General features: G+C 33.6%; 60 protein-coding genes, 9 tRNA genes and 2 pseudogenes (2 of these 71 only partly in view). 41 read left to right on the top strand and 30 right to left on the bottom strand.

Annotated features, from left to right (window positions below; genetic code table 11):
• Positions 1-124, top strand: partial view of a hypothetical protein gene (locus CAV_RS05550; RefSeq protein ID WP_094325495.1) — the 3' end only. It extends 191 nt beyond the left edge of the window; 124 of the gene's 315 nt are visible here — the last part of the coding sequence; its start codon lies off the left edge, out of view; the stop codon is at positions 122-124.
• Between the two features lie 17 nt (positions 125-141).
• Positions 142-330 (top strand): hypothetical protein, encoded by a 189-nt coding sequence (locus tag CAV_RS05545; protein ID WP_148131222.1) that lies wholly within the window; start codon positions 142-144, stop codon positions 328-330.
• 297 nt (positions 331-627) lie between these two features.
• Here the strand turns inward: CAV_RS05545 and CAV_RS05540 are convergent, their stop codons facing one another.
• The 4 genes from CAV_RS05540 to CAV_RS08895 form a co-directional block, all read right to left on the bottom strand.
• Positions 628-1,938, bottom strand: a complete 1,311-nt coding sequence (locus CAV_RS05540) for a hypothetical protein (protein WP_094325493.1) — start codon at positions 1,936-1,938, stop codon at positions 628-630.
• On the bottom strand, positions 1,935-2,537 hold the full coding sequence (locus tag CAV_RS05535) for a hypothetical protein (RefSeq protein WP_094325492.1): 603 nt from the start codon (positions 2,535-2,537) through the stop codon (positions 1,935-1,937). The genes CAV_RS05540 and CAV_RS05535 overlap by 4 nt, the downstream gene beginning before the upstream one ends.
• Positions 2,534-2,995 carry a hypothetical protein gene (locus tag CAV_RS05530; RefSeq protein ID WP_094325491.1) on the bottom strand — a complete coding sequence of 154 codons (462 nt, stop codon included), beginning with the start codon at positions 2,993-2,995 and terminating at the stop codon, positions 2,534-2,536. Before CAV_RS05530 ends, CAV_RS05535 begins: the two co-directional genes overlap by 4 nt.
• A 691-nt stretch (positions 2,996-3,686) precedes the next feature.
• A complete protein-coding gene (locus CAV_RS08895) occupies positions 3,687-3,953 on the bottom strand; it encodes a hypothetical protein (protein ID WP_148131221.1) in 267 nt (88 codons plus the stop codon).
• Between the two features lie 89 nt (positions 3,954-4,042).
• Here CAV_RS08895 and CAV_RS05525 point away from each other — a divergent pair, with 89 nt between their 5' ends.
• From CAV_RS05525 to CAV_RS05510, 4 genes are read left to right on the top strand one after another with little or no spacing between them, the layout of a single operon-like run.
• Positions 4,043-4,780: a PBECR2 nuclease fold domain-containing protein gene (locus CAV_RS05525; protein ID WP_094325490.1), complete on the top strand. Its 738-nt coding sequence runs from the start codon at positions 4,043-4,045 to the stop codon at positions 4,778-4,780.
• Positions 4,777-5,046 (top strand): hypothetical protein, encoded by a 270-nt coding sequence (locus CAV_RS05520; RefSeq protein ID WP_094325489.1) that lies wholly within the window; start codon positions 4,777-4,779, stop codon positions 5,044-5,046. The genes CAV_RS05525 and CAV_RS05520 overlap by 4 nt, the downstream gene beginning before the upstream one ends.
• The gene (locus CAV_RS05515; RefSeq protein WP_094325488.1) at positions 5,043-5,228 is read left to right on the top strand and encodes a hypothetical protein; all 186 of its coding nucleotides are present in this window, start codon (positions 5,043-5,045) and stop codon (positions 5,226-5,228) included. The genes CAV_RS05520 and CAV_RS05515 overlap by 4 nt, the downstream gene beginning before the upstream one ends.
• A gap of 3 nt (positions 5,229-5,231) precedes the next feature.
• The gene (locus CAV_RS05510) at positions 5,232-5,942 is read left to right on the top strand and encodes a hypothetical protein (RefSeq protein WP_245807390.1); all 711 of its coding nucleotides are present in this window, start codon (positions 5,232-5,234) and stop codon (positions 5,940-5,942) included.
• A 435-nt stretch (positions 5,943-6,377) separates the two neighbouring features.
• Here the strand turns inward: CAV_RS05510 and CAV_RS05505 are convergent, their stop codons facing one another.
• The 6 genes and pseudogenes from CAV_RS05505 to CAV_RS05495 form a co-directional block, all read right to left on the bottom strand.
• A complete protein-coding gene (locus CAV_RS05505; RefSeq protein WP_245807389.1) occupies positions 6,378-6,746 on the bottom strand; it encodes a hypothetical protein in 369 nt (122 codons plus the stop codon).
• A 142-nt stretch (positions 6,747-6,888) separates the two neighbouring features.
• Positions 6,889-7,023, bottom strand: a complete 135-nt coding sequence (locus tag CAV_RS09200; RefSeq protein ID WP_261787009.1) for a hypothetical protein — start codon at positions 7,021-7,023, stop codon at positions 6,889-6,891.
• Positions 7,016-7,150, bottom strand: a complete 135-nt coding sequence (locus tag CAV_RS09195; RefSeq protein WP_261787008.1) for a hypothetical protein — start codon at positions 7,148-7,150, stop codon at positions 7,016-7,018. Before CAV_RS09195 ends, CAV_RS09200 begins: the two co-directional genes overlap by 8 nt.
• 48 nt (positions 7,151-7,198) lie before the next feature.
• Positions 7,199-7,684 carry a hypothetical protein gene (locus CAV_RS09100; RefSeq protein ID WP_245807388.1) on the bottom strand — a complete coding sequence of 162 codons (486 nt, stop codon included), beginning with the start codon at positions 7,682-7,684 and terminating at the stop codon, positions 7,199-7,201.
• A gap of 33 nt (positions 7,685-7,717) precedes the next feature.
• Positions 7,718-7,846, bottom strand: a pseudogene (locus tag CAV_RS09095) (Arm DNA-binding domain-containing protein); the annotation flags it as partial.
• Positions 7,847-8,141: 295 nt separating this feature from the next.
• Positions 8,142-8,217, bottom strand: a tRNA-Phe gene (locus CAV_RS05495).
• Positions 8,218-8,334: 117 nt separating this feature from the next.
• Here CAV_RS05495 and CAV_RS05490 point away from each other — a divergent pair.
• Together CAV_RS05490 and CAV_RS05485 are read left to right on the top strand one after the other, a co-directional pair.
• Positions 8,335-9,678 (top strand): TrkH family potassium uptake protein, encoded by a 1,344-nt coding sequence (locus CAV_RS05490; protein WP_094325487.1) that lies wholly within the window; start codon positions 8,335-8,337, stop codon positions 9,676-9,678.
• A complete protein-coding gene (locus tag CAV_RS05485) occupies positions 9,675-10,325 on the top strand; it encodes a potassium channel family protein (RefSeq protein WP_094325486.1) in 651 nt (216 codons plus the stop codon). Before CAV_RS05490 ends, CAV_RS05485 begins: the two co-directional genes overlap by 4 nt.
• Before the next feature lie 59 nt (positions 10,326-10,384).
• On the opposite strand, the gene CAV_RS05480 is transcribed toward CAV_RS05485, so the two are convergent.
• From CAV_RS05480 to CAV_RS08890, 6 genes and pseudogenes are all read right to left on the bottom strand, one after another.
• Positions 10,385-11,722, bottom strand: coding sequence for a restriction endonuclease subunit S (locus CAV_RS05480; RefSeq protein WP_157676330.1), 1,338 nt, complete (start codon positions 11,720-11,722; stop codon positions 10,385-10,387).
• Positions 11,723-11,727: 5 nt separating this feature from the next.
• A pseudogene (locus tag CAV_RS05475) lies at positions 11,728-12,036 on the bottom strand (hypothetical protein); the annotation flags it as partial.
• A 1-nt stretch (position 12,037) separates the two neighbouring features.
• Positions 12,038-14,155, bottom strand: coding sequence for an N-6 DNA methylase (locus CAV_RS05470; protein WP_245807387.1), 2,118 nt, complete (start codon positions 14,153-14,155; stop codon positions 12,038-12,040).
• A complete protein-coding gene (locus tag CAV_RS09090; protein ID WP_245807386.1) occupies positions 14,127-14,762 on the bottom strand; it encodes a hypothetical protein in 636 nt (211 codons plus the stop codon). Before CAV_RS09090 ends, CAV_RS05470 begins: the two co-directional genes overlap by 29 nt.
• Positions 14,763-15,202: 440 nt before the next feature.
• Positions 15,203-16,774 (bottom strand): glutamine-hydrolyzing GMP synthase, encoded by a 1,572-nt coding sequence (gene guaA, locus CAV_RS05465; protein ID WP_094325483.1) that lies wholly within the window; start codon positions 16,772-16,774, stop codon positions 15,203-15,205.
• 9 nt (positions 16,775-16,783) lie between these two features.
• Positions 16,784-16,975 carry a hypothetical protein gene (locus CAV_RS08890; protein WP_148131219.1) on the bottom strand — a complete coding sequence of 64 codons (192 nt, stop codon included), beginning with the start codon at positions 16,973-16,975 and terminating at the stop codon, positions 16,784-16,786.
• Between CAV_RS08890 and CAV_RS05460 the strand changes: the two genes are divergently transcribed.
• A complete protein-coding gene (locus tag CAV_RS05460) occupies positions 16,961-17,386 on the top strand; it encodes a hypothetical protein (RefSeq protein WP_148131218.1) in 426 nt (141 codons plus the stop codon). The genes CAV_RS08890 and CAV_RS05460 overlap by 15 nt on opposite strands.
• Entirely contained in the window at positions 17,379-19,175 is a 1,797-nt protein-coding gene (uvrC, locus tag CAV_RS05455) for an excinuclease ABC subunit UvrC (protein WP_094325481.1), read from the top strand. The genes CAV_RS05460 and uvrC overlap by 8 nt, the downstream gene beginning before the upstream one ends.
• Here the strand turns inward: uvrC and metF are convergent.
• Together metF and metE are read right to left on the bottom strand one after the other, a co-directional pair.
• Complete coding sequence (metF, locus tag CAV_RS05450) at positions 19,160-19,996, bottom strand: methylenetetrahydrofolate reductase [NAD(P)H] (protein ID WP_094325480.1); 837 nt, start codon at positions 19,994-19,996, stop codon at positions 19,160-19,162. The two genes, uvrC and metF, sit on opposite strands and share 16 nt — an antisense overlap.
• A 37-nt stretch (positions 19,997-20,033) precedes the next feature.
• Positions 20,034-22,301 (bottom strand): 5-methyltetrahydropteroyltriglutamate--homocysteine S-methyltransferase, encoded by a 2,268-nt coding sequence (gene metE, locus CAV_RS05445; protein ID WP_094325479.1) that lies wholly within the window; start codon positions 22,299-22,301, stop codon positions 20,034-20,036.
• A 334-nt stretch (positions 22,302-22,635) separates the two neighbouring features.
• Between metE and CAV_RS05440 the strand changes: the two genes are divergently transcribed.
• The 22 genes from CAV_RS05440 to aat all read left to right on the top strand — a co-directional run bounded on the left by CAV_RS05440 (position 22,636) and on the right by aat (position 36,020).
• Positions 22,636-22,711, top strand: a tRNA-Lys gene (locus tag CAV_RS05440).
• 7 nt (positions 22,712-22,718) lie between these two features.
• Positions 22,719-22,794: transfer RNA gene (locus CAV_RS05435), tRNA-Val, on the top strand.
• A gap of 10 nt (positions 22,795-22,804) precedes the next feature.
• Positions 22,805-22,881, top strand: a tRNA-Asp gene (locus tag CAV_RS05430).
• A gap of 8 nt (positions 22,882-22,889) precedes the next feature.
• Positions 22,890-22,965 (top strand) — tRNA-Lys (locus CAV_RS05425).
• A 10-nt stretch (positions 22,966-22,975) separates the two neighbouring features.
• Positions 22,976-23,051: transfer RNA gene (locus CAV_RS08885), tRNA-Glu, on the top strand.
• Positions 23,052-23,058: 7 nt separating this feature from the next.
• Positions 23,059-23,134, top strand: a tRNA-Val gene (locus tag CAV_RS05420).
• A 10-nt stretch (positions 23,135-23,144) separates the two neighbouring features.
• Positions 23,145-23,221, top strand: a tRNA-Asp gene (locus tag CAV_RS05415).
• An 8-nt stretch (positions 23,222-23,229) separates the two neighbouring features.
• Positions 23,230-23,305, top strand: a tRNA-Lys gene (locus CAV_RS05410).
• A 17-nt stretch (positions 23,306-23,322) separates the two neighbouring features.
• Positions 23,323-24,591, top strand: a complete 1,269-nt coding sequence (locus tag CAV_RS05405) for an ArsB/NhaD family transporter (RefSeq protein WP_094325478.1) — start codon at positions 23,323-23,325, stop codon at positions 24,589-24,591.
• 136 nt (positions 24,592-24,727) lie between these two features.
• Positions 24,728-24,937 (top strand): 2-hydroxymuconate tautomerase family protein, encoded by a 210-nt coding sequence (locus CAV_RS05400; protein WP_094325477.1) that lies wholly within the window; start codon positions 24,728-24,730, stop codon positions 24,935-24,937.
• A 109-nt stretch (positions 24,938-25,046) separates the two neighbouring features.
• Complete coding sequence (locus CAV_RS05395; RefSeq protein WP_094325476.1) at positions 25,047-25,931, top strand: aspartate carbamoyltransferase catalytic subunit; 885 nt, start codon at positions 25,047-25,049, stop codon at positions 25,929-25,931.
• Positions 25,931-27,649, top strand: a complete 1,719-nt coding sequence (locus tag CAV_RS05390; protein WP_094752831.1) for a M3 family oligoendopeptidase — start codon at positions 25,931-25,933, stop codon at positions 27,647-27,649. Before CAV_RS05395 ends, CAV_RS05390 begins: the two co-directional genes overlap by 1 nt.
• Positions 27,646-28,086, top strand: a complete 441-nt coding sequence (locus CAV_RS05385; protein ID WP_094325475.1) for a hypothetical protein — start codon at positions 27,646-27,648, stop codon at positions 28,084-28,086. The genes CAV_RS05390 and CAV_RS05385 overlap by 4 nt, the downstream gene beginning before the upstream one ends.
• Complete coding sequence (locus CAV_RS05380) at positions 28,083-30,131, top strand: ATP-dependent helicase (protein ID WP_094325474.1); 2,049 nt, start codon at positions 28,083-28,085, stop codon at positions 30,129-30,131. The genes CAV_RS05385 and CAV_RS05380 overlap by 4 nt, the downstream gene beginning before the upstream one ends.
• On the top strand, positions 30,128-30,946 hold the full coding sequence (gene truB, locus CAV_RS05375; protein WP_094325473.1) for a tRNA pseudouridine(55) synthase TruB: 819 nt from the start codon (positions 30,128-30,130) through the stop codon (positions 30,944-30,946). The genes CAV_RS05380 and truB overlap by 4 nt, the downstream gene beginning before the upstream one ends.
• Complete coding sequence (locus CAV_RS05370) at positions 30,940-31,167, top strand: carbon storage regulator (RefSeq protein ID WP_094325472.1); 228 nt, start codon at positions 30,940-30,942, stop codon at positions 31,165-31,167. Before truB ends, CAV_RS05370 begins: the two co-directional genes overlap by 7 nt.
• Positions 31,164-31,925, top strand: a complete 762-nt coding sequence (locus CAV_RS05365; RefSeq protein ID WP_094325471.1) for a 4-(cytidine 5'-diphospho)-2-C-methyl-D-erythritol kinase — start codon at positions 31,164-31,166, stop codon at positions 31,923-31,925. The genes CAV_RS05370 and CAV_RS05365 overlap by 4 nt, the downstream gene beginning before the upstream one ends.
• Positions 31,922-32,374, top strand: coding sequence for an SsrA-binding protein SmpB (gene smpB / locus CAV_RS05360; RefSeq protein WP_094325470.1), 453 nt, complete (start codon positions 31,922-31,924; stop codon positions 32,372-32,374). The genes CAV_RS05365 and smpB overlap by 4 nt, the downstream gene beginning before the upstream one ends.
• 9 nt (positions 32,375-32,383) lie before the next feature.
• On the top strand, positions 32,384-32,983 hold the full coding sequence (locus tag CAV_RS05355) for a TlpA disulfide reductase family protein (protein WP_094325469.1): 600 nt from the start codon (positions 32,384-32,386) through the stop codon (positions 32,981-32,983).
• A complete protein-coding gene (locus CAV_RS05350) occupies positions 32,976-33,266 on the top strand; it encodes an ATP-dependent Clp protease adaptor ClpS (RefSeq protein WP_094325468.1) in 291 nt (96 codons plus the stop codon). Before CAV_RS05355 ends, CAV_RS05350 begins: the two co-directional genes overlap by 8 nt.
• A complete protein-coding gene (locus CAV_RS05345) occupies positions 33,263-35,401 on the top strand; it encodes an AAA family ATPase (RefSeq protein WP_094325467.1) in 2,139 nt (712 codons plus the stop codon). The genes CAV_RS05350 and CAV_RS05345 overlap by 4 nt, the downstream gene beginning before the upstream one ends.
• Complete coding sequence (gene aat / locus CAV_RS05340; RefSeq protein ID WP_094325466.1) at positions 35,376-36,020, top strand: leucyl/phenylalanyl-tRNA--protein transferase; 645 nt, start codon at positions 35,376-35,378, stop codon at positions 36,018-36,020. The genes CAV_RS05345 and aat overlap by 26 nt, the downstream gene beginning before the upstream one ends.
• A gap of 2 nt (positions 36,021-36,022) precedes the next feature.
• On the opposite strand, the gene CAV_RS05335 is transcribed toward aat, so the two are convergent.
• Entirely contained in the window at positions 36,023-36,682 is a 660-nt protein-coding gene (locus tag CAV_RS05335; RefSeq protein ID WP_094752830.1) for a helix-turn-helix transcriptional regulator, read from the bottom strand.
• A 141-nt stretch (positions 36,683-36,823) separates the two neighbouring features.
• Between CAV_RS05335 and CAV_RS05330 the strand changes: the two genes are divergently transcribed.
• From CAV_RS05330 to CAV_RS05310, 5 genes are read left to right on the top strand one after another with little or no spacing between them, the layout of a single operon-like run.
• Positions 36,824-37,186 (top strand): RidA family protein, encoded by a 363-nt coding sequence (locus CAV_RS05330; RefSeq protein WP_094325464.1) that lies wholly within the window; start codon positions 36,824-36,826, stop codon positions 37,184-37,186.
• Positions 37,187-37,206: 20 nt separating this feature from the next.
• Positions 37,207-38,646 (top strand): C4-dicarboxylate transporter DcuC, encoded by a 1,440-nt coding sequence (dcuC, locus tag CAV_RS05325; RefSeq protein WP_094325463.1) that lies wholly within the window; start codon positions 37,207-37,209, stop codon positions 38,644-38,646.
• A 10-nt stretch (positions 38,647-38,656) separates the two neighbouring features.
• A complete protein-coding gene (gene metC, locus CAV_RS05320) occupies positions 38,657-39,817 on the top strand; it encodes a cystathionine beta-lyase (RefSeq protein WP_094325462.1) in 1,161 nt (386 codons plus the stop codon).
• Positions 39,818-39,827: 10 nt separating this feature from the next.
• On the top strand, positions 39,828-41,195 hold the full coding sequence (gene purB / locus CAV_RS05315; protein ID WP_094325461.1) for an adenylosuccinate lyase: 1,368 nt from the start codon (positions 39,828-39,830) through the stop codon (positions 41,193-41,195).
• A gap of 8 nt (positions 41,196-41,203) precedes the next feature.
• The gene (locus CAV_RS05310; RefSeq protein ID WP_094325460.1) at positions 41,204-42,544 is read left to right on the top strand and encodes an MmgE/PrpD family protein; all 1,341 of its coding nucleotides are present in this window, start codon (positions 41,204-41,206) and stop codon (positions 42,542-42,544) included.
• 49 nt (positions 42,545-42,593) lie between these two features.
• Here CAV_RS05310 and CAV_RS05305 read toward each other — a convergent pair whose 3' ends face one another.
• The 11 genes from CAV_RS05305 to CAV_RS05255 are packed head-to-tail and all read right to left on the bottom strand — an operon-like array spanning position 42,594 to position 52,112.
• The gene (locus CAV_RS05305) at positions 42,594-43,772 is read right to left on the bottom strand and encodes a pyridoxal phosphate-dependent aminotransferase (RefSeq protein WP_094325459.1); all 1,179 of its coding nucleotides are present in this window, start codon (positions 43,770-43,772) and stop codon (positions 42,594-42,596) included.
• Between the two features lie 9 nt (positions 43,773-43,781).
• Entirely contained in the window at positions 43,782-44,405 is a 624-nt protein-coding gene (gene cysE / locus CAV_RS05300) for a serine O-acetyltransferase (RefSeq protein WP_094325458.1), read from the bottom strand.
• On the bottom strand, positions 44,402-46,237 hold the full coding sequence (gene speA, locus CAV_RS05295) for a biosynthetic arginine decarboxylase (RefSeq protein ID WP_094325457.1): 1,836 nt from the start codon (positions 46,235-46,237) through the stop codon (positions 44,402-44,404). The genes cysE and speA overlap by 4 nt, the downstream gene beginning before the upstream one ends.
• The gene (gene hisS / locus CAV_RS05290) at positions 46,234-47,463 is read right to left on the bottom strand and encodes a histidine--tRNA ligase (protein WP_094325456.1); all 1,230 of its coding nucleotides are present in this window, start codon (positions 47,461-47,463) and stop codon (positions 46,234-46,236) included. Before hisS ends, speA begins: the two co-directional genes overlap by 4 nt.
• Complete coding sequence (gene tmk, locus CAV_RS05285) at positions 47,456-48,040, bottom strand: dTMP kinase (RefSeq protein WP_094325455.1); 585 nt, start codon at positions 48,038-48,040, stop codon at positions 47,456-47,458. The genes hisS and tmk overlap by 8 nt, the downstream gene beginning before the upstream one ends.
• A complete protein-coding gene (coaD, locus tag CAV_RS05280) occupies positions 48,031-48,513 on the bottom strand; it encodes a pantetheine-phosphate adenylyltransferase (protein WP_094325454.1) in 483 nt (160 codons plus the stop codon). The genes tmk and coaD overlap by 10 nt, the downstream gene beginning before the upstream one ends.
• Positions 48,514-48,547: 34 nt before the next feature.
• Positions 48,548-49,123, bottom strand: coding sequence for a UbiX family flavin prenyltransferase (locus tag CAV_RS05275; protein WP_094325453.1), 576 nt, complete (start codon positions 49,121-49,123; stop codon positions 48,548-48,550).
• Positions 49,120-49,782 (bottom strand): flagellar basal body P-ring formation chaperone FlgA, encoded by a 663-nt coding sequence (gene flgA / locus CAV_RS05270; RefSeq protein ID WP_094325452.1) that lies wholly within the window; start codon positions 49,780-49,782, stop codon positions 49,120-49,122. The genes CAV_RS05275 and flgA overlap by 4 nt, the downstream gene beginning before the upstream one ends.
• Before the next feature lie 3 nt (positions 49,783-49,785).
• Positions 49,786-50,547 (bottom strand): MetQ/NlpA family ABC transporter substrate-binding protein, encoded by a 762-nt coding sequence (locus tag CAV_RS05265; RefSeq protein WP_094325451.1) that lies wholly within the window; start codon positions 50,545-50,547, stop codon positions 49,786-49,788.
• Between the two features lie 9 nt (positions 50,548-50,556).
• On the bottom strand, positions 50,557-51,321 hold the full coding sequence (locus tag CAV_RS05260; protein ID WP_094325450.1) for a MetQ/NlpA family ABC transporter substrate-binding protein: 765 nt from the start codon (positions 51,319-51,321) through the stop codon (positions 50,557-50,559).
• Between the two features lie 11 nt (positions 51,322-51,332).
• Positions 51,333-52,112 carry a MetQ/NlpA family ABC transporter substrate-binding protein gene (locus CAV_RS05255; RefSeq protein ID WP_094325449.1) on the bottom strand — a complete coding sequence of 260 codons (780 nt, stop codon included), beginning with the start codon at positions 52,110-52,112 and terminating at the stop codon, positions 51,333-51,335.
• 242 nt (positions 52,113-52,354) lie between these two features.
• On the opposite strand from CAV_RS05255, the gene hypB reads away from it, so the two are divergent.
• The 4 genes in view from hypB to hypE are tightly spaced (each overlapping or abutting the next) and all read left to right on the top strand, a layout consistent with a single transcriptional unit that may run on beyond the window.
• A complete protein-coding gene (gene hypB / locus CAV_RS05250) occupies positions 52,355-53,062 on the top strand; it encodes a hydrogenase nickel incorporation protein HypB (protein WP_094325448.1) in 708 nt (235 codons plus the stop codon).
• Entirely contained in the window at positions 53,040-53,321 is a 282-nt protein-coding gene (locus CAV_RS05245; RefSeq protein ID WP_094325447.1) for a HypC/HybG/HupF family hydrogenase formation chaperone, read from the top strand. The genes hypB and CAV_RS05245 overlap by 23 nt, the downstream gene beginning before the upstream one ends.
• The gene (gene hypD, locus CAV_RS05240) at positions 53,305-54,393 is read left to right on the top strand and encodes a hydrogenase formation protein HypD (RefSeq protein WP_094325446.1); all 1,089 of its coding nucleotides are present in this window, start codon (positions 53,305-53,307) and stop codon (positions 54,391-54,393) included. The genes CAV_RS05245 and hypD overlap by 17 nt, the downstream gene beginning before the upstream one ends.
• A protein-coding gene (hypE, locus tag CAV_RS05235) for a hydrogenase expression/formation protein HypE (protein ID WP_094325445.1) crosses the window boundary here: on the top strand, positions 54,394-54,940 show its 5' portion. It continues 428 nt past the right edge of the window; the window shows 547 of its 975 coding nt (coding positions 1-547); the start codon lies at positions 54,394-54,396; the stop codon falls past the right edge of the window. It begins immediately after the preceding gene.

Raw genomic sequence — 54,940 nt, 5'->3', positions numbered from 1 at the left:
GATATGGGATAATCTTATGAAAACTAAATGGCTTACTCTTAACGCTAAAGAATGGCTTTGGCTTGATGAGGAAGATGGAAATGAAACTTTAATAGGCGATGAGATGGGTGTTTGGGCTTCATAATGGCAAAAAGAAAGGCTATGAATTTTGATTTATCCACAAAAGAACTTAAAAAATACTTTGATAACACAGCTCAAGCTTATAATCAAATAAAAGAATTTATGTTTGAAAATTCTTTTGAACATAAGCAATATTCTGGATATGTATCCAAAGAAGCATTAAATAAAAAACAGGTATCAAAATTGATAGAAAAATTAAAAATCAGCTAACTTGGCTTCCTTACTGTGTTGTGCATTTTGATATAACGGATATAGCAGAGCAATACGACTTAACAGAACAGATAAAAACACCTACAACAAATCTTAATGAAAAACAAAAAGATATAAGAAAACAGAAAAAATAGACAGAGATTATAATGCTAGTTTAAATATTTTTAGAGTTGGGGCATCAACCCTTAGTGGAGAATTTGTAAGACCTGCAAAAGTAGGCTAGATTTGTTGATACTAGAAACTCCCACATTTATGCGTGGGGAGTATGTCATGAAAATGAAGGAATAAGTGATGAGTTTAATGACAAGATATTTTTTTATTTTTGTTTTTTTGTAAGTTTTGGATACTCCTGCACTGGTTGCATGGATTCTTTTTTATCTGTTCTTCAGTCATATCTGCAAATGGTATTCCAGCTTCAGCCATTTCATTTGTATATCTAACATTACAAGTTCTATTATATACCTCAATAGCCTTTGCTCTTGTAAATTCAGCTTCAGCCTTTTTTTGAACAAACATTATTTTTCCTTTTTCATCTATACCTCCTGTTGAAGCATAAATTTTGTTCAAATAAGTTTCAGCACCTTTTGCACTGGCTATATCTGCTATGGTAGTAGCCTCTGCTGTGAAGTATCTAATAATATTTTGCATGATAGTAGAATTTACACCAGCTGAATCTGGTATGGGAGCAAAGAAAAAAGCCACACCCAAAATAGGTATAAAAAATTTATGTAAATATGGCTGAGATGAACCTTGATACTCTCCTTTATTTTCTAAATATACTTGTATTTTTTGAGAACCTATGGTAAAAATATAAAACGCACCAACAACAGTAAATAATAACATTTGTAAATGGGTATATACATCTTGCATATTTTTAAATAGATTAGAAAAAAATGCCAAATTTGCTTTATTAAATCCATCTGCATGAGAAATATTAACACCTGAAGAGACTGGTTGTGGATTTTTATCCACTCCAAAAAAAGACTTTAAGCTATTTATATAAGAATCTACCCCATCTACAATGTAACCATTTCCAAATAAAGAAGCAAAGGTATCATTATATCCATATAATCCACTAACGCTTGATTTAAGTGTTATGCCATCTTGTATAATCAATTCTCCTGTCGCCTCAGTCTCTTCTCTATTAATAATTTCAGGGTCAAGCGTAACTATTGCTGACATAAATCTTGAAAAAGTTATATCAGTAGAACTTGGACTTTGTTTTATCTGAGATTTTACTTCGATGTCAGATGCTGATTGTGAGCCTTGAGTATTATTTAAAATGGCTTTTTGTATGTAATCATTATATTCCTTTTTACAACCAGTTGCTACATAGTTGGCTGAAAATCTCAAATTTTCTTCTAAATTATTTTCTGTATATACAGCACAGTATGTAGTTCCATTTGTAAAATCAAAACCTGTGATTTGTGTGGCATAGCCTGATGAAACCTCTCTACACCTAAATTCACACCCAGCACCCGAAATGGCACTATTACCAAAAATTTTATTTTCTTGTTCTGTAAAAGAAGCTGGTGTAGATGAAGCTTGTCCTTGATTTGCATACGAAAAAGATATAATAAATATTATAATGTAAAATAAGCTTCTCAAATTTTACCTTTCTTAATTTTATTTTTATCGCAATCTTTCCTCTCAAACTCTTTGTCTATATCTTTTTCCTCATGCTCCTGCCTTAACATATCCATAGCTTTTTCTCCTTGTATAGCTTGACTTTGAAGCTTTGAATTTGTTACAATATTTTCATTAGCAGGTGAAATGTCATTTTTGACCAGTCGCTCGTCAAGACTTTGGGCTTGAGTGTAGGAGTTGGGCGTCCCTACCACCTGCTTTTTATATATTACTTCTTTTTTATCAAGCTGTCTTAGTTTTTTAATGTTTTTTTCGTTTGCATGAAAAATTTTATTTATGTTTTCATCTTTACGAATGCCTACTTCTCCCATTTTCTTATCGTTAAGTTTTTTTCCTACTATATAGTCTTTTTCACTTCTAGGACTTGGGTTATTAATGATTATTTCAGGCTCACTAACAACCTTATCAATAAGTTCTTTAACTTCTTTAATATCCTTAAACATTTCAGGGTGTCTTTTAAATAATAATTCTAAATCAGCAATAGCTTGTTCCTCTCCTAAAAGTTCTACAAGACTTTTACCTAGATTAAAAAGTGCTAACTCTTTTTTATGTCTATTCATATTCTATGTCTTTTTGTATTGATATTTTCTTGGACATCTTGTTCTACTGTAGAATGTCTAATATCCTTATCAATACTATTTTGTAGTTCTATTCTTCGTTCTTCAAATTGTTCCTTAGCCATTTCCCTTACATTGATTAGAAAATCTTCTTTTAAGGAAACTAAATAATCATACACCTTGTCTAAAGAATTGGAAGATTCTTTTATTCTCTCTAGATAAGTGGATTCATAATTTGAGTAGTAAATGACATTTGGATTATGAATTTCTTTATAAGTTTGGACATTAGCATTATCATTAACTTCCAAACAAAATAACTCTTTTTCAGTATTATAAACAATGTTTAGTTTCTCTAAAAAAGAATTTAGCTCTTTATCAACAGACTTAAATGTGTTTTTCAAATCAAATAGCAATGCACTTAATACCCCATATTTTTTTGCTTTTTCTGTAATCTCTAACATACTATTCTCCCATCTTTTTCTAAAAACTCTAACAAAGAAAAAAAGCTTAAAAATAAAACTTTGATTAATATATGACATTTGTCATAGTTTTTATTTAAAAAATGCTTAATATGGCAAAAAGAATTTGTTATAAATTATGTATATATAGGAGATGTAATAAAAATACTTGTGTCAAATTTTTTTAGAATAAAGTTGTATGTAAGTATATACTATATCATACTATATGATAGTATCATATAGTATTAAATAGTATTATATATTTAATGATATTAAATAATAGTATATGATGTTATATAATAATATATACTATTATAGTATTTAATATTATAATATAGTATATGATATGAAATATAATTATATAATTATATACAATATTATTAACTATTATATGGTATGATATAATTAAATTATAGGATAATTGGAGAAAAAAGTTCAAATATCTTAAAATATACAAAGGATAAAAGAGGTATTTTAAATGAGCTTTTAGCTGATGAAGCTTATAAAATAGTTTCAAGTCTTTGTAAAGACTATCCAAGCTTAAGTGAATTTCATAATAAGCTTAAAGCTATAAATGAGCAGTGAGAGATGATGAGTAATAAAGACTTAAGCTTTTTGAGATAATTGAAAAGGCAAAATTCTAAATTTTTTAAGCAAAAATCCTAACTGCTTTAGCGGTTGGGCGATTTACCGATCACCTTTCACTATCAATACCAGCTTGTCTAAGCTCAAGCATAATTTTCTTTATTTTATTTTTATCGCAATTTTTCCTCTCAAACTCTTTGCTTATATCTTTTTCCTTATACTCCTGCCTTAACATATCCATAGCTTTTTCTCCTTGTATGGCTTGACTTTGATAAGTTAAATTTGGTAGAATGTTCTCACTAGCAGATGAAATGTTCTTTTGAACCAGCCCGTCAAGACTTTGGGCTTGAGTGTAGGAAATGGGCGAACCTACCATCTGCTTTTTTATACCAATCTTCCAAGTCTGAAAATCTCCGTTACAACCAAACTTTTACAGATGAACGCTTAATCACCAACAAGATTGATATGCCAGATTATAATGAAAAAAATATGAAAAGTCAAGCCATACAAGGAGAATATGAAAGATATATAGGCTATATAATGTTAAAAGATGAGATTTTTCTGGACCAAAAAAACAAAAAACATATACTTACAAAAGAAACACAAGAACAATGGCTAAAGACATTTGAGCTTGAAAATTTAGAGCAAAGCTATATCCCAAAACATAGCAAGGAAATAAAAGAGGCTTTAGGTGGTAAGGAAATAAGGCTAACAAAAGGAAGCTTATTAAAGATTGTAAGCAAACAAAGAGAACAATACATACCACAGGTAAAAGAGACTTTAGACAATCCTGATTTTATTTTAAAAGATATCGATGATATGGTTATTTTAGCAAAGAAAATCGGTGATAAACAGTATTTCACAAGCATTAATTTAGAAACAGAGGATTTTTTAATCAGTGTTTCAAATGCACCAAAAAAAGAAAATGTGTTAAAAAACAAAGTAGAAAATGAAGCTAAAATAGTGTATCAATCTCCAAACTCCGAGTCAATTTTCTACACGCCAGAGCTTTTACAGACTTCGCAATCTTTAGCCAACAAGATTGATATGCCAGATTATAATGAAAAAAATATGAAAAGTCAAGCCACACAAGGAGAAAAAACTATGGATATGTTAAGGCAGGAGTATAAGGAAAAAGATATAGACAAAGAAAAAGAATTTAATAGGGATAAAATAAACAGATTTGGAGGCAAGAATAAATGATTAAAGCTATTATTTTTATATTATTTACTACTTTGCTTGTATATGCCAATTCTGCTTCAGTTTTAAGTTCTATGTCTAAAACACAAGCACAGCTAGTTCTCACATACGAAGCACAAATAAAAGAATTAAATAAAACTGCACTCATGCAATCACAAAATTTTGTAGAGGAAAAAAATAATATATTTTTAACCTTGCGTAAAAATAAATTATTGCTAAATAATATTTTAATCAAATCTAATGAGAATGATGAGGAGAATATAAAATGAACAATAAGGCACTTGAAATTTTAAAACTTTACGATGAGCTAGGTAAATTACTAAAAGATGATGAGACTATTGCTGAATTGAAGCTACTTTATAAGCATCATCCTGAAATGTTTGAAAATATGAAAAAGATATTAAGGATTATCAAAGAGCTTGAAAATAAAAACATACTTAAAAAAGGTTAAACCATGAGTGAAAAAGAGCAATTAAAAGCAAAAATAACAGAACTTGAAAACTATGTAAAAGAGGCTAAGGAAAACATACAAAAGTGTGAACAAGTTATTGAAGCTTTAAAAGATATAGTTTGGGATAGAAAAAGTAAAAAGGAAAGTTCACAGATGTATAAGGTTTTAAAAGATGATAAGACTTATACTCAAGTAAAAAGCAATGTAGGAGATATAAAGGTAGATAAGGACTTTATGCAAAAAGAGATTAAAAAACATTTGGATAATCCTAAGTTAAGAGGAATGATAAGCACTAAAGAAATGCTTTCTTTTCCAAAAGTGGCTAAGAATGTGAGGGCTGATAAAGAAACAAGAGGTTATACTTGGCAAGTAAGAGCAAATGATGAAAGTATTTTAGTGTATGGAAGTAGAAAATATGTAGTTGATGAGGATAAAATTCACAGATTAACAACAGCTCACAGCAAGACAGAAAGAAATGAAAGAAAGGTGGAAATGGGTGGGCGTAGTCATCCCCACCATCCCATATTTAACGACTTCGATTTTCGCAAATCCACCGATAAGGTGATTCTAACAAATTCAAAGCTTCAAAGTCAAGCCACACAAGGAGAACAGGCTATGGATATGTTAAGACAGGAGTATAAAGAAAATTCTAGTGAAAAAGATAAAATAAACAAAATAGGAAAGGATAAAAGTAACACAAAATCCAAATTATGACAAAATAATTAGCAATTTTTCTTAATTTAATGTGTAAAAGTAAGAAATTTAGAGTAGCCTCTCACAAGAGTACCCCGCAACTCTCCGCAGGTTAGCCCTCTAAATTGTATGTTATTGTAGTATAATTATCGTTAATTAAAAATAAAAAGGGCGAAAAATTATTCATTGCATATTCTCCTTGTTTATGGTAGAATACTTTCTAGTTTTGTGTCAGCGGTAGCAATATATCGATACTGTCTAAGGGTTGTTACAGGCAAATCCTATTTAGCGATAGACAGAATGCGTTAGATAGAGAGACACAAAACTATTCTTTGACATATCTAATTTTTAAATTTTTATCATTTAAAATACTTGACAAACGATTTCCTACTTCATCTAAATAATAAGTTGTAAAATTTAGTTTGCCTTTATTATCAACACTTATTCCAAATAAATTCAAAAGCTTTTTATTTTCATCATAAAAGGGCTTATAAAAATACACGCTAGGCTTGGTGCTACCCTCTCTTTTTTTTGCTCCACTACAAACAAAGGATTTTTAAAAGTTTCAAAAAATCCACCCTTGATATTGTCTCTGTTAGTATTATAGGTATTTTTCTTAAAATGTATAAAGGCATATCTTATATCTACTTCTACATCTTTATAAGGTGTTTGTATCACGCCTTTATTGCCTTTTATCTCATCAAACAATCCTTGAAATTCATCAAAGCTTTTAAACGCACTTTTAGGCATAGGCTTTAGTTCTTGTTTTGCTAAGCTTTGCTCTATCCTTTCTTTTAGCTCTTTGTTAAATACTTCCTCACTCAAATTATTCAATCTTTCCCAGCTTTTAAATTATCTATAAAATCACTCCACCAATTCATTAAATAACTTCTATCCTCTAATCTTAGACTTCTATTATACGCCCCTTTAACCTTATTTCTTTCTCTATGATCTAAACATAGCTCTATTACCTCGCTATCTTGTTTATGAATATTTTATACTCATATAAAAAGGTTGAAGCTGTGCTTCTAAAGCCGTGATAAACCATATCTTCTCCAAAGCCAAGTCTTTTAATGGCAATATTAAGAGTATTTTCACTCATAGACTTTGACTTTGAAAAAATCGCTAGGAAAAACATACTTAGAGTGCATAGAAAAAGGTTTTATAAATTCAAATAGCCTTATTACACTAGGACTTAAAGGCACTATAAAATCTTGTCTGCCTTTCATTTTATTAGCTGGAATAAGCAATCTTTTGTTTTCTAAATCAACTTCTTGTCATTCTAAGTTTCTCATATTGCTTGATCTTAAAAACAAATAAGGACTCATTTGCAAAGCAACCTTTACAAATATACTCCCACTATACTCATCTATAGCTTGTAATAATTCTTTAAATTTTTTCTTATCTGTAATAGCTCTAAAATTTTTAACTTGGACACTGCCGTATAAGGATGGTATATCCATAAACAAAATATTGCTAAATTCTATATATTCTCTATTTATGCAGTAAGTCAATATGCTTTTTAACTTCGCATAAGCTCTTCTTATAGTTTCTCGTTTGTTTTCTAAAAACAGCCTATCAAAAACTACTATAATATCTCTTTTGCTTAAATTTGCAACTTTTTTATCTTTATATCTGCTTAAGATATGAAGCTTAAAGGCACTTGCAAATTTGCTGTCATTTTCACTTTTATTTATCTTATGCCACTCATCAAAAGCTTCTTGCAGGGTAATATGTTGCTTCTCATTATTCTTTGGAGACATTCCATTGCTTATATCATCATTAAATGCTATAGCCTTAGCCCTAGCTTCTGCTAAGCTTGTTTTTGGATATTTTCCTAAATTTATAGAAAGAATTTTACCCTTATCGTTATATCTAAAGTAAAAAGTTCTACCAACTCCATTAGTTTTTGGTCTTACTTCTATATATAAATTCGTAACAAGTATATCTTTATGTATAGCTTTTTTATTCTTGAGGTAAATTTCTTATATCTTTATCATTATTAAACCTCATATTAAGCTCACTTTTATATATATTTATGTAGGATTTTAGTGTAAAAAATTTTATCATATATATTTATTTTTTTCATCCTTGATTAGATATAAAGACAGATGACAAAAAATAATCTCATTTGAAGCTAAAAAAGCAGCTTAAAACAAGCGTTTTGGGAGATTTTTTGAGTAGATTTGATTTAAAAAGCAAAGAAATAAGAAGCTTTAATGGTGGTTAGAGGCAGAATCGAACTGCCGACACGCAGATTTTCAGTCTGCTGCTCTACCGACTGAGCTATCCAACCACAAACTAAAGACAAAATTATACAATACTTTTTTTAAAAAAAGCTAAAAGTTTTTTGCTGTTTTTAAGAAATTTTGTATTAGACTTCATTTTTATTTTTTATAATAGGCTAATTTACTTGAGACAAACACATTTAGATAGAAAAAGCGTAAGATTTTTGTTTATAGGTTATATAAGCATTGCACTTTTTGGAGCTTTTGTCCTGCAAACTGAGCTTATGAGTAAAAAGGATATTAGCTTTTTAGACGCGCTTTTTACCTCAGCTTCAGCTATCAGTATGACGGGCTTAATTGTTAAAAATACGGCCATTGATTTTACCATTTATGGACAAATTTTCATCTTGCTTTTGATACAAATTGGCGGTTTGGGTTATATGGGCCTAGGTATCTTTTTTTATCTTTTAATACGCAAGAAAATAGGCTTTAACGAAAGAAACATCTTAAAAGAATCACTCATTTATCCAAATATGGAAGGGGTGGTTGATTTTTTAAAAAAAATTGTTATCTTTGTTTTTGTGGTTGAAATCATAGGAGCTGTGCTTTTAAGCTTAAAATTTGCCCTTGAAATGCCGCTTAATGAGGCCATTTGGCACGGCTTTTTTCACTCTGTCTCAGCCTTTAATAACGCCGGTTTCACCACCTTTGAAACAGGTTTATTGTCATATAGAAGCGATTTATGGGTGAATTTTGTTATTACAAGCTTGGTTATTATAGGTGGGATTGGTTATTTTGTTTTATTGGAGCTTTATTTGTTTAGGAAAAAACGCATAGGCTCGCTTAGCTTGCATACAAAGATAGTTCTTAGCGCAACCGTTATTTTATTAGTTTTGGCCACTGTTGTTGTGTTTTTATTTGAATACTCTAATAAAAACAGTATAGGAGAATTTTCGCTTTTTGATAAAATTTTAAGCTCTTATTTTATCTCCGTAAATTATAGAACATCAGGGTTTAACACAATAGATCTAAGCACTTTAAAAGACGCTTCCTTGTTTTTTGGCTCTTTGTTTATGGTGATTGGCGGTGGTCCTGGTGGAACTTCCGGTGGTCTTAAGGTAACTACTGTTGCTGTGCTTTTGATTTATACTTATTGGGTGATTAAAAATGGAAGGGTTAGAATTTTTAACTACGAACTTTCAGAAGACACTATTAAAAAAGCATTTGTGATTACTGTTGGGTCTATAGCTTATATGACAATATGCGTTATTATCGTAAGTCTTTTAGAGGAAGAGACGAGGTTTATCAATATATTTTTTGAGATTAGTTCAGCTTTTGCTACTGTTGGAGTTTCGGTAGGAGATGGGGGCTCTTTATCTTTATGTGCTTTATTTGGAGATTATAGTAAAATTATCATCATTATACTTATGATTAGTGGTAGAATAGGAATTTTTGCCTTTTTGATTTCTATTTTTACTCAAGAGAAAGAAAAATATATAAAATACCCACAAGCAAAGGTTTACTTATGAAAAATACTACTTATGGAATTATAGGACTTGGGAAATTTGGCTCTGTTTTAGCCACAGAGTTGATTAATGGCGGTGAGACTGTTGTTATAGCAGATATAGATGAGGAAAATCTTAAAACCCTTCAAGATAAGGCCTCATATAGCTATATACTAGATTCTTCTAACCAAACCGCCTTGAAAGAAGCTGGTTTTCAAAATATAGATGTAGTCATAGTTAGTATAGGCGAGAATATAGAAAAAAGTATATTAACCTTAATGGCCTTAAAGGATATAGGCGTTGAGACTGTTATAACAAAGGCTATATCTCAAGTTCATGGGCAAATTCTCTCAAAGCTTGGCGCATCTAAGGTCATATATCCTGAAAAAGAAAGTGCTGTTCGTCTTGCTAAAGAGTTTTTGTCTCATAGCGAATATGAGGTGATAGACCTTTCAGCAAATACCATAAGAGCTGTTAAAATTCTAGCAAATGATAGCTTGGTAGGGCACAGCTTAAAACAGCTAGCGCAAAATATGCACATTTTAGCTTACAAAAAGGGAAGTAATGATTGGATTTTATTTCCAGAGCTTGAAACCACATTGATAGACGCCGGAGATACTATTATTTTGGTTGGAACAGTAAAAGACTTAGAAGGTTTTTCCTTGCCTTAAGCAAGGAATGGTTTTTGTCTTATAAAAGTAAGAACATAAACATAAATTTATCGCCATATTCATACATCCCTTATTAAATTTAGGGCATTTTGCAAAATCTTGTTTTTGTGTGCTTGTAAGTTTTCTAAGCTGGAATTTAAAATTTGTATTTTTTCCTCTATTTTGCTTATAGCAAAGGTAATTTTTTCTTGCATTTCAAGCGGTGGCAGGGGGATTTGTAAGCCTCTTACTCGCTCTAGCGAAGCCCTATATTCTCGTCTAAAGCCAACTTTTTTGCCCTCATTTTCTAAAGCAAAGCTTAGAATCTTCGGCACTATATCATCGCTTGTAACACGCAAGATTCCGCAATGGTCTGTTGGATAAAATGCTGTTCCTTTTGGCATAAAGCCCACCATAAAGTCCCCATCAATCCCCCACAACACGCTATCACTCTCATAATCTTCTAAAAGTTCTTTATCAATATAACCAAAGGGCTTTTTGACATTTGCGCTATACACAGGGATTGTCCCTTGTGTTTGCAACTCACTATCAAGCACCCTTTTACCGATACTTAGACTAAACTTTTGTGTATTGCTTAGCCTTACTCTCTCCCAGCCCTTTTGTGGTGGGGTTGGGATAGAATCTAAAAGAGTATTTAGGCTAGGCACAATCCCAGCTTTTTCTAAAATTTTTGTGATAAAGCTTTGTAAAAAAGCTTTTTGTAAAAGTAAAAGGGCGGTGAGAGATTCTAGAGCTTTTAAGTTTTCTTTAAGCTCACTCTGTTCTCTCTCTTTGTTGCCCTCTAGTATGTCCTTTAGAATCTTAGCTTTTTGTGCCTCTAGACTTTCTAAGCTAGAATCTATAAGGTTTATTCTCTCTTCTACTTTGCTAATCGCAGATATTATCTTTTCTTGAGCCTCTAGGGGTGGTTTAAAAATAGTAAAGTTTTGGATTTCATCAATCCCGATTCTTGGCATTCTTAAACCTTTGGTATTTATTTCTTGCTTAGTTATAAAATCTGAAAGCAAAATATGTAACATAAGATTAGCATTCATATCATTACTGAATTTCAATCCTACTAACTCCGATGAGGCATACACTTTTTCATCTCTATCAGAATAAAATATTTTCTTTAAATATGGTCGCAATTTTGAATAATATACATAGCCTTTTTTGAGAATCAAAGAATTGCTAATAACCTCTTTTGGTGTGGCTTTTACTATTTCAAATTTTTTTCCGCCCTTTTGTATATTTTCAAGCCCTATATAAAAAAACTCCTTTTCACTCGGAATCTGTGATTGTGTATCTATATCCGCTATAACACTTTTAAGCCTTACTCTCTCCCAGCCCTTTTGTGGCGGGGTTGGGATAGAATCTAAAAGGGCATTTAGATTCAAAGGAGTTTGTAAAGCTTGCAAAAACTCTATTTTGTCATTATATGGCAAAGTTTCAATACTTTGAGGTGGCAAGGCGGCGGGGATTCTAGGCTTTCAAAAAGGATGGTGTAGTCTAGTTCTGTTTCTAAGGATTCTATACTTTTTACAAGGCTGTCAATGCCCCCCCCCGTAGCGAAATTTTCATCTATCACGCCGCTTTTGGCAAGTATAGCCTTTATTAGCTCTTGATACTTTTCTATACTCATTCTTATAGTTTGATACTGCTTTTCTACCTTTTCACACTCACTTACAATTTGCTTTTGAATTGCAAGAGGTGGTAGGGGGATTTGTAGATTTTTATACGCATTCATATCTAAATTTCTTAAACCACTCATACCGCTGCATACTGAAGGTAATACCTAATTTATATATGTAATTTAAGACCAAATGCAAATAAAATGGATTTATGTTTTTATTATTAACTCTTAAGCGATTTGTAAAATTTGAAAAGGAGTAAATCTCATTGCTTTTAAAGGTGAAAATGACGGCTCTACCAACTGCTTGATTATTACTTCCTCCTGATTTTTCTATGATAATATCCCCGTATTCTAATTTTCTTTTTTCTAATTGATTTATTTCGACTTCTAATTCTGGATATTCAGAATCTGCTTTCAAGCCACCTTTTAAATCAAAATTAGTATTTCTAATAATTTTAGCTTTTACATAAGGTGGCTTTTTACCTTTCCACAAACCGCCTATAAATTCACCTAAGTCCCCAAGCCTCACCAACTCATATTTAGAATTTGCAAAGGGATTAATAAGGCTTTGGGCAGAGGAGGTAAAAGGATTTAAGGCTATGCTTTTATCAAACTTTATAGAATCAAAGTTGATTAAATCAATCAATCTTTCCTCTCTAATATAGCCTTGTAAGCTTTCGTGTATGTTTAGATGAGAGAAAATAAAGCCTTTTTCTAAAGAAGCTTTAGAAAGCTTTTGCAAGAAATTTTGCAAGATATAAAAGCTTATTTTACTTTCATCAAATCTATCCCTAGGATTAAAAAGCGGTGTATCTATAAAGTTAATTGATGCATTTTTAGCATCTTCTTTGAGCTTGTAATGTATACCCTCATAGCCCTTTCTCGTACTCCATTCATAGCCTAGAAATTTCTTTTGGGCATCGTTGCTATCTGGTGCTTTTATGATGAGCGGGCTTGAATCTAAACAGTAACAAAAATACAAAAATTTTTCAGCCTCTTTTTCTTTGATAAAGTCTTGCAAACTTATGCTAGGAATAAATGGCTCTTTTCTTATCTTTTTATCATACTCTTGCTTTTCTTTTTTTATCATCACTTCATAAAAGCTTTTATATTCTTTAAAGCTTTGAAGTTCAAAAATCTTAGAATCCTCTCTTATACTAGCACTAAAAATTTGCTTCAACTCCTCAAGGCTTAGTCTTCTAAAATTTGCATAAGATTCTAAAGTAGCGATAAAATTATGATAGTTCTCATCTTGTAATTCTTGCAAAAAGCTATTTTCTTTTATAAGGCCGTGAAAATACTCATAAATATCATTTGCTTTAGTGGTATTTTGCTCTTTATCCTTGCGTATAGCAAAGAGTATAATAGGGCTTGTGTTTGTTTTAAAAAATGTCGCTCCGCCAAGCTTTAGAATAGCTATGATATTAAAATCTCTTAGCAAGATTTCGTTGGTCTGAACCTGTGTGAGTTCGTTATTATTAGTTAGTATTGAGTTAGGAAGCACAAGAGCTAAAAGTCCGTTTGATTCTAGGGCTTTTGAGGCTTTTTCTATAAAAAAGCATTCTATAAGTCCCGTGCTTAGAGAAATATTTTTATTATTTTTAAAAAGTAAAAAATCATTTCTTGAATCTTCATCTAAGGTAAATAAAAAGTCATCGACTGAATAGGGAGGATTAGAGATTATAATATTCACACTAGAATCCTCTATATTTCCTAGACTTAGGGAGTTTTGATAGAGGATTTTTATATTGTTTTGTCTACCATACATAAAAGAGGAAATGGTTGAGATTTTAGCCAGTCTTGAGTCTTTATCTATGCCCAAAAAGCTTGTTTTGTAGTTTTCATTTATCTTAGCGTATTCGCTTAAAAAATGTCCAGCCCCACAAGCAAAGTCAAGCACTTTAGAATCTTTAAACACAGGCAAAGAGTGAATCATAAAGCACACTAAGGGTGTGGGAGTAAAATACTGCCCCTCGTGCTGGGGCATATCGGCTATATAGCTTTCAAAAAAATCGCCTAAAAATTGACTGTGATTTTTATCACTAAATTTGACATTTTCAAGCATTAGCACGACTTGTAATAAAACTTTAAAATTTTCATCAAAAAGATTTTGATTATGCACTTCTATGAAGTTAAAATCACCATTTTGAAAATATTTAAGTTCATTAAAGATATTATGAATCTTTTGCCTACTTGGCGTTTTTTTTGTAATTTTCATTAAAAGCCTTGTTTATGTCCTCTTTTGAATAATAAGTGATGTCTTGATTGAGATACTCTTTCATACCGATTTGATAGAGTTTTTGTAATCTATCCACGAGATTAAAAGGTGTATCAGCACTATAACCAGCCCAAGAAAATTGCAAATCTTTAGGGTTTTCTATCTCATCAGTGATTTTGCAAAGAAAGATATTCATTATTTTATTTAAGGCATTGCCCTTATCGCCTATGGTGTTTGCTCTTAGTATAGTCGCCCATTGATGTCTTTTTTTGTGAATGTCATTAGAATCTATGCTTTTTAAATGCTCTAGCTTTGGTTTTATATTTGTGATTGTGTAACTTTTGATTTCCTCTTCAAAGATTCCATTTGTCTTATACTCTTTTGCGTAAGTATCACTCCAAATCCTAAAAATGCTTTTAACATCAGGTGCATTTTCATAGTCTTGCTTTTTATACTCCTTTAGATACTCCTCATTATCCTGCATAGTGATGATGTAGTTTTCATAGTTAAGAGTAGAATTTATAAAATCACTGGTATAAAGGCAGAGATATTTTACGTTTCTTTCTTGCTGAAAATAGCTAAAGAGTTGTCCGCCATTTTCTTGCATTTTATCCCACTCTTTTGCAAATTCGCTTTTTTCATTTGTTTTACTTGAAGTCTTGCACTCAATGATAAGGTAAGGATTGCCTTTGTGATTGTTTTCATAGCTAAGACTTAAATCCCGAACTAAAATATCCGCCTTGCCGCCTTTTTGTCTCTACCTAGATTCCAACGCGGCTCTAGCTCTAGGCTACTTGGTTTATAGCCCTTTTCTAGCAGTCTGTGCACACATTCAAAAACGACAAAGTTTTCAGGGTGGGAAAAATTACTCGTGGTCTCATCATGCCTTATAATCTCTTTTGGATACATAAGCTTTTTGTTTGTAAAATCTACGCTTAGAGAGGTATTTACATTTTCAAAATGCTTGGTATAAATTAATTTTTTAGAATCCTTTGTAAATCATAGAGATTCTAAAAGTGTTTTTAGATTTTCTTGTGTTATCATCTCCTACTCCCACTCAATGGTGCCGGGAGGCTTACTAGTAATGTCATAGACCACTCTATTTATGCCCTCTACCTCGTTTATTATGCGGTTGCTCACAGCTTCTAAAAATTCGTGCGGCAGGTGTGAAAAGCTAGCTGTCATTCCATCTAGTGCTTCTACAGCTCTTACACACACGGTATTATCATAGGTGCGGTTATCGCCCATTACGCCCACGCTTTTGACATTTAAAAGCACACAAAAGGCTTGCCAAACCTTGTCATACAGCCCCCATTTATGTAGCTCCTCGATGAAAATCGCATCTGCTTCGCGTAACAGGTCTAAATCCTGCTTCGTAACCTCGCCCATTATGCGTATGGCAAGTCCTGGTCCGGGAAATGGATGTCTCATAAGCATAGATTCAGGCATTCCAAGCTCCCTACCTAAATCCCTTACCTCGTCTTTAAAAAGCTCTCTTAAAGGCTCGATTAGCTCAAATTTCATCCATTCAGGCAAACCGCCTACATTATGATGAGACTTTATCGTTTTGCTAGGTCCTTTAACACTTACAGATTCTATCACATCAGGATAGAGCGTGCCCTGGGCTAGGAATTTTATCTCGCCGTTTTTGTTATGTTTTTTTGCCTCCCTTTCAAAAACCTTGATAAAGGTCTCGCCGATGATTTTACGCTTAGTTTCTGGGTCTTTTACACCCTTTAAAAGTCCCAAAAACTCCTCACTTGCATCTATTGTTATCAAAGGCACTTTGAGATTGTCTCTAAACATCTTCTCCACCGCCTCTCTCTCGCCCTTACGCAAAAGCCCGGTATCCACAAAGATAGGGATGAGATTATCCCCAATGGCTCTATATAAAAGCGTAGCCACAACGCTAGAATCCACCCCACCACTTACGGCGCATAAGATTTTGATACCATTTTCACCTTGAGTAAAGCCTGTGATTTTGCGGATTTTTTCTATCTCATAGGCTATGAAATTTTTCATATTCCACTCTGTGCTTGCCTTGCAAATGCCAACTGCGAAATTTTTTAGAATTTGCGCTCCACACTCACTATGCACGACTTCTGGGTGAAATTGCAAGGCATAAATTTGCCTTTTAAAATCTGCTATAACGCAGTAGTGTGTGTTGCCTGACTTTGCTAACTCGCTAAAGCCTTGTGGAATTTCTTCAACCTTGTCAGCATGAGACATCCAGACGATTGAATTATCTTTCACTCCTTCAAACAATGTCCTTGTTTCTTGGGCTAAAATTTCAAGTCTTGCCTTGCCAAATTCTTGCTCTTTTGCTCTTATAACCTTGCCGCCAAAATGATGGGCTATGTATTGCATACCATAACAAATTCCAAGCACAGGCACATCTAACTCAAACACAGCAGAATCAGGCTTATACGCTCCCTCTTCATACACACTTGCAGGACCGCCGCTTAAAATTATGCCCTTAGGATTTTTTGCCTTTATTTTTTCTATCTTTTCAAAATAGGGCACAATCTCGGTATAAACTCCAAATTCTCTTAATCTTCTAGCAATTAACTGTGTATATTGAGAGCCAAAGTCTAGGACTAAAATTTGCACTTCATTCATTATTTTCCTTTACCAGCGATTTAGATGTTTGTAGTGTTTGATTTCTATAACAGTTGAATTTTCGTCTTTAATCTCATAAAATGGGTCATCCTTGTATCCGCAAGATGTTATAAAGATTAATAAAAAAATTGTTATAATCAAGCCATGAAAAAGCTTAAAAATTCTAGTTTTATTATCGGCGAACTCATGAGTTTGACGCATTATAAACCTCTTAGATACATGATATTTTGCAAGGATTTCCTAGCTTCCATGATGAGCAAGCAAGAACAAGAACTTATAGAAAATATTTATATTTATAAGGATGTTTTTTATATTATCGCAAAGCACCCTGCAGCCTATCAGAATTTAAACCACGATAGTAGCAAAAAAAATATTAAATTTCGCATAAACTTATACGCTAAAACTTATCCGGAAAGTAATTTTGCTTTGATTAAAAATATAAAAATATACTCAAAAAATTACAGAGTTGAAAAAAAAATTCCACTCAAAAATGAAATCAAGACAAAAAATAAATACATAGAACTTGCAAAGCCAAATTTTATAAATCATTTTGCAAATCCAAATTTATTTGCTAGTTTTGAAGAGCTTAGAGAGCTTATTAAAAATGCTTAGAAAAGAGCTTGAGAATTTGCCTGAGTTACCGGGCGTGTATCAGTATTTTGATAAAAATTTAAAATTGCTTTATGTTGGCAAGGCTAAAAATTTAAGAAAAAGGGTTAGGAGTTATTTTAGCTTTAAAGATGAGTTGCTGCCAAATCCTAAAAATTCTTTAAGAATTCAAAATATGATATCACAGTGCTTTCATCTAGAATTTATAAGCACGAACTCAGAAGCTGACGCACTCATACTCGAAAATTCTTTTATAAAGCAACTAAGGCCAAAATACAATATCTTGCTAAGAGATGATAAGACTTACCCTTATATATATGTGGATTTAAATGAGGATTTTCCGCGTTTTAACATAACTAGAAAGGTGATTAAGAAAAATAAAATTCGTTACTATGGTCCCTTTTTTAAGGGTGCAAAAGAGCTTTTAAACGCTCTTTATCTTTATCATAAACTAAGGCAGAAAAATTCCTGCACTAAGCCTTGTTTGTTTTATCAAATGAAAAGGTGCTTAGCCCCTTGTGCGAATTTTATAACAAAAAAAGAGTATGAAAAAATTTTAAAAGAGGCTACAAATTCTTTGCTAAATCCAAATTTGTTGATAAAAAATTTAGAAAAGCAGATGTTTGCTTTGGCTAAAAATGAGTATTACGAGGAAGCTGCCAAGGTAAGAGAGCAGATAAAAACCATAAAAGAGCTTGACACAAAGATACAAATAGATATCGCAAAGCTTGAAGATTTTGATGTTTTTGCCTTTGCAAATGATGAGAAAAATATCTGCACCGCAAGGTTTGTCGTGCAAAATGGAAAATTAATAAGCGCTAAAACAAACATCAGCAAAAATGGACTAAAAGACATAGATAAAAACGAAATTTACACGCAGTTAATCTTAGAAAATTTCAACACAAACACACCCATAAATTCTACTAATATATATGTAAGAGATGATTTTGAGGATTTGCAAGTTTTGCAGGATTTGCTTTGCGAAAGATTTTCTAAAAAAATTTCGATTAAGGTTCCAAAACTTGGTGAAAAAAAACAAATTTGTGATTTGGCTTTTAAAAACGCGAGCATTAGCTTAGAAAATTTCAACAAACAATCTTTTTCTATCCTAGATGAGCTTTATACTTACTTTGGGCTTTCAAATTTCCCATCTTGTATAGAAATTTTTGATAATTCTCACCTGCAAGGCAGTGCCACAGTTGGTGCTATGGTGGCTTATAATGTTAATTTTTTTGATAAGAGCAGATACAGGCTTTTTCATCTTGAGGCTAAAAATGAGTACGAACAAATGAAAGAGCTTTTAAGCAGGAGGGTTAAGGCACTTGATAAGCTTAATGCGCCGGATTTATGGCTTATTGATGGTGGCAAGACCTTGCTAAATTTAGCCTATGATATAGCAAGCAGTGCTGGTTTAAATGTCGACATTTTAGCTATCTCAAAAGAAAAAATTTCATACAGAACAAAAAGAAGCAAGGGCGGTGCAAAAGACATTATACACAGCTTAAAGGGTGAATTTTCTTTTGAAGTAAGTGATGAAAAATTGCTATTTTTGCAAAAATTAAGAGACGAGGCGCACAGATTTGCCATTTCTTTTCACAAAAAGACAAAACAAAAGCAGGATTTACAAAGCTCAAAGCTTCAAAATTTAGGAGTAAGTAAAGCTTTCATACAAAGATTGCTTAATTATTTTGGAAGTTTTGAAGCTATATATGAGGCTGATTTTAACAGCATTGCACAAATTAGCAACGAAAATATTGCCAAAAAAATCACAAGCCTTCAAAATAAAGAGTGAGTGGCCTCGTAAATTCTTCTTGCTATGTAAGAATTATTCATAGTATATATGTGAATTCCATCTACTCCGTTTGTAAGCAAATCAACTATTTGCTCTATCGCATAAGCAATGCCAGCATCCACCATAGCCTTGTCGTTGTTTTCATACTTATGCAAAATTTGTTGAAATTTCTTTGGAATTTTAGCCCCGCACATAGAGGTGATTTTTAAAATTTGTCTTTTATTGGCAATTGGCATTATGCCTGCGCAAATTTTAGCCTTTATTCCTATGATATCGCAAGCTTCTTGAAACCTATAAAAATCTGAGTTATCAAAGAAAAGCTGGCTTAAAAGCGTGCTTGCTCCTGCATCAACTTTAATCTTTAAATTTCTTATATCCTGGGCAAAGCTTGAAGCTTCTTTGTGTTTTTCAGGATAACAAGCCGCGTAAATTTCAAAATCTCCATTTTGCTTTATATATTCAATCAAATCACTAGCATATCGAAAGTCTTTGCTAAGCTGATTTCCCTCTATATAATCCCCCTTAAGGGCTAGAATTTTACTTAGTTTCTTTTTCTTGCATTCGTCCAAGATAAGCTTTATGTCGCTTTTATTTAAGTGTATGCAAGGTAAGTGCACTATGCTTTGTGTGTGGTATTTTTCCTGAACTAAGCTTGCTAATTCTAAGGTATTTGAAGAATTCGCAGAGCCACCAGCTCCAAAAGTAACGCTTATGAAGTCTGGATTTAAATCCTTTAATTCCTCTAAAACCTTATAAATTTTATCTATACTATCGCTTTTTCTAGGCGGGAAAATTTCAAAAGAAAAACTTGGCTTATTCATTATCTATCCTTTTAAAAGCCCTATAATAGGGCTTGTTTTAGAGTTCTTTTCTTATCTCAGAGGCTGCTTCGCTCATATTTTTGAGACTTTGTATCACCTCTTTTTCGCCTCTTGTTTTTAGGCCACAATCGGGATTTATCCAAATTTGCTCTTTTGGAAGCTTGCTTAATATCGCTTTGATTGTGTTTTTAAGCTCATCAACGCTAGGAACTCTAGGGCTGTGTATATCATATACTCCAGGGCCTACCTCAGTTTTAAAATTATTTTGCTTTAAGGTGTCAAGCAATTCTAAATTTGACCTTGAAGCCTCAAAAGAAATAACATCAGCGTCCATCGCGTCTATTTCTTTTATAATGTCGCTAAATTCACTATAGCACATATGAGTGTGAATTTGAGTTTCAGGCCTAACCCCGCTATGCACCAAGTTAAAAGCAGGTATAGCCCAGTCTAAATACTCACTGTGCCAATCACTCTTTCTAAGAGGCAATTTTTCACGCAAGGCAGCCTCATCTATTTGTATGATTTTTATACCGGCCTTTTCAAGGTCTAGCACTTCATCTCTAATTGCAAGTGCGATTTGCAAGGTGCTTTCTTTAGTGCTAATATCCTCCCTAGGAAAGGACCAATTAAGTATAGTAACAGGCCCTGTTAGCATACCTTTTAAAGGTTTCTTGCTTTGCTCCTGTGCAAATTTACTCCAAGCAACAGTCATAGGCTTAGACCTAGAAACATCAGACCAAATTATCGGTGGCTTAACACATCTTGTGCCATAGCTTTGCACCCAGCCATTTTGAGTAAATAAAAAGCCATCCAAGCTCTCGCCAAAATACTCAACCATATCATTTCTTTCAAATTCTCCATGTACCAAAACATCAAGCCCGATTTCTTCTTGAAATTTAATACATTCTTTTATCTTTGTTTGATTAAATTCTGTGTACTGTGTGGCTGAAATTTTTTGTTGTTTAAAGGCTAAGCGGTTGGACCTCACATCGCTTGTTTGAGGAAATGAGCCTATGGTAGTAGTTGGTAAAATAGGTAGTTTTAAAGCCTCTTTTTGTATGCTTCTTCTTTGCTCAAATTCAGGCTTTCTTTTATAATCATCAGCCTTTAAGGCATTAACTCTTGCAAAAACAGCTTCGTTTTTTCTGTTATTTTCTTTAGAGAACAGTTCTAAATTTGCCTTAAATAACGCATTTTCTGAAAAATTATCACTAGATAAAATTTCCTTAAGCTCCTTAAGTTCTATCAATTTTTCCTCTGCAAAGGCTAGGTATTCTAGGTATTTTTTATCAAGTTTTGTCTCGTGCTTTATGCTGTATGGACTATGAAGCAAGGAACAAGAGGTGTTAAGCACTAAATTTTTTACATATTTTTTTAGCTCATTTACTGTATCTATAGTTTTTTTATAGTTATTTTTGTAGATGTTTTTTCCATTTACAAGGCCTGCAAATAAAATTTTCTTATCATCAAAGCCCTTTTTGATGAGGTTTAAGCTTTCTTTTCCTTCCAAAAAATCAAGCCCTATGGCGTCAAATTCAAGCTTTAGCAAATCATCATAAATATCTCTTACATCTCCAAAATATGTTTGAAGTAAAATTTTAACATTTGCTTTTTTGCTTAATAAATCAGTGTAAATATCCTTAAACAAAGCAATATCAGCAGAGCTTAAATCATAAACCAAATAAGGCTCATCAAACTGAAGCCATTTCACGCCTTCTTTATTTAACTTGGTCAAAAGCTCTATGTAGCATTGTTTCAACTTTGATAAAGCTTCGTTTTTAAGCCCATCGTTAGCGAAATTTATAAGTTTGTAAAAGGTAAAAAGTCCGCTTATGACAACCTTAGCTTCTATGCCAAGCTCTTTTGCTTCTTTATATTCATTTAGTATCTTGCTGTGATTTAGCTTTATTAAAGATACATCATCGCATTCAGGCACTAGATAGTGGTAGTTGGTGTTAAACCATTTTTTCATAGCTAGGGCTCTAACATCTCCCTTATCTCCTTGATAGCCTCTAGCTTGAGCAAAATACTCATCAAGGCTATCTAAATTTAGTTCCTTATACCTTTTAGCCACTACGCCAAAGATGTTTGCAGTGTCTAAGATATTATCATAAAAAGAAAAATCATTGCAGGAAATAAAGTCTATGCCAGCTTCTTTTTGGCTTTGCCAATGTCTTTTTCTTAAATTTTTAGCAAGCTCAAAAAGCTCTTCTTTTGAACTTGTCTGTTTAAAATACTTTTCAACAGCGAATTTTAGCTCTCTTAAAGCACCTATTCTTGGATACGAAATTACCGAATTTTGCATACTTATCCTTTCTTAAAAAAGTTCAAAAACTGAAAAGCTATTAAGAAAAGTAAGAAAGTGAGAAGTGAGAGTTTAGGCTCTTTTATCCAGTTTCTTACCGCTTAAAGCCTTCAGAAACCTGATGTAAAGCCTCTAAAGACTAAGTCTAACACATATTGCGACGCATTATAAACATAGCAAAAATTTGCATTCGACTAAGTCCTTTCATTTTTGAAAATAAATTGCACAATTCTATCTTTTTAATCTTAAATGTAACTTAATACATTCCTTGACAAAGTGTAATTAAATTTGGCATAATCACGACTTGTTTTTAAAAATTGCACTATTTTTGTAAGTCTCCTTAGCTCAGCCGGTAGAGCATCTCCCTTTTAAGGAGGGGGCCGTTGGTTCGAATCCAACAGGGGACACCATTTTTTCGGTCGCTTAGCTCAGTTGGTAGAGCGCCACCCTTACAAGGTGGATGTCATAAGTTCGAGTCTTATAGCGACCACCATTAAAATGTTGCAGCGGTAGTTCAGCTGGTTAGAATGCCGCCCTGTCACGGCGGAGGTCGCGGGTTCGAGCCCCGTCCGCTGCGCCATTTTTTAAGTCTCCTTAGCTCAGCTGGTAGAGCATCTGACTCTTAATCAGGTGGTCGTTGGTTCGATCCCAACAGGGGACACCATTTGGGATTAGACCCTTTCGTCTAGTGGCCCAGGACACCATTCTCTCTGTTTGGTAACAGAGGTTCAAATCCTCTAGGGGTCGCCATTTTCTTGGTCGCTTAGCTCAGTTGGTAGAGCGCCACCCTTACAAGGTGGATGTCATAAGTTCGAGTCTTATAGCGACCACCATTAAAATGTTGCAGCGGTAGTTCAGCTGGTTAGAATGCCGCCCTGTCACGGCGGAGGTCGCGGGTTCGAGCCCCGTCCGCTGCGCCATTTTGTAAGTCTCCTTAGCTCAGCCGGTAGAGCATCTCCCTTTTAAGGAGGGGGCCGTTGGTTCGAATCCAACAGGGGACACCACTTTAGAAAAGTTTTTAATGGCTTATTTACTCTTTATAGCTTGTATGCTTTTTATATACATCCGTCCTTTTTCTTTGCCTATCTGGTTTAGCTCCGTGCTTTTTGCCTTTTTGGCATATATTTTATCCTTGCTTAGTTTTGACGATATTATCTTTGTTTTTAGCATAGTTACTGATAGCACAGTGGCTTTACTAGCGCTCATACTTTTAAGCATGAGTTTTGATAAACTTGGCTTTTTTGCGCATTTAGCCTCTTTTATAGCCTTTAAAAAAATCTCATCTTTTTCATTTTTTTTGCTTTTAAGTATTTTAACTTCCTTTGTTAGCTTTGTATTTGCAAATGACGGAGCTATCTTGGTTTTAACGCCTATCATTTATATACTTTTTTCAAATTCTAAATTCTTTAAAAAGGACAAGGCCTCTTTGATATTTTTTCTACTTTGCCTTAGCTTTTTAAGCGATTTTGCCTCGAATTTATTTATCTTTTCAAATTTAACAAACATCATAACAGCAAAGATTTTTGACATAGCCTTGTTAGAATTTACGTTTTTTATGCTTGCGCCACAGCTTTTTGCCATACTAGCTTTTTTGCTTTTAGCCTATTTGCCCTTTAGAAAAAAGCTGCCTAGGTATTTGTATTTTAATGCAAAATTAGCAGGAGTAAAGAAAAAAGATATAGTTTTTTGTTACGCTTTGCTAGTATTTTTACTAATATTTTTATTTTTATCCTTGCTAAAGCTTTATATTAGCTTGCTTATCGCCTCTTTTATAGCCTTTGTTTATGCTTTTTTATCAAAGAAATTTAGCCTTGTTTCCTTTGTAAAGCAAGCTCCTTTTTCGGTGCTAGCATTTTCTTTGGGCTTGTTTGTGGTGGTTTTTACTCTTAAAAATGCCGGACTTTTAGAGCTTTTATCAGGCATTTTTGCACCTTTAAAAGATAGTTCTTTATTTTTGCAAATCTTTTCTGTGGGCTTTTTTTCAGCCTTTGCTTCTAGTTTTGCAAATAATTTACCCGCAGTTTTCTTAGGCGATCTTGCCTTAAGCTCTTTTAACTTGGATGAAGCTCGGACAAAAATACTAGCCTATGCTAATCTTTTAGCCTGCAATATAGGCTCAAAATTCACGCCCATAGGATCACTAGCAACCTTGCTTTGGCTTCATTCCCTTGCTAGATATGGCATAAAAATTTCTTTTTTAAAATACATAGCATTTTCATTTTTTATCACCTTTTTTGTTTTGTGTGCTTCTTTGCTAGGACTAAGCCTTAGCGTATTTTTACTGGCTTAAATTTTAAGGTAAATTTTAAGGATGATGTGAATTTGAACGAAAGTTACGCTGATTTTTACTTAGTAAAGAGCTTTAGTTTATAGCATTTTTAAGAATTTATCTTTTAGAATTTATTAAACACTTGATAGGAGAATTTATGCCTTTTGTTAATATTCGTATCACAAAGGAAAACGGCGAGCCCACAACAAAGCAAAAAGAGGAGTTGATAGCAGGAGTTACAGAGCTTCTTGCTAGAGTTTTAAATAAAAACAAGGCTTCAACAGTTGTAATCATAGATGAAATAGACACTGATAACTACGGCTTAGGTGGCAAAAGCATAACAAAGGTAAGAAAAGAAAACTCTTGAAATTAGCTGTGAAATTTCATCTTAGGTTTAATCGCAAGGGATTTGATTTTCTAGTATTTTATATTTTTATAACCTTTACTTTGCTAGAATTCAGGCTTTAGGAGTTATCATGAGACACCTTATAAGCACTAAGGATTTAAGCAAGGATGAAATTTTAGAAGTTTTTTCTAAGGCTAGAGAATTTTTGGACGAAAAGCCTAGAACTCTACTTAAGGGCAAGAGTATCACTACCATTTTTTTTGAAAATTCAACTAGAACTTTATCGTCTTTTGAAACAGCGGCAAAGAGGCTTGACGCAAAGGTATTAAGGCTTGATGTATCAAGGTCTAGTTCTAGCAAGGGCGAAACGCTTTATGATACTGCTGCGAATTTAGACGCTATGAATCCAAATGCCATTGTTGTTAGACATCAGCACTCAGGAGTTCCGGAGTCTTTGGCTAGGTATGTGAATTGTCCTGTTTTAAACGGAGGGGACGGCAAGCACGCACATCCAACGCAGGCTTTGCTTGATTTATTTACCATTTATGAGCATTTTAAAGCAGATGTTGAGGGAAAAAGAGTTTTAATCGTAGGAGATATTAAAAATTCAAGAGTAGCCGCCTCAAATATAGAACTTTTAACTCGTTTCAATCTTGACATAAGCCTTGTTGCGCCACCACATTTTATGCCAAATTTAGACATTAAAAAAACTTATAATATCAAAGAAGCCGTTGAGCACGCCGATATTATCATATCCTTAAGAACTCAAACAGAAAGACATCAAAAGCAAATTTATGGTTCTTTAAAGGATTATGCAAATGATTTTTGTATAAATAAAGACTTGATTAAAGATAAGAATTTAATAGTTCTACATCCAGGCCCCGTTCATAGAAATATAGACATTAGCGATGAGGTTTTAGCAGATAAAAGATGTCTTGTTTTAAAACAGGTTAGCAACGGAGTTGCCATTAGAATGGCTGTTTTATTAAAACTTATATTAGGCGAGGAAAGGTAATGAGCGCTTTGAAGTGGAATTTAAAAGATTTGTTTGAAAATGATGAGCTTGTAGAAAGTTCTATCAAGCTTTTAACAAAATCCAGTCTAGCTTTTAGAAATAAGTATGAAAATAAATTAAAAGATGTGTCCAATTTTGCTGAGTGCATAAAAGAATACGAGGATCTTTTGCAAGAAGTATCCCACATAATGAGTTACGCATTTTTAAGCTTTGCTAGCGATACAACTCAAGGTGCTTTTTATGCAAAATGCGAGGAAGAATGCAAAATCATAGAGGAAAATTTACTTTTTTTCGAGCTTGAGTTTTGTGCCTTAGATGATGAATTTAGCAAAAAGCTGATAGATGAAAATAAAGATTATTCCTTTTATCTTTCAAATTTGTTAAAAGATAAAAAACATAGGCTTTCAAAGCAAGAAGAAAGGATAATGCTTTATTTATCAAGCACCGGTGCTGACGCCTTTGCAAGACTTTTTGATGAGAGCTTGACTGAACTTAAGGTTAAATTTGAAGGAAAAAAGCTAGGCATAGAAGAAATTTTAAGTAAGCTTTATAGCAAGGATAGAAGCGAAAGAAAAAGGGCTGCCAAGAATTTTAGTAAAAAACTAAAAAAGAACTCAAAATTACTTGCCTACATACTAAATACCATAAGAAAAGAATTAAGAGTAAAAAGCACTTTAAGAGCCTATGAGGATGCTGAAAGCTTTAGACATATAAGCAATCAAATTTCAAGAAAAAGCGTTGATGCTCTTATAAAAACAAGCGAAGCAAATTTCAGTATAGTTGCTAAGTATTATAAGAAAAAGAAAGAGCTTTTGGGCTTTAAAGAATTAAAAGATTATGACAGATACGCCCCGCTTGGCAAGGATTTAAATATCAAATTTGATGAGGCAAAAGATATAGTTTTAAAGGCCTTTGAGGCTTTTTCCCCTTTGTTTTCTGATATTGCTAAACAAGCTTTTGACGAGCATTGGATAGATGTATATCCTGCAAACAACAAAAGAGGCGGTGCCTTTTCGCACTCAACCACTAAGAAAGCTCATCCTTATGTGCTTTTAAACTATACTGACAAAAGAAGAGATTTATTTACGCTAGCACACGAACTAGGTCATAGCATACATCAAAAATTATCCTACAAGGTATCTTTTTTAAATCAAGATACGCCTTTAACCACAGCCGAAACAGCTTCGGTTTTTGCTGAAATGCTTGTTTTTGACTATGTCAAGAAAAATTTGAAAAATGAAGAACTTTTAGGGCTTTATGCTAGCAAGATAGAGGATATTTTTGCTACCTTGTTTAGACAGATTAATTTTACTACCTTTGAGAGAATTATACATGCTAAGGACGCAGAATTAAGCGTGGATGAGATAAATAGCATTTGGCTTAAAGAATCAAAAAAGATGTTTCAAGATAGTTTAAGTCTTAGCGATAATTATAAGTATTGGTGGTCTTATATACCGCATTTTATACATAGTCCGTTTTACTGCTATGCTTATTCTTATGCGCAACTTTTGGTTTTAGCACTTTATGGGCTTTATAAGAGTAAAAAACTTGATAATTTCACAGGTCTTTACATAGATATGCTTAGTAGTGGCGGCAGCAAGTCTCCGGCTGAGTTGATTGCTAAATTTGGTTTTAATGTGGATGATGAGAAGTTTTGGAAAATAGGAATTTTAGAAATTCAAAATTTAGTAGATGAGTTTTTAAGGTTTAAGATATGAATGAATTTTTGTTTGAAAAAGCAGATTTTAAAAAAGTAATGAAAAAGCACTGTTATGAAGTTTTACAGCTTTTAATTTCAAAATCAGAGCATTTTCAAATAGTCTGTGACACTCGTTTTGTAAGTTATGAGCCCAAGCTGCCCGATTCTTATATAGATAGCAGCTTATCTTATATTATGTTTTATATATCTGATTACAGTGTAGAATCGGTGAATTTAAATGATAAGCTTATGAGCTTTTACGCTGGCTTTGGTCCTGATAATTTCACTACTTGCGTAACTGTTAAGCTTGAGGCCTTGCATAAAATTCAAATTCAAAGAGATATTGTTTTTATAAATCCATCTTATTATCATAATGAAGAGGCCGAGGACCCTTTAAAAAGCTCTATAGAAATGCTTTTAAAAAATGCTAAAAATCGAGACCTTATAAAAAAATGAGCATTTTTTCTTCCTTAAATGAGGCCCAGCAGCAGGCCGCCTCGCACATAGACGGAGCTTTGTTAATCCTTGCTGGGGCGGGTTCTGGCAAGACTAAGACTATAACTACAAGATTAGCGTATTTAATAGGTGAGGTTGGAATTCATCCAAGCAACACCCTAACCCTTACCTTTACAAACAAAGCTGCTTATACCATGAGAAATAGAGCCTTTGCCTTGCTTAAAAACAACACAAATTATCAGCCTTTGCTTTGCACTTTTCATAGATTTGGGCTTTTGTTTTTAAAGCTTCATATAGAAAAATTAGGCTTTGCTAATAATTTTAAGGTAATTGATAGCGATGATAGCAAGAAAATCGTTAAGGATTTGATAGATTCTGAGCTAAAAATAAGTCCAAGTCTAGCCTGTGACGCGATTTCAAATTTTAAAAATAGCTTGCTTACCGTTGATGATGCTTATAATATGCTTGATGAAAATAAAAAATATATAGAACTTGGCGATGTGAAAATTGAAAATGAAAAGCTTGTAAAAATTTATAAACTATATCAAGATAGTTTGAAAAAATACGCTTTTTTAGATTTTGATGATTTGTTGCTTTTAAGTTATGAGCTTTTGAAAAAAGATGAGAATTTCGCAAAAGAGCAAAGCAGGCTTTATAATTACATAACTGTTGATGAGTATCAAGACACAAATACCTTGCAGCTTGAAATTTTAAAACTGCTTTGCAAGGAGCATTCAAATTTATGCGTTGTGGGTGATGATGACCAAAGCATTTATTCTTGGCGTGGGGCAAGGATAGAAAATATCTTAAATTTCAGCAAGGATTTTAAGGACGCAAAGATTATAAAACTAGAGCATAATTACCGCTCAAGTGCTAAAATTTTAGCCGCTGCGAATGCTTTGATTTCGCACAATACCCAAAGGCACGGCAAGACACTAATTAGCACCAAAGAGGAGGGCGAGGATATAAGGCTTTTATCTTTTGATGATGATAGAAGCGAAGCCTTTGAAATCGCACAGCTTGTTAAAAAGGAATTAGCTCTTGGAACCAGGGCTAGTGAGATAGCTATTTTATACCGCAGAAATATACTATCAAGCCTTATAGATAATGAATTTAGAAAGCAAAAAATATCTTATAAGGTTCTAAGTGGTATTAAATTTCACGAAAGAATGGAGATAAAAGACGCTATTTCTTATCTTAGATTTATATCAAACACAGATGATGATTATTCTTTCTTGCGCATAATTAACAAGCCAAAGCGAGGTCTTGGCAAGGCCTTTATTGCTAAATTACAACACCATGCTTCCTTAAACAAAAGTTCTTTATTTGAGGCTATTTCTTACTGCGTGCAAAACCGACTTTTTACGGATGAGCTGTGCAAGAAGCTAGAAAACTTTGCCTCTAGTATTTTGTCCTTGCAAGCTTGCGAACTAAGTTCCATCATAGACGGCTTAGAAAGTGTTTTTGCCTTATCTGCTTGTTATGATGAGGATTATAAAAAAGAGAATTTAAAACTGCTATATAATGAAATGAAAGCGGCCATAGCTAAGAATAATTACACAAGTTTAAATGATTTGCTTAGTGATTTTTCCTTGCAAAGTGAGCAAGATGCTATGAGCGATGATGAAAACTGCGTGTATCTTATGAGCGTGCATGCGAGCAAGGGGCTTGAATTTGATGTTGTCTTTATCGTAGGTCTTGAGAATGGAAATTTCCCCATACATACTAGCAATGAAGAGGAGAGAAGGCTTGCTTATGTGGCCATAACAAGGGCTAAAAAAAGGCTTTATTTAAGCAGGGTTGAATACAGAAGCGCCAAAAGTGCTATGGTGGAAGCCCCTAGTATATTTTTGGATGAATTGGCTTTAAAGGCTGATGTTAATAAAGGGGATTTTAAAAAGGGCGATTTGGTGAAACATAAAATTTTTGGCATAGGTAGAGTTTTAAATGTAACAAAAGAAAATGCCGCTCAAGAATGCAAACTAGACATAAGCTTTGGCGGCATTCAAAGAAGCATTTTATCCTCCTTTGTAACGAGAATATGAATAAATTATTTGTAGCCTATAAACCAAGAGATATTAGCTCAAACGACTACCTGCAAAGGCTTAAGAAAAGATACAAGGTTGAAAAGGCAGGTTATGCTGGCACGCTTGACCCTTTTGCTCAAGGTACTTTGATTGTGGCTTTTGGAAGCTTTACCAAGCTTTTTCGCTTTTTAAACAAGGCTCCTAAAATTTATGAATGCACTATGTGGCTGGGCGTGAAATCCCTTAGCCTAGATGATAAAAATATACAAAGCATAGAAAAGATAAAAGAAGTTAGCAAGGATGAGATTGAAAGTGTGAAAGCAAAGCTTTTAGGAGAGTTAAGCTTCATACCGCCTGCTTTTTCAGCAAAAAGGATAAATGGCAAAAGAGCTTATGAATTTGCTAGAAAAAATGAAGAAGTAAAGCTAAATTCTTGCATAATGAACATTTACGACTGTGAAATTTTATCTTATGCTCATCCTTTTTTGAGTTTAAGATTAACAGTTAGTGAGGGTGCTTATATACGCTCTTATTGTGAGCTTTTTGCAAAGGAATTAAATATCAACGCAACCCTTACTCATCTTAAAAGGATAAAAGAGGGTGCTTTTGTGTATGAAAATGAGAAAAATTTAAATATACTTGATTATCTTTGTTTAAAAAAAAATTATATAGACGATATAAATAAACTTGAAAACGGTTCAAAGCTTAGTTTAGAGGACTTGAAATTTAAGGATGAGGCTATGTATTTTATCGAGAGTGATAAATATTTTAGTATAATTGAGCTTAAGGACTCTAAGATAAGTTATATATTAAATAAGGTTAGCAAATGTTGATTTTATCAAGAAAAGAAAACGAGAGCATAAGGATTGGTGAGGATATAGAAATCACCATTATCCAAACAAACAAGGCTTATACCAAAATAGGCATTAAAGCGCCGCAAAGTTCCATTATACTTAGAAAGGAACTTATAAATGACATTAAAGATGAGAATTTGCACTCAAAGCTTTCTAAGGATATTAAGCTAGATAATTTGAGCAAACGTTTAAAAAAATGAAATCTCACGCCAAGATAAATGCTTTTTTAAAAATTTTAGGACAAGATGAAAGGTCTTATCATCTTTTAAGTTCTAGATTTGTTTTGATAGATGATTTGTACGATGAGCTTTATTTTGTAAAAGATAAGCAAAATGAGGGCTTTGAGATAATCACTGACTTTGTTTGCAAGGATAATATTATAAATAAAGCTTATGCTGCATTGAGCAACAAGGGCTTTAAAAACGAGCTTGAGGAGTTTTTTAAAACTTATAGTTTAAAACTTGTTAAAAACATCCCTGTTTTTGCCGGACTTGGCGGGGGAAGTAGCAACTGTGCTACATTTTTAAAGATGATAAACGAAAGCTTAAACCTAAAGCTAAGCACAGAGGAGCTTATAAAGCTTTCTATTAGTTTGGGTTCTGATGTGGCCTTTTTTCTAAGCGGCTTTAAGAGTGCAAATGTAGGTGGGTGCGGAGAAATTATAAGCGAATTTAGTGATGATATACCAAAAATAAGACTTAAATTCACTGAGGTAAAATGCGATACAAATCTTGTTTATAAGGAATTTGATAGATTAAATTTAGCTTTTAAGCCGGATAAAAAGACTATAGCTCTGTATGAAACTTTAAGCACAAGAGAGCTTTTTGGCTTTGAAAATAAGATTTTAAATGATTTGTTTACTCCTTGTGTAAGTTTATATCCTAAAATGCAGGAATTTATGAGTGCTGGGTATTTCTTAAGCGGCAGCGGCGGGACTGTTTTTGAGGTTATTTTATGAAAATAATAGCTAGAAATAAAAAAGCCTTTCATGATTACAGTATCTTTGATAAATTTGAAGCCGGTATAGTTCTTAAGGGCAGCGAGGTTGTGGCTTTAAGGCAGGGTAGGGCGAATTTAAAGGATTCTTTTATAAGGATTATAAGAGGAGAACTTTTCTTGCTAAATGCTCACATATCTTATCTTAGCACTACAAATATGTACTATAAGCACGAGGAAAGAGGCGCTAGAAAGCTTTTAATGCACAGAAAAGAGATTGATAAACTCTTTGGCAAGGTAAGCCAACAAGGCTTTACTTTAGTGGCTCTTGATTTATATTTTAATAAAAAAAATAAGGCTAAAATAACAGTTGCTCTGGCTAAAGGCAAAACCTTGCACGATAAAAGGGAGGTTTTAAAGAAAAAGCAAGCTGATTTAGAAGCTAAAGCGGCTATGAAAAGCTATAAGTAAGGATTTTAGATGAGGAAATTTTTGGCATTTTTTTGCGTTTTTGTTTTTATTTCTTGTTCTAGTGATGAAAAAATGCAAGATGATTTTGCCTTTGATAAATTTAAAGAGGGCGAAACTGTTGTTTTAGACAATGTGCACGGTGGCTCTAAAACCATAGTTAGAACCCAAAATGGCTTTGTTGTTCAGGGCGAGGAAGATAAAGTTCTTATCTTTGATTTTTTTGGCACCTTTTGTCCTCCTTGCAAGGAGGAGGCCCCGTTTTTAACAGATTTATGGAAGGAAAATTCAAGCAAGCTGGTGTTAATTGGGCTTGATCATTTTGAGGAAGTTAGCGATGATGAGGTGAGGAAATTTGCACATGAATTTGGTGCGTATTATTTCCTAAGCAATTCGCCTAATAATAAAAGATTGATAGCGCAAATTTTACACGATATTGATTATGCAAATATGGAGCAATTGCCATTTAAGGTCATGCTTTATAAAGGCGAGTATCAAACTGTAAGTGATTATTACCGCCCTGAAAATGAAAAAGGGCTTAAGTATTATCTTGGCTCTGTGCCTGTATCTCTTATAAATTCTGATTTGCATAAGGTGCTTAATGATGAATGAATTTGAACAAGATTTGGATTTAAAGCTAGATGAACCTAGGATGTTTAAGGTTTTGCTTTTAAATGATGATGTTACTACCATGGACTTTGTGGTTGAGGTTTTGATGGATATATTTCATTATGATCTTGATAGCGCTAGTCGCATCATGCTTGAAATTCATCATTTAGGTAGAGGTGTTTGCGGGGTTTATACTGAGGAAATCGCACTTAGCAAGCAAAGACAGGTTATGCAAGCAGCAGCCAAGGCGAATTTCCCTCTTAAAGTGGAGTTAGAAGAAGAATGAAATACCGAGAGAATTTACAAAAATTCCTATTAAATGCAAAGCATTTTTCAGCTATTAATAAGCACGAGTTTATAACTTGCGAGCATGTGTTATTTGCCATAGTAAAGCTTAGTCAAGATTTTGAGCAAATTTTTAAAGAATACGCTGATGGCGAATTTGAGCTTTTAGAAAATGAGCTTAAAAACCATATCGCACAAAAAAATCAAATTTTAAACAAAGATATAGAGCCTATAAATTCTCTTGTCCTAGATGATATTTTATCCTCACTTTGTTCTAATGATAAAAGCCTTGAAGAGCTTAAGATAATAGACTTTTTAGAAGGCGTGAGTAAGGATAGCAGAACCTACTCAAAGGCCATATTAGACAAACATTTTTTAGACACTAAAAAAATTCAGTACTTAAAAAATAAAAACGCCTCTGATAATATCTTATCATACGCTAGCGATTTAACTCTTTTAGCGGCTGAGGGCAAGATAGATCCTTTGATAGGAAGAAAATTTGAGCTTGAAAGAATGATGCAAATTCTAAGCAGGAGAAAGAAAAATAATCCTATCTTAGTAGGCGAAGCTGGCGTTGGAAAGACTGCTATTGTCGAGGGTTTGGCCTTGGCCATACACGAACAAAAGGTTCCTGATAGATTAAAAGACGCTAGAATTTTTAGCCTTGATATAAGTTCTTTGCTATCTGGCACGAAGTATAGAGGGGATTTTGAAAAAAGGCTTAAAGATGTTGTAAATGAGCTTTCTTCCTTGCCTAATGCAATTTTATTTATAGATGAAATTCACACTATGGTGGGAGCTGGGGCTGCTAATGAGAGCAATACCGACATGTCAAATCTCTTAAAACCAGCACTTAGCAATGGCAAACTCAAGTGCATAGGTGCTACCACGTTTTTAGAATACAAAAATAGCTTTGACAAAAATAAAGCACTTTCAAGACGCTTTGCAAAGATTGATGTTGATGAGCCAAGCAAAGAAGAGTGTTTGCTCATAGTAAAGGGTTTGCAAGATAAGTACGAAGCTTATCATAAGGTGAAATTTGATGATGAACTTATAAATTCAACTGTGGATTTAGCTAAGAAGTTTTTTCCTGATAAATTTCTACCTGATTCTGCGATTGATTTAATAGATGAGCTTGGAGCCTCTTTTTCTTTAAAAAATACCAAAAAAAATAAGGCCAGCTTGAAGGATTTGGAATTAGTTTTAGCCAAGATGAGTCGTTCTCATAAAATTTTTGAGCTTGATGAAAAGAAAATTTTAAAAAATTTAGAAAACTCCTTAAAAGAAGATATTTTCGGTCAAGATGAGGCTATAAAAGAGCTTTGTTTAACTATAAAGCAAAGCTATGCCGGCCTTAAGAATGAAAATAGCCCTAGGGGTGTGTTTTTATTTACGGGCTCAAGCGGTGTTGGAAAAACTGAGCTTTGCAAGTCTTTAGCCTCCCATTTGGGCTTGAGCTTAGAAAGATTTGATATGAGTGAGTATGCCGAAAAACATACTATAAGCAGGCTAATAGGTGCTCCTGCTGGTTATGTAGGCTATGAAGAAGGCGGCCTTTTAAGCAATGCGATTAGAAAAAACCCTTTTTCTGTTGTTTTATTTGATGAGATAGAAAAAGCACATCATGATTTAAATAATACCTTTTTGCAAATTTTTGACAATGCTACCTTAACTGATAGTAGCGGGCTTAAGGTGGATTTTAGAAATACCATAATCATCATGACTTCAAATTTAGGCCTTAATGAAAGTAATTATATGGGTTTTTTAAATGAAAAGGATGCTAAAAGAGATAAGGCGATAAATGAATTTTTCGCAGCCGAGTTCATAAACCGCATAGATAAAATCATACATTTTAACGACTTAAATGATGAAATTTTGGCTAAGATAGTGCAAAAAGAGCTTGATAAACTTTGCAAAAAACTCAAAAATATCAGCATAAAAGCAGATGATAAAGTAAAACTTCAGCTAGCTAAAAAAGCCTACAAGAAAGAATACGGGGTTCGCTTGCTAAAACGCATTATATCAAGCGAGATATCAGAAAAATTAAGTGATGAAATTTTATTTGGTAAGCTCAAAAATGGCGGTTTGGTTGAGCTAAAATTAAACAAAGATGGAACTATCAAATTTATATTCTAGTCTTTTAAATTCTACAAAGGACAGCCCTGTTTTTTTGACTAAGGATTTAGAGGCTGATTTTATGCTTAAAGCTTATAAATTTGGGCTTTTTCCTTGGAGCACTGCCCCTGTTACTTGGTGGTGTCCTGATCCTAGAATGCTGCTTTTTCCAAAGGATATCTATAAACAAAAAAGCATAAAAAGATTTTTTAAGCTTTATGAACTTTCGCTTGATAAAAATACCATGGCATTGATAAAGCTTTGTGCAAACACAAGAGATATAAGCTGGATAGATAAAAATTTCTTAAAGGCTTATGCTTCTTTGATTGAAATGGGTTTTTTGCATTCTTTAGAACTTTATGAAAAAGATGAGCTTGTGGGTGGAATTTACGGGCTTATCATAGGCAAGGTATTTTTTGCAGAAAGCATGGTAAGTCTTAGGAAAAATGTCTCAAAGATAGCTATGATAAAGCTTTGTGAGCTTTTAGAGCCTTATGATTTTTTAATTGATTGTCAAGTTTATAACAAGCATTTAGAATTTATGGGTGCGAAAAAAAGCTCTAGAAAAGATTTTCTAGAACTCCTTAGTCAAAAGACAGAGGAAAAAAGCGGCTTTGAAAGCTTTAAAAATCTCATCTAAGCTTATTTCATATCTTTTTTTACATTGCCTAAATACCTATAAACACTAGGCTCCGATAGTTTTAAAAACTTAGCCACCACGCTAATTGCTCCTTTTACATTAAAAACGCCTTTTTTATAGAGCTTACTTATAATGCTTTGCTTTTGCTCTGTTGTTAGTAAAAAGTCAGATTCTAGGTATTTTACATCTACATATTGGGTTAAAATTTCTTCTATAGAGTGGTTTAAAACCTCTACATTATTATCATCTTCTTGTTTTAAATTTAAAATTGATGACATATCATCTAGCTTTTCTATATCTATTATCTTAGCTACCACATCTCTCATCTCGCTGGTATCATAGTTTATGCAAAGTATGCCCTCAAGCTTATCCTTATCCTTTATAAAAAAGGTAGAGCCTCTTACCATCTTATCTTTATTTACCATAGCCTTGTAACCGCACAAAAAATCCTTATCCAAATAACTTTTATTTTGCACTAGCTCGCTAGCAAAGGCTGTAAGAGGCGAATTTGTGGTTCTGCCGCTTACTTGATTATTCTCAATAGCAGCTATATAAGCACCGCTTTCTTCTATCACGTGAAAAACTACCTCATATCTTTTTCCTAAAACCTGTCCTAAAAATTTGCAAAGTTTAATAAAATGTTCTTTTTTTTCCGCTCTCATTTTGTGTTCGCCTTAAAAAATAAAGTCTAAACAAGGCTTGTATTTTACATAATAAAAGCAAATAAAATATAAAAAATATATTGACAAATTATTATTATAACGATAAAATAATATCGAAAAATTTATTTTTAAGGAGAGAATATGCAAAAATATCCAAAGGCTATAGGTCCTTACTCTGTTTATAGAGTAGTAAATGGTTTTTTATTTGCCTCAGGACAAATTCCAATAAACCCTGAAAGTGGCAACATAGAAAGCTCTGACATAAAAGAGCAAACCAAACAAAGTTTAAAAAACATCGAAGCTATTTTGAAAGAAAATAATTTAAGCTTTGCAGATGTTGTAAAAACAACTGTGTTTTTAACTGATATAAATGATTTTGCTAGTGTAAATGAGGTTTATGCTGAATTTTTTAAAGAACCTTACCCAGCACGCTCGGCCATCGCTGTAAAAGATCTGCCAAAAAATGCACTTGTCGAGATAGAAATCATCGCTTTTAAGGGCTAAAAATTTTTTAAGGAGTTTTTATGTTAGCTATGTTTTTTGCTCTTGCTTCTATATTTTTACTTGTTTTTATGCTTAGTAAAAAGATAAATGCACATATGGCTTTGCTTTTAAGTGGTCTTTTGCTACTTTCTTTAGCAGCTATATTTAATCTACATCCTTATATAGTCGAGAAAGGCTCTTTACATTTAGCCTTTTTTGATATATTTGAGGTCTTTAATCAAAAGATGTCTAGCACCCTAGCAGGACTTGGTTTAACTCTTATGAGTATTGCCGGATTTTCCGCTTATATGGATCATGTTGGGGCGTCTTATGCACTTTTTAAGGTTTTTGAAAAGCCTTTAAAAATGGTTAAGCAACCTCTAATTTTGCTACTTGTTGCTTATTTTATAGTGCAGTTTATGGTTCTTTTCATACCATCTCACGCAGGTTTGGCTCTACTTTTAATGGTTACTATGTATCCTATACTTGTAAGATCTGGCGTGTCAAAATTATCAGCCCTAAGCGTTATAGCCATTTGTCAGTATATAGACCACGGACCAGGCTCAGGCAATGTTATCTTTGCGGCAAAACAAGCAAACATAGATCCTGCGACTTATTTTGTCTCTTATCAACTACCAACCACCATACCTATAATCATAGCGGTTGGACTTTCCATTTATTTTTGTGCTAAGTTTTTTGACAAAAAAGAAGGCTTTGTCTTTGATAAAGAGCTTGTAGAAAAAGAGCTAAATGAAAGCAAGGGCAAGGAAGAAGAGCTTAAAAAACCACCTAAAATTTATGCTATTTTACCGGTTTTACCTCTTATCTTAATACTTGGTTTTTCTCCTGTTTTAGATAGCATTTTAGTAGCCTTAAATATCTTTACTCAAGAGCAAATGGATGAATACGCTAAAACAGCCATACGCACAAATGTTCCTGTGGCTATGTTTATTTCTACCTTTGTGGCAATAGCCTTTGAAATGATAAGATATAAGAGTGTTGTAGATACTTTAAATTCCATTATGATTTTCTTTAAGGGAATGGGAAATTTATTTGTAATAACCGTTTCTTTGATAGTTTGTGGTCAAGTCTTTGCGGAAGGGCTTTTAAATGTAGGCTTTGTGGATATTTTAATATCCTTTGCAAAGGACTTAGGCTTTGGTGCCTTTGCTATCATCATCTTTGTATCCTTGCTTTTGGCTGTTTCAGCCTTTTTTATGGGAAGCGGAAATGCGGCATTTTTTTCATTTGCCCCTCTTATACCAAATATAGCAAAGTCTTTTTCGCTTGATACTATAACTATGATAGCACCTATTCAAATAATGACGGGTTTTGGTAGATGTGTAAGCCCTATAGCACCCGCAATATTGGCAATATCAGCTATGGCAAAGGTAAATCCTTTGCAAGTCGTAAAAAGAACAGCTATACCTATGCTTGTAGCTACTATAACAAATATAATTTGCACGTATATTTATCTGTAAGGAGGATAATATGAAAGAAAAAACCAAATTAATTCACATTGCAAGAGGAGATGAAAGCCTAGAGGCAAGACCTGTAAATCCGACTGTTATGAGAGCTTCTACTATACTTTTTAAAAATCACGAAGCTTGGCAAAAATACAGAGAGCTAAGAAAAACTAAAAGAGTTTTAAGTTACGGTGCTCGTGGAACTACTACAAATTTTGAGCTTGAAAAACTTATATGCGAACTTGAAGGTGGATATAGAGCTCAGCTTTTCCCAACAGGACTTGCAGCACTTGGAATGGTTTTGATGAATTATGCTAGTAAAGACGCACATATACTAATAACAGATGCCATTTATGGACCAGTTAGAGCTATTTGTGAAAATTTCTTAGCAAAAATGGGCGTTGAGATTGAATTTTTAAAGGCTGACGCAAGTGATGTGGAGCAAAAGATAAAAGCAAATACAAAGCTTATTTTATGCGAAAGCCCGGGTTCTATACTTTATGAGATTATAGATTTGCCAAAACTATGCAAGATAGCACATTCTCACAATATACCAGTTGCTATTGATAATACATATTCAAGCGGGTATTTTTTAAACCCTTTGAAACTCGGAGTTGATATAAGTGTTATAGCGGCTACAAAGTATCTTGGCGGACATAGCGATGTAATGATGGGTATAGTTGTTATAAATGAAAAAGAATGGAAAAATTTTGATAAATTGCCAGAAATTTTAGGCTTTAATGCAAGCCCAGATGATTGTTATTTGGTGCTTAGAGGTATGAGAACACTTGATGTTAGAATGAGGGCTCACGAAAAAAATGCTAATGAAATTGTTGAATTTTTATCAAGCAGAAAAGAAATAAAAAAGATATATTTTCCAGCCCTAAAAAGCCACGAAGGACACGAAATCTTTAAAAGAGACCATAAGGGCTCAAATGGTATGCTAACCATAGAATTTAATGAAAATATAAGCAAGGAAGAAGCTATAAAATTTGTGGATAATTTAGAGCTTTTTTCCATAGGAGCCTCTTGGGGAGGTTATGAGAGCTTAGCTACTGTAACTGTGCCTCCTAGAACTGTTACTGATTACAGCAAAAGCGGGGTTTTTGTGAGATTTCACATAGGGCTTGAGGATACGCAGGATTTAATAGCTGATTTAAAACAAGCTTTTGATAAGATGAAATAAAGGAGGATTTATGACAGGAGTTAGCGTTTTTGATATGAGAATTTTACAAGATTCTTGGAGCACAAAGGCTATGCGTGATGTTTTTAGCGAGGAAAATAGAATTCAAAAATGGCTAGATGTAGAAGCTGCTTTGGCTAAAGCTCAAGCTTCTTTAGGCATCATACCTAAAGAAGCAGCTGATGAGATAGCTAAAAAAGCCTTTTATAAATTTATGGATATGGATTTTATCTTTACTGAGTTTAAAAAGACAAAACATCCTTTAGTGCCTACTGTTAGAGGGCTTGAAAAGGCTTGTGAAAATGGCTTTGGAGAATTTGTGCATTTTGGAGTTACAACCCAAGACATCATAGATACAGGACTTGTTTTGCAGTTTAAAGAGGGTTTAAAACTTATAAAAGAAAAGCTAAAAGATATAGCTAAATCCCTAAAAAATATAGCCAGTGAGCATAAAAACACGGCTATGATGGGAAGAACCCTTGCCTTACAAGCCTTGCCTATAACCTTTGGACACAAGGTAGCCATTTGGCTTAGCGAGCTTGCAAGACATTACGACAGAATAGAAGAGCTAGAAAAAAGGCTTTATGTAGGTTCTATAGTAGGAGCTGTTGGCACTAAGGCAAGTTTAAGTGATAAATGCAATGAGGTTGAAAAGCTTACTCTTGAAAGCTTGGGTCTTTGTGTGCCAGATATTTCTTGGCAACCAGCAAGGGATAGATTTATAGAACTTGGCTTTGTTTTAGGAAACATAAATGCCACCTTTAACAAAATAGCTCATCAAATTTTACTCCTAGCACATAATGAAATAGACGAGTTAGCAGAGCCTTTTGGCAAGGGTCAAGTTGGAAGCTCAACTATGCCACACAAAAGAAATCCAGCCCTAAGCGAAAATGCCGTAACAGTAAGCAATACCTTTAAATCAAATTTAGCTATCTTAAGCGATATAGAAAGACACGAGCACGAAAGAGATGGACAGGTTTGGAAGATGGAGTGGAAACTTTTACCTGAAATGTTTTTAATGCTTTCTGTAGTGCTTGAAAATATGGCCTTTGTTTTGGCTGATTTAGATGTTAAAAAAGAGCAAATGAAAAGGAATTTAAACACCTTAAAAGGCTTTGTCTTAGCTGAAAGAATTATGTTTGCCCTAAGCGATACTTACGGTAAGCAACACGCACACGAGATAGTTTATGAAAATGCTATGCGTGGCATGGAGAAAAATTTAAGCTTTAAAGAAGTTTTACTAGAAGATGAAAGAGTTAGTAAAATTTTAGATGAAAAGGCACTTGATGAGTTAATGGACGCTAGTACTTATGTGGGTTATGCACCAAAACTTGTTGATGAGTTTTTAGAAAAAATATCCTCAGCAAAAATTTTAAATTAGGAAAAGAGATGTTTTACAGCCAACACTTAGCCTCCTTTATCTTAGATACAAAAGAAATACCAGCTGAGGTAAAAAACAGAGCAAAAGAATTGATGTTAGATAGCATAGGAACAGCCCTAGCTGCCTCTAAGGAACAAAGCGTTTTAAGAGCTTTTGAGGCTTTTAAGGCTATGTCTTGTAAGGAGGCAAAGGAGGCTAAAATTTGGTTTAGCGATGAAAGCATAGAAGCACAATATGCTGCTATGTTAAATGGCTTTGCTGCTCACGCTCTTGATTATGATGATACTCATACAGAGGCTATCTTACACGCTAGTGCCATACTCACGCCACTTTGTCTTACTTGGGGCTTTAGCATTGGTGCTGATGGGGATAAAATTCTAAGAGCCTTTGTTTTGGGCTGGGAGATAGGTGCTAGGCTAGGCGTAGCCTCTAAGGGAAGCTTTCATAAAAGAGGCTTTCACACTACAGCCTTGTGCGGAACTTATGCAGCCACTGTAGCTTCTGCAATACTTCTTGATTTAAACGAAGAAGAGCTTATAAATGCACTTGGCATAGCAGCTTCATTTTCTGCAGGCATAAATGAGTTTTTGTCAAATGGTTCAAATTCAAAGCTTTTGCATATAGCAAATGCCATTAGAAATGGAATTTTCATAGCAAAACTTGCTAAGGCAAAGCTTAGCGGTCCTTTGAGCGTGTTTGAGGGTAGGGATAATTTTTTTCGTGCCTTTGGTATAGAACAAGATTGCGATAAAGATGTCCTTGTAAAAGAGCTTGGCAAAAGCTATGCCGTAATGCAAGTATCCATAAAGCCATACCCAACTTGTCATTTTGCACACGGGCTTATAGACTGTGCCTTAGAGCTTAGAAAAGACGGGCTTAAGGATGAGGATATAAGTAGTATAAAATGCTTTGTAGATGAGGTGCCAATAAGCTTTATTTGCGACCCACTTGAAAAAAAATACGAGCCAAAAAGTGCTTATGAGGCTAAATTTTCTATGCCTTTTTTATTTGCCTTAGCCTTTAAAGATGGCTTTTTATCTCTTAAATCCTTAGAAAATTTAAACAGAGAAGATGTTTTAAGCTTTGCTAAGAAAATTTCTTATGAAAAAAGAGTCTCAAGTGGCTTTCCAAAGTATTTTCCCGGACATTTAGAAGCTCTTTTAAAGGATGGTAAAATTATAAAAAAAGATGTCTTTATAAATAAGGGAAATTTTGACAATCCTTTGAGTTTTGAGGAGTTAAAAGCAAAATTCTTATATAATGCTAAGCTTAGCATTAGCGAGGAAAAGGCTTTAAATATAATAACTCAGATTAAAAACTTAGAAAATTTAAAGACTTTTACCATCTAAAAAAGATGTAAAAATATCAGTTATGATAAAAGCTTAAACAATGCTTTGTTTAAGCTTTGTAATTTTTCACAAATTCTTGTATTCTTTGTATACCTTTTACGATGTTATCCATGCTTGTAGCGTAAGAAAATCTCACAAAACCATCCATGCCAAAGCCAAGACCCGGCACCAAGGCTACTTTTTGCTCCTCTAGCAATCTTTTGCAAAAAAGCATAGAGTCCTTTTCTACATCTTGAATATTAATAAAAAGATAAAAAGCTCCCTTCGGGGTATTGCTAATCTTTAAGCCCTCTATAGAATTTATCATCTCATAAGCTTTGTTTCGTCTTTTTTCAAACTCATTCCTCATCATTTCTATATCCTCATCCACCTCACCAAGCAAGACAGGAATAGCAGCCTTTTGCACTATAGAGCATATGTTTGAAGTGCTTTGAGATTGAAGCTTTTTAAGAGCCTTTATAAGTTCTTTGTCCTTGCAAGCCATATAGCCAAAACGCCAACCCGGCATAGCAGCACACTTAGAAAGTCCATTTATAGTAACAGTTCTTTTTAAGGCGTCATCACTTGCCTTAGCGAAAGAAAAAAAATCTTCATTGTCATACTGTAGTTTTTCATACATCTCATCGCTTAAAACAACTATATCGCTTCCTTCTAGAACAGCGGCTAATTCCTTTAGCTCATCTTTAGAATACACAGCCCCAACGGGATTTGACGGGTAGTTAAGTATAAGCATTTTGCTCTTGCTTGTAATGGCCTTTTTAAGCTCATCAGCTTTTAGCTTAAATGAATTTTCTTCCTTGGTTTGCACCAAAACAGGTTTTGCACCGGCAAATTTCACCATTTCAGGATAACTAACCCAGCAAGGAGCAGGTATGATAGCCTCATCGCCTTCTTCTAGCAAGCATTGTATGCAGTTAAACAAAGACTGCTTGGCTCCAACATTGGTTATAATCTCGCTTGTATCATAATCTAAATCATTATCCCTTTTAAATTTCGTCTGTATGGCTTGCAATACATCCAAATTTCCCTCTACATTTGTATAAGCTGCACAGCCTTGTTCTATAGCCTTTATTGCCGCTTCTTTTACCTTTTTAGGTGTATCAAAGTCAGGCTCACCAGCCGAAAAGCTAAGTATATCCTCGCCTTGTGCTTTTAAGTTTTTTGCTATCGTTGTGATAGCTATTGTTAGCGACTCCTCTAAAACTTGAGAACGTTTGCTTAGTAACATTTTTTATCCTTATTTTTGAATATCGTTGATTTTTCTTTCTAATTCTTGTAATTTTTGTTCTAGCATACTTACCTTATCATCACACAAGCTTTCGAAATTTGCCCTTTCGTTCTTTGTTTTGATGATGTGTGATGGAATTCCAATAGCTGTTGAGTTTGCTGGAACATCTTTTACAACTACTGCATTAGACCCTATTTTTGCATTTTCTCCTACCGTAATATTACCTAAAATTTTCGCACCCGAGCCTATTATCACACCTTTTTTTATGGTTGGGTGTCTTTTGGATTTTGTGTTAGCGTTTGTTGAGCCAAGCGTCACTCCTTGATATATGATAACATCATCTTCTATGATACAAGTTTGCCCTATAACAACTCCTAAAGCATGATCTATAAAAATTCTCCTTCCAAGTTTAGCGCCTGGGTGAAGGTCTACCTTGGTTAAAAAGGTTGATATGCCGCTAATTATCCTTGCTAATCTTTTGAAATTTTTTTCATAAAAAAAATGCGCAAAGCGGTAATTCACCACGCTCCACACGCCCGGATAATTAAAAAATAATTCTATATAAGAGCTAAAGGCCGGGTCTTGCAACTTTGGTTGAGACAAATCTTCTTTTATAAGCTTAAAAATATTCATATATCCACACTTCTTAAATAACCATTATCATTTAAAAACAAATACAGTTCCCCTAGGATTTGTTTTTTCTGACTTTCATTTACTAACTTTGAATTTGCAATTCTTTCGTTTAAAATGTCTTTTATGCTGTGTATATCATAATCTAAATCCTCAAGCGTGTCAAGTATAGACTGCGCTTCTATTATGCTTTTTATTTCATAGCCCTTATCGTTTAATTTAATTGTAGCTTCTGTTGGGTGGATGAAAAGATTATGTCGCATTCCCAACACCTCCTGATAAGCACCAACTAAGAAAAAGCCTAAAAAGTAGTTTTCTTTTTCAACATCAACATCGTGTAAGAATAAAGGATTATCTTTTGAGTATGAAATTTCCCCGTCACTATCACAGGTTATATCCCATATACTAGCACTTCTAGTTGGCTCCTCATCTAGCTTGTGAAGCGGAACTATAGGGAAATTTTGTGCTAAGCCCCAAAAATCTGGCATTGACTGAAAGATAGAAAAATTTACCAAATACCTTTCTTGAACTTCCTCTTGCAAGGCTAGCAAATCGGCTGAGTATTCTTCTTTGCCAAGTATTAAAATAGCCTTTTTAGCTATTAGATGTACTAAAATTTCAGCATTAGACCTGTCATGCAAATCAACATAGCCAAGGTCAAAAAGTGTTAAAATACTCTCCATGCAGTCTAGGCTATCGTGCAGATACTCAAGTGCATTCATGGGTTTTATGCTTTTGTAAAGATCGTATAATTCATCGATTAGCTTTGGATTTTTATCCTTTAAATTAAGCTTTTCCTCTGTATATTCTTGTGAGAAAAGCTCTAAAACCGGAGCTACTAAAACCGCGTGATTTGCAGCCACAAAGCGACCGCTTTCTATGAAAACATCTGGTTCTAGGTCTTTTTTTTGCTCGGCTATATTTTTCAGTATAAATAAAACATCGTTTGCATATTCGCTTAAGGTATAGTTTCGCTTTTTTTCGTTTTTAAACTGAGAATACTCAACAGCAAGCCCTCCGCCTAAATTTATAGCTCTTAAATTTTTAGCCCCCATTTTTCTAAGTTCTGTGTAGATGTTTCCAGCTTCGTTTAAGGCTTTTTTTAGAGGCTGAATTTCAGTGATTTGAGAGCCTATGTGAAAATGTATCATTGTGAATTGGTCTAAAAGCTTGTTTTTCTTTAAAAGGCACATTGCTTCTATGAGCTCTGTTGAGGTAAGTCCAAATTTAGAGTTTATGCCCCCGCTTTTAGCCCAAATTCCTGAGCCAACGGAGTGTAGCCTCACTCTAAGTCCTATATTTGGTTTTGGTTTAAACCTTTGCTTTGCTATATCTATTATGGCTTCAAGCTCGTTTAAGCCCTCTATGGTCAAGGTGATATTATGCCCCATTTCCCTAGCTATGAAGCCTATGTTAATTAACTCTCTATCCTTAAAGCCATTTACTGTTATGGGTGCGTTTTCGTTGTTATAAGCCATGGCTAAAAGTAATTCAGCCTTGCTACCTGCTTCAAGCCCGTAGTTATAAGCCTTTCCAAGCTTTACGAGATTTTTAACAAAACCTGGGTATTGATTTACCTTTAGCGGATATACAGCGTTAAATTTGCCCTTGTAGTTAAATTCCTTTTTAGCCTTGGCAAAGCTTTCGTAAATTTTTTCTATTTGCTTTTGTATTAGATGTGGAAAGCGAAGCAGCAAGGGACCCTTATATCCGTCAGCTCTTAGTTCTTTTACCATGTCAATTATAGCTGGCTTTTTGTTTGCATTTACGCAAATTTTGCCATTTTTTATTATAAAATTATCATTAGCCCAAATATCTAAGCCGTAGTTGTTCATAAAAAATTCTCCAAGTCATTTATGAGTATTTTTTTATCTATTTTACTCTTTAAATTCTTATAAAAAATCTTTCCCTCTTTAAATTCATCATCACCCATGCACAAAAATACACAAGCATTCATGTTGTCAGCTAATTCTAAATGCTTTGAAAGCTTTTTAGCCTCATAATTCATAAAAACTTTTTTGTTTTGCCTTAGTTTTTTCACCAAGCTTATGCTATCTTGCAAGAGCTCTTCATTTAAAATGCAAAAATATATAAGATTTTCATCGTCCGTTTTTGCCTCGTTTTGCTCTAAAATGTCCATAATTCTTTCAATGCCTATAGCAAAGCCAACCCCATATCCACCTTTAGAGCCTAAATCTTGCAGCAACCTATCATACCTTCCGCCACCAGCAATAGCTGCTTTTGCACCTATGCTATCATTTTCAAATTCAAAGGCCGTTTTGCTGTAATAATCAAGTCCTCTAACAAGCCTATCATCCACTTCAAATTTAACTTCATTATCCTTTAAAACTTTTTGCAAAAGCTCAAAGTCTGTTTTGCAAGTTTCACACAAACAGTCTCTCATTTTTGGGTGTTTGATGAGCAAATTTTTACAAGTTTCTTGCTTACAATCTAAAACTCTTATGGGGTTTAGTTCTTTGCGTCTTAAGCAGTCCTCGCAAAATCCACTTTGAGCGTTTAAAAATTCAATCAATTTTTCTCTAAATTTAGGCATACAAGCTTCACAGCCTAAAGAATTTATTTTAAGCGTTGATTTTATACCAAGCTTTTTGAAAATTTCATCCAGGATAAAAATCAAGTTAATATCCTCATAAACGCTCTTTTCGCCAAAGCTTTCTACGCCGAATTGATGAAATTCCCTAAACCTGCCTTTTTGAGGCCTTTCGTATCTAAACATTGAGCCGTGGTAAAACCACCTTTTCGCAGCTTTGTTCTTATCAAATTTTGCGTTTAGATAAGCCCTTACAGCACTTGCAGTTCCTTCAGGCCTTAGTGCAATTTCTCTGTCTGATTTGTCTTTAAATTCATACATTTCCTTGCCAACTATATCAGAGCTTTCCCCAACGCTTCGTTTAAATAAAGCACTAAGCTCCATATGCGGTAAATTTATAAAGCTAAAGGAATAGTTTTTGGCCACTTCCTCGCAGGTTTTTATGATTTTTTCATACAAGGTGGCTTTTTTGTCTATTAAATCTTGAGTTCCTTTTACCGAACTAATCATTTATAAAGTCCTTTATTTTTTTATTTATTATGTGCTTGTCATCTTTTGCGTCTAGTATTATATAAGATATATTTTGTTTTTTTTCTTTTAAGAACAAAATACTTTCTTCTATCTTTCTTTGAATTTGCAAAAAATACTCAAGCCCTCTTTTTTCTATGCTATCTAAATTTTTTGAATTTAACCTAGCTTTTAAGGTGTTTTCATCGGCTTTTAAAAAGATGATTTTATCAGGGAAAAAATCACTCAAAGCAAAGGAATTTAGTCTAAACAGTAGCTCTTTATCAAAGTCTTTAGCATAGGCCATGCCAGAGATTAAGCTTCTATCGCTTATGATTAATTTGTCTTTATTTTTAGATATAAGCTCGTTAAAATGCTGTGCTCTATCGGCCAAAAATAACAAACACTCAGCCTCTTTGCATATATCAAAATCGCTGTTTAAAAGTAGTTTTCTTAGCTCTTTGCCAAGTTTTGTATTGCCCGGTTCAAATGTAAAAAGTGCGTCCTTAAAATAGTCTTTTAAAAGCTTTATTTGAGTGCTTTTGCCCACACAGTCCACGCCCTCAAGCACTACATACATTTTTTATCCCTTAAAAATGGCAAAATTTCTTTAGGAACCAAAGTGCTCACATCGCCTCCGTGAGCACTTATAGAACGCACTATAGAACTTGATATGAAAGCATTTTTTAAATTTGGCATTAAATAAACAGTTTCAAATTCATTCCATAAGGCATTATTTGCGTAGCCAATTTGTAGCTCATACTCAAAGTCGCTAATTGCCCTTAAGCCTCTTATAATGGTATTGATTTTAAGCTCTTTTGCTAAATCAACCAAGAGATTGTCAAAGCTTATTATTCTTATATTTTTATCTTCCAAGCTAGAGGTTGCAAGAGCCACCAAATTTTTTCTAGTTTCTATGTCAAAGCAAGGCCTTTTGTGCTCGCTTTTTGCTACTGCTATAACCACTTCATCAAAAATTTTTAAAGCCCTTTTTATCACATCTAAATGCCCGTTAGTGATAGGATCAAAGGTGCCAGGATATAAACAAGTCATTAAAACTCCATAAAAAATTGTTTATTTTAGCATTTTATTCCCATTTTTTATATAAATTATGCTCTATGTCCATTAAAGAAAGCCATTTTCCAACGAAAAAATTTATTAAATCCTGCAAATTTTCGTTTTTAGAATAATTAGCATAAATCGGTGGAGCTATGATAACTCCTTGCTTACTTAGCTTATAAGCTTGTTTTAAAACAATGCTTGAAAGCGGCATTTCTCTAAGTGCTATAATTAGGCTTTTTCTTTCTTTTAAGGCCACTGCTGCTGCCCTGCTTATCAGGGTATCTGCAAAACCTGAGTAAATTTGCGCTAAGGTGTTGATGGAACAAGGAGCTATGATTGTTTTATCAATGCCAAAAGAACCGCTAGAAATTGGTGCTGCTAGGTTGTTATTATTAAAAAATTCAGTTTTTGCAAGCTTTAATTTTTTTGTGAAAAAATCTATTGGATTTTCATCGGTTTTATTTTCAGCACAAAAGCTTTTTAAAGCACTATCACTAAGCACACAGTAAGTTTTTACATCACTTATATTTTCTAAAGCCTTTAAAAGATAAAAGCCAAGTTCGACCCCACTTGCTCCGCTGATTAAAACTAAAATTTTCATTGAATTTGCACCGTATTTTTGTCTATGATTAAACCCTCAACCACCTTGCCTTCTTTATTTTTAAGCCTTATTTTTTCTCCTATTTTTCCACCCTCAATAGCCTTTAGCTCAACCATCATATTTACCCCTAAATCCTTTAAAATTCCCATAATATTGTCATTTCGTTTAATCAAATCAATTTCTTTAAACATATTTTTTTTCAAAATAGCATTCTTTTTTATCACAGTTTTTGAGACTATGTTTAAATCATCTGTGCTTGATAAGGCTCCTAAAGGAACTCTATCAAAATCCATAAGAACTAAATTATAATCAGTTGCAACCAAGTTTTCGCCTCTATTTATATCTTTATTCGCCCTTAAAACCTGCAAGCTAGCCTTTATGAAATATCTAAAAAAAACAGACCTTTTTATATTTTGAGAATCAAAAAATTCAGCCTTCACATAGCCATTTGCCTTGTTAAAACGAGCATTTGCAAGCCTTATGAATTTCAAGGAGTTAAAGTCCTTTGGGAGAGAGTTTGTTTTTAGAGTGATATTTTTTATGATGAGTTGTGGGAAGTTGTTTTTATATTCTTTTACAAGGGCTAGTTTGATTTCTTCTAAATTTGCAGCACTTGCAAAAACAACAAAAAATGCAAGTGCGAAAAATAGCCTAAACATAGCTTAAAAGATAGGTATCAAAGAATCAGAAAAAGTCTTTTTTATATACTCTTTCATCTCTTTGCTTTGTAAAACCTCTTTTATCACCTTTGTTTTTTCTGAGCTTAAATCCTCTTTTCTCACAGCTATAACTATGGCGTAGTTTTTGTCATTTTCAACAAAAAGTCCGTCTTTATAAGGCTTTAAGGAAGCTCCTAAGGCGTAGTTTGCAGGTATGACAGCTATATCTACATCATCAAGAGATCTTGGAAGCTGGGCTGCTTTTAGGGGCTTAAATTTTAGATTTTTCTTGTTTTCTACTATGTCAAGAGCTGTTTTTAAAGGTTTGTTTTTTACCTTTATAAGAGAGGCTTTTTCAAGCAGTTCTAGAGCTCTGCTTTCATTTGTTGGGTCGTTTGGCAAGGACACAACAGAGCCATCTTTTAAATCTTTAAGATTTTTTATATTTTTTGAGTATATAGCCATAGGTATGAGTATAACTGTGCCTATGTTTTCTAGCTTTGTGCCTTTGTTGTGGTTAAAATCATCTAAAAAAGGCTTGTGTTGATACAAATTCGCATCTAATTCCTTGCTATCTAGAGCTAAATTTGGGGTTACATAATCTGAAAATTCCTTATGCTCTAGCTTGTAGCCTTTTGCCTCAAATAAACTTTTGCTAAAGGCCAAAATTTCGCCATAAGGAGTAGGGGTGGAGCCTATGATAATGCTTTTATCGCTTGCAAGCAAGAAATTTAAAAAGAGCAAAAAGGCAAAAATTTTTTTCATCTTTTATCCTTAAAAGGTTGGTATTGTTGAATCAGAATAATTTTTTAAGATAAAATCTTTTACCTGCGGGCTGTTTAAAATTTCTTTTATCACCTTTGATTTTTCGCTGTTTATATCCTCAGCTCTTACCACAACGAAATTTGCGTAAGGACTATTTGGGTCTTCTAAATAAATCGAATCTTTTTTAGGATTTAGTCCAAAATCAAGCGCATAGTCAGTATTAATCACGGCTATATCAACATCATCCAAGGCACGAGGCACCTGGGCTGCTTTTAGCTCTTTAAATTTAAGCTTAAAAGGATTTTTCACTATGTTTAGTGGTGTTTTGAGCTTGATTTTCTTGTCAAGTTCTATTAACTTTGCGCTTTCTAAAAGCTCTAAGGCTCTGCTTTCATTTGTAGGGTCGTTTGGTATAGCTACGGTAAAGCCTTCTTTAACATCTTTTAGGTCTTTGATTTTTTGAGAATATACAGCCATAGGAAAGATTGCTATGCTTGCAAGCGTGGCAAGATTTGATTTATTAGCCCTATTAAATTCGTCTAAATATGGCTTGTGTTGAAACAAATTTGCATCAACTTGCTTGTCTAAAAGTATTTTATTTGGTATAGAATAATCAGTAAATTCTATCACCTTAAGTTCATAACCTCTTTCTTTAAACATAGGCGCGCTAAATTTCATAATATCGCCGTAAGGAACAGGCGTTATCGCTATGCTTATGGTTTTAGCATATAAAGCAAGACTAAAAAATAAAAACAAAAAAGCAAGTTTTTTCATCTACAATTTCCTTATTTTAATGCGTTTATGTGTATTACTGAGCCCTTGTATTTCTCATCTATGAATTTTCTAACTTCATCACTTTGCAAGGCCTTTACAAGTGCTTTTGTTTTTGCGCTATTTTCATTTCCCTGTTTAACTACGACTATATTGACATAAGGGCTATTTTTGCTTTCTATAAAGATGGAATCTTTGCTAGGATTTAGGTTTGCACCCAAGGCGTAGTTTGAGTTTATGATAGCTAAATCCACTTCATCTAAAGCCCTAGGCACCTGGGCTGCTTTTAATTCTTTGAATTTAAGTTTAAGAGGATTTTTCACTATATCAACAGGAGTTTTTAAAGGCACATTTTTAAAGCTTACAAGACCTGCATTGGCTATTATATCTAAGGCTCTGCTTTCATTTGTTGGGTCATTTGGAACAGCTACTGTTGCACCAGCTTTTACATCTTTTATATTTTTGTATTTTTTAGAATACACCGCCATAGGCTCTATATGAACAGCACCGGCATTTACAAGCTTTGTTTTTCTAACATTGTTAAATTCATCTAGGTAAGGTATATGTTGAAAGAAATTAGCGTCAAGTTCCTTGCTATCTGTTGCTAAATTTGGCTGAACATAGTCATTAAATTCCTTAACAACTAGTTTGTATCCTTGTTTTTCCAAAGTAGGTTTTATGAAATTTAAAATTTCAGCGTGAGGAACCGGCGTAGCACCAACTATAATTTCATTTTCAGCAGCGTTTGCACCTAAGGCTATAAGAAACGATAAAAGCAAAGCACGAATTTTCATGCACTCTCCTTAAAATTTAAAATTAGTGCTAATTCTATCTAAATAAAATTAAGATTGTTTTAACAAAAGATAAACACTTGTTGCTAGTGCTTTGTCTTTCGTGATTTTAGCTTCTGTGAGTAAAATTTTCTCACATTTTTATACTGTGCATAAAAGTAAATTATTATTTTTCACAATTTTTTTTGACAAAATGTATTGAATTTTTATACAATCCATAATTCAAATTAAAATAAGGAAATTTTATGTGTAAAGAGCACACTTGTTTTGAACAAAATGAGGAAAAAAAAGAAGTTTTAGTAAAAAAACAAATACTTTATAAAAACATAGAAGAAGCAAGGCATAATCAAAAAACATTTAATGAAAACTCCATACTGTGCATAAATTTAATGTCTTCAGCAGGAAGTGGCAAAACAACGCTTTTAGAAAGCACTATAAAGGCTTTAAAAGAAGAAATAAAAATAGCCGTTATAGAGGGCGATTTAGAGACAAATAATGACGCAAACAGAGTTATAAAAGCTGGTGCAAAGGCTTATCAAATCACCACAGGACAGACCTGCCATCTAGATGCCTTTATGGTTGAAAAAGCACTTAAGCATATAGATTTAAAGCAAACTAACTTACTTTTTATAGAAAATGTTGGAAATTTAGTTTGTCCAGCTTCTTATGCTTTAGGAGAGCATATAAATGTGGTTTTATTATCTGTTACTGAGGGTAGCGATAAGCCTCAAAAATACCCTGTGATGTTTAGAAAGGCTGATGTGGTTGTCATTTCAAAAGCTGATTTAGCACCTCATTTTGACTTTAATTTTGATGAGGCTATTAAGGGCTGTAAGGACTTAAATCCTAATGTAAAAGTGATAAAACTTGATGCAAAAAATGGAACAAATTTAAATGAATGGCTTGATTTTTTAAGAAAGGAAGTTAAAAATGTGCCTCTCAATACCATCTGAAATTTTAGAAATAGATGAGCATAATAATGCCTTAGTGCAAACGCTTGGAGTAAAAAGAAGGGTAAATTTAGATCTTGTGCCAGAAGCTTGTACGGTGGGTGATTTTGTACTAATTCATGTTGGCGTGGCTATGGAAAAGATAGATAAAGAATATGCCAAAGAAAGCATAAAGATGTATGAAGAAATAGCCTTTAAAATGCAAAATGGCGAGATAGATGAAAATGAAGGGAATTTAGGACTTAATGAATTTTATAGATGATTTTCGCTCAAAAGATACCATTCTAGCCTTTAAAAAACTCATAGAAAAAAATGTAAAAAAACCAATAAATATAATGGAAATTTGCGGAGGGCATACTCATAGTATTATGAAATATGCTTTACCTAGTATTTTACCAAAAGAGATAAATTTCATACACGGACCGGGCTGTCCTGTTTGTGTTATGCCAAGAGAAAGAATAGACACCGCCATAAAACTTGCCTCAAACGAAGATGTTATTTTTTGCACCTTAGGAGACTTGCTAAGGGTTCCGGGAAGCAGTATATCCTTGCTTGAACTTCGTGCAAAAGGAGCTGATGTAAGAGCGCTTTACTCTCCTCTTGATGTCTTAAATATAGCTAAAGAAAATTTAGATAAAAAGATAATCTTTTTCGCACTTGGCTTTGAAACAACCACTCCTATGTCAGCACTTTTGCTTGAAAATGTTATAAAAGAAGATCTTAAAAATGTTTTTTTTCATATAAATCACATAACAGTGCCAAATGCCGTGCATAGCATAATGCAAGATGAAAATGTAAAGATAAACGCCTTTTTAGGACCCTCTCACGTAAGCGTTATAACGGGATATAAAATTTATGAGGATATAGCTAAGAGATATAAAACGCCCATAGCTGTTAGCGGTTTTGAACCTGTTGATATAATGGAATCTGTTTTAAATATAATCTTACAAATAAATGAAGGAAAATTTGAGGTTTTTAATCAATACAAAAGAGCCGTAAGCGAACTTGGCAACACAAAGGCTCAGGCTTTGGTTAAGAAGTATTTTACGCCTTGTGATTTTGAATTTAGAGGGCTTGGACTTATAAAGGATTCTGGCTTAGAATTAAGGGCTGAGTTTTCACAATATGACGCAAGCAAGCTCTTTGATTGTGAGGTTGAAAGCAAGAAAGAAAGCAAAGCCTGTATCTGCGGTCAAATTTTAAGAGGACTTGCAAAGCCTTATGAATGCAAGGTTTTTGGCAAGGCTTGCACCCCTAAAAGTCCTATAGGAAGCTGTATGGTTTCAGGCGAGGGTGCTTGTGCGGCTTATTATAAATACTCAAAGGCTATGTAAATGAAAGAAATTCAACTAGCCCACGGGGGCGGAGGCGAGGAAATGTCTGAGCTTATAGGCAAAATTTTTTCAAGTCTTGATAATGAAGTTTTAAGACAGGCAAATGATGCTGCCTTGCTTGATGATCTAGCTTTTAGCACAGATAGCTTTACTTTAAGTCCTCTTTTTTTGGATGATAATGTAAATATAGGAAAGCTTTGTGTGTGTGGCTCTGTAAATGATGTCTTAATGGTAGGTGCAAAGCCTTTGTATATGAGTTTAGCCTTTATAATAGAAGAGGGTTTTTCTTTTGCTAAATTAGAAAAAATTTTACAAAGTATAAACACAGAGGCTAAAAATGCCGGTGTAAAAGTAGTTTGTGGCGATACAAAGGTAGTGCCAAAGGGCAAGGCTGATGAGCTTTATATAAATACAAGTGTGCTTGGTAAAAACATCAAAAAACTAGAAACAAAAAACATAAAAGCAGGACTTAGTGTAGTGCTTTCAGGCGATGTGGGTAGGCACGGAGCTGCTGTTTTGGTGCAAAGAAATGAGCTTGAAGCTGATG

The organism is Campylobacter avium LMG 24591, assembly GCF_002238335.1.
GTDB classification, from domain to species: Bacteria; Campylobacterota; Campylobacteria; order Campylobacterales; family Campylobacteraceae; genus Campylobacter_D; species Campylobacter_D avium.
This window is presented reverse-complemented; position numbering and strand designations above follow the sequence as displayed.

Bases quoted from the DNA above. Each gene is read 5' to 3' on its own strand.
- CAV_RS09195 (WP_261787008.1), bottom strand. From the start codon at position 7,150: ATGAAAGGCAGACAAGATTTTATAGTGCCTTTAAGTCCTAGTGTAATA.
- CAV_RS05335 (WP_094752830.1), bottom strand. From the start codon at position 36,682: ATGAGAGCGGAAAAAAAAGAACATTTTATTAAACTTTGCAAATTTTTA.
- purB (WP_094325461.1), top strand. From the start codon at position 39,828: ATGACAGGAGTTAGCGTTTTTGATATGAGAATTTTACAAGATTCTTGG.
- CAV_RS05470 (WP_245807387.1), bottom strand. From the start codon at position 14,155: ATGAAAATTACAAAAAAAACGCCAAGTAGGCAAAAGATTCATAATATC.
- CAV_RS05525 (WP_094325490.1), top strand. From the start codon at position 4,043: ATGCCAGATTATAATGAAAAAAATATGAAAAGTCAAGCCATACAAGGA.
- metC (WP_094325462.1), top strand. From the start codon at position 38,657: ATGAAAGAAAAAACCAAATTAATTCACATTGCAAGAGGAGATGAAAGC.
- CAV_RS05265 (WP_094325451.1), bottom strand. From the start codon at position 50,547: ATGAAAAAAATTTTTGCCTTTTTGCTCTTTTTAAATTTCTTGCTTGCA.
- CAV_RS05365 (WP_094325471.1), top strand. From the start codon at position 31,164: ATGAAATCTCACGCCAAGATAAATGCTTTTTTAAAAATTTTAGGACAA.
- CAV_RS05260 (WP_094325450.1), bottom strand. From the start codon at position 51,321: ATGAAAAAACTTGCTTTTTTGTTTTTATTTTTTAGTCTTGCTTTATAT.
- CAV_RS05355 (WP_094325469.1), top strand. From the start codon at position 32,384: ATGAGGAAATTTTTGGCATTTTTTTGCGTTTTTGTTTTTATTTCTTGT.
- metE (WP_094325479.1), bottom strand. From the start codon at position 22,301: ATGCAAAATTCGGTAATTTCGTATCCAAGAATAGGTGCTTTAAGAGAG.
- CAV_RS05305 (WP_094325459.1), bottom strand. From the start codon at position 43,772: ATGTTACTAAGCAAACGTTCTCAAGTTTTAGAGGAGTCGCTAACAATA.
- CAV_RS05345 (WP_094325467.1), top strand. From the start codon at position 33,263: ATGAAATACCGAGAGAATTTACAAAAATTCCTATTAAATGCAAAGCAT.
- CAV_RS05255 (WP_094325449.1), bottom strand. From the start codon at position 52,112: ATGAAAATTCGTGCTTTGCTTTTATCGTTTCTTATAGCCTTAGGTGCA.
- CAV_RS05460 (WP_148131218.1), top strand. From the start codon at position 16,961: ATGAGTTTGACGCATTATAAACCTCTTAGATACATGATATTTTGCAAG.
- hypB (WP_094325448.1), top strand. From the start codon at position 52,355: ATGTGTAAAGAGCACACTTGTTTTGAACAAAATGAGGAAAAAAAAGAA.
- CAV_RS05515 (WP_094325488.1), top strand. From the start codon at position 5,043: ATGAACAATAAGGCACTTGAAATTTTAAAACTTTACGATGAGCTAGGT.
- CAV_RS05380 (WP_094325474.1), top strand. From the start codon at position 28,083: ATGAGCATTTTTTCTTCCTTAAATGAGGCCCAGCAGCAGGCCGCCTCG.
- cysE (WP_094325458.1), bottom strand. From the start codon at position 44,405: ATGAATATTTTTAAGCTTATAAAAGAAGATTTGTCTCAACCAAAGTTG.
- CAV_RS09100 (WP_245807388.1), bottom strand. From the start codon at position 7,684: ATGTCTCCAAAGAATAATGAGAAGCAACATATTACCCTGCAAGAAGCT.
- tmk (WP_094325455.1), bottom strand. From the start codon at position 48,040: ATGTATGTAGTGCTTGAGGGCGTGGACTGTGTGGGCAAAAGCACTCAA.
- aat (WP_094325466.1), top strand. From the start codon at position 35,376: ATGGAACTATCAAATTTATATTCTAGTCTTTTAAATTCTACAAAGGAC.
- CAV_RS05510 (WP_245807390.1), top strand. From the start codon at position 5,232: ATGAGTGAAAAAGAGCAATTAAAAGCAAAAATAACAGAACTTGAAAAC.
- hypD (WP_094325446.1), top strand. From the start codon at position 53,305: ATGAATTTTATAGATGATTTTCGCTCAAAAGATACCATTCTAGCCTTT.
- CAV_RS05535 (WP_094325492.1), bottom strand. From the start codon at position 2,537: ATGAATAGACATAAAAAAGAGTTAGCACTTTTTAATCTAGGTAAAAGT.
- CAV_RS09200 (WP_261787009.1), bottom strand. From the start codon at position 7,023: ATGAGTGAAAATACTCTTAATATTGCCATTAAAAGACTTGGCTTTGGA.
- speA (WP_094325457.1), bottom strand. From the start codon at position 46,237: ATGAACAACTACGGCTTAGATATTTGGGCTAATGATAATTTTATAATA.
- CAV_RS05310 (WP_094325460.1), top strand. From the start codon at position 41,204: ATGTTTTACAGCCAACACTTAGCCTCCTTTATCTTAGATACAAAAGAA.
- coaD (WP_094325454.1), bottom strand. From the start codon at position 48,513: ATGACTTGTTTATATCCTGGCACCTTTGATCCTATCACTAACGGGCAT.
- CAV_RS05385 (WP_094325475.1), top strand. From the start codon at position 27,646: ATGAATGAATTTTTGTTTGAAAAAGCAGATTTTAAAAAAGTAATGAAA.
- CAV_RS05520 (WP_094325489.1), top strand. From the start codon at position 4,777: ATGATTAAAGCTATTATTTTTATATTATTTACTACTTTGCTTGTATAT.
- smpB (WP_094325470.1), top strand. From the start codon at position 31,922: ATGAAAATAATAGCTAGAAATAAAAAAGCCTTTCATGATTACAGTATC.
- CAV_RS05390 (WP_094752831.1), top strand. From the start codon at position 25,931: ATGAGCGCTTTGAAGTGGAATTTAAAAGATTTGTTTGAAAATGATGAG.
- CAV_RS05245 (WP_094325447.1), top strand. From the start codon at position 53,040: ATGTGCCTCTCAATACCATCTGAAATTTTAGAAATAGATGAGCATAAT.
- flgA (WP_094325452.1), bottom strand. From the start codon at position 49,782: ATGTTTAGGCTATTTTTCGCACTTGCATTTTTTGTTGTTTTTGCAAGT.
- uvrC (WP_094325481.1), top strand. From the start codon at position 17,379: ATGCTTAGAAAAGAGCTTGAGAATTTGCCTGAGTTACCGGGCGTGTAT.
- metF (WP_094325480.1), bottom strand. From the start codon at position 19,996: ATGAATAAGCCAAGTTTTTCTTTTGAAATTTTCCCGCCTAGAAAAAGC.
- CAV_RS05485 (WP_094325486.1), top strand. From the start codon at position 9,675: ATGAAAAATACTACTTATGGAATTATAGGACTTGGGAAATTTGGCTCT.
- CAV_RS08890 (WP_148131219.1), bottom strand. From the start codon at position 16,975: ATGCGTCAAACTCATGAGTTCGCCGATAATAAAACTAGAATTTTTAAG.
- CAV_RS05350 (WP_094325468.1), top strand. From the start codon at position 32,976: ATGAATGAATTTGAACAAGATTTGGATTTAAAGCTAGATGAACCTAGG.
- CAV_RS05330 (WP_094325464.1), top strand. From the start codon at position 36,824: ATGCAAAAATATCCAAAGGCTATAGGTCCTTACTCTGTTTATAGAGTA.
- hisS (WP_094325456.1), bottom strand. From the start codon at position 47,463: ATGATTAGTTCGGTAAAAGGAACTCAAGATTTAATAGACAAAAAAGCC.
- CAV_RS05275 (WP_094325453.1), bottom strand. From the start codon at position 49,123: ATGAAAATTTTAGTTTTAATCAGCGGAGCAAGTGGGGTCGAACTTGGC.
- CAV_RS08895 (WP_148131221.1), bottom strand. From the start codon at position 3,953: ATGGTAGGTTCGCCCATTTCCTACACTCAAGCCCAAAGTCTTGACGGG.
- dcuC (WP_094325463.1), top strand. From the start codon at position 37,207: ATGTTAGCTATGTTTTTTGCTCTTGCTTCTATATTTTTACTTGTTTTT.
- CAV_RS05395 (WP_094325476.1), top strand. From the start codon at position 25,047: ATGAGACACCTTATAAGCACTAAGGATTTAAGCAAGGATGAAATTTTA.
- CAV_RS09090 (WP_245807386.1), bottom strand. From the start codon at position 14,762: ATGCAAGAAAATGGCGGACAACTCTTTAGCTATTTTCAGCAAGAAAGA.
- CAV_RS05545 (WP_148131222.1), top strand. From the start codon at position 142: ATGAATTTTGATTTATCCACAAAAGAACTTAAAAAATACTTTGATAAC.
- CAV_RS05530 (WP_094325491.1), bottom strand. From the start codon at position 2,995: ATGTTAGAGATTACAGAAAAAGCAAAAAAATATGGGGTATTAAGTGCA.
- guaA (WP_094325483.1), bottom strand. From the start codon at position 16,774: ATGAATGAAGTGCAAATTTTAGTCCTAGACTTTGGCTCTCAATATACA.
- CAV_RS05400 (WP_094325477.1), top strand. From the start codon at position 24,728: ATGCCTTTTGTTAATATTCGTATCACAAAGGAAAACGGCGAGCCCACA.
- CAV_RS05370 (WP_094325472.1), top strand. From the start codon at position 30,940: ATGTTGATTTTATCAAGAAAAGAAAACGAGAGCATAAGGATTGGTGAG.
- CAV_RS05405 (WP_094325478.1), top strand. From the start codon at position 23,323: ATGGCTTATTTACTCTTTATAGCTTGTATGCTTTTTATATACATCCGT.
- truB (WP_094325473.1), top strand. From the start codon at position 30,128: ATGAATAAATTATTTGTAGCCTATAAACCAAGAGATATTAGCTCAAAC.